Below are 57671 nucleotides of genomic sequence, written 5' to 3' on the forward strand. Positions count from 1 at the left end.
GCCCTGGCAGGAATCCCTGGACGGCGGGATCGAGCACATACGCCGGGTCGTATGCCAGGACAGCCTCGGCATCGCCGCCGACCTCGAAGCCGCCATGGCCCGCCACATCGCCGGTTACAAGGACGAATGGGCCGCGGTACTCGCGGACGAGGAAATCCTTTCTCGCTTCGTCTCTTTCGTCAACGCGCCGGAGGAGACGGACTCGACCATCTCGTTCGACGACACCGGGGATCGCAAAGTACCGGTCCTGCTCGGCGTACCCGGCGTACCGGCGTCCTGAAAGACCGCTCAGCGCAAGGTTTTCCGCCCGGGATCAGCGCCAGCTCGGCAGCATGAGACGCGCATGCCAGTCGTCCACGGTGATCGGCATCCCGGTCAGAATCGGCCACAGCCACACGAAATTCGCCACCACCGCAGCGAGATACAGGCATACGACCATCAGATTCAACGTCCGCCGCTCACTCGGGGCCAGGAACCGATTCCCGTCGGCCGCACGCAGAATCGGCGCGGGACCGAGAATTTCCCCGAGCACCAGCGCGACACCCATCGCGAGGAACGGGGCCATCGGAACCGCGTAGAAGAAGTACATCTCGCGATCCAGATCCAGGAACCAGGGCAGGAATCCGGCGCAGTACCCGACGAGCACTGCGGCATAACGCCAATCGCGGCGGGTCGTACTGCGCCACAGTGCCCAGGCCAGCATCGGCAGCGACACCCACCACAGCGCCGGGGTGCCCACCAGCATCACCGCGTCCACACAGTACGACTTGCCGCAGCCGGTGACGCCGCCGTCCGAGTAGTGGTAGAGCATCGGCCGCAAGCCCATCGGCCACGACCAGGGCTTGGACTCCCAGGGGTGATGGTAGCCAGCCGAATTGGTCAGTGCCGTATGGAAATTGAGCGACTCGCCCTGGTTGTGCCACAGTGACCGCAGCGCGTCCGGAATCCAGGACCACGGGCCTCCCGAGCCGGGCGGATGTTTCCCCGCATACGGGTTGCCGACCGAATACCGGTCGTAGCCGTCCGCACTGGCGAACCAGGTTCCGTAGCTGCCCAGGTACACCAGCAACGGGATGACCACCAGCGCGTACAGCGCCGGTCCGACATCGCGCAGCGCGGTGCCCAGCCACGGCCGCGGCACCCGGTACGCGCGCCGGGCGGCCAGATCGAAACAGACCGACAGCATCCCGAACGCGGCGATGAAGTACAGCCCGGACCACTTGGTCCCGCAACCCGATCCGAGCAGCAGCCCGCCCGCGAACCGCCACCAGCGCACGCCCAGCCGAGGCCCGTACCGGCTCACCGCGATACGTCCCTCGGCGTCCGCGCGGGCCAGCCGGGCGCGCACCTGATCACGATCGACGATCAGACAGCCGAATGCGGCCACCACGAACAGCGCCTGGAAGATGTCCAGCATCCCGATGCGCGACTGCACCATGCTCGTGCCGTCACAGATCACCAGCAGACCCGCGATCCCCCCGATCATGGTCGAGCGCGTCATGCGCCGGGTGATGCGAACGACCAACAGCACCAACAGCGTCCCGAAGACCGCCGCACTGAACCGCCAGCCCATCGGGGTGTAGCCGAACAGCGCCTCCCCCAGCGCGATCATCTGTTTGCCGACCGGCGGATGCACGATGTATCCGTAGGCCGGATCGTCCTCGATCCCGCCGCCGGTGAGCATCTCCCAGCCCTGATGGGCGTAGTACTTCTCGTCGAAAGTCGGTGTGCCGCCGTCGGTCGGATAGCCCAGATTCTGGAATCGGGTGATGGCCGCGATCGCGGTGAGGACCAGTGTGACCACCCATCCGCGCAGCCGATCGGCCGGGCCCGGATCGGGCGAGGGGCGCAGCAGAGCCGGGGTGGACAGGGCCGGGCGCGCGCCACCCACCGGGCGCTCGGTCAGCTGGTTCACCGCGCCGATCGTATGCGGTCGCCGCGGCGGCCTGCCGGGCGGCCGTGGGTCACGCCCGATCCCCTTCCGCGACAACGACTATCGGGGATCCTCGGTGCCCGGCAGCCAGCTGCCGCCCGGCTCGGTCCAGCCCCGGCGCTTGATCATCTTGCGCGCCGCACGCTGATTGCGCCCGATCAGCCGGGTCAGATACAGGCGACCGGCGAGATGGTCGGACTCGTGTTGCAGGCACCGGGCGAGAAATCCGGTTGTCGCCTCCACCTCGACCGGCTCGCCGGACATGTCCACCCCGGTGACCTTCGCCCAACTCGCGCGGCCGGTCGGGAACCACTCTCCCGGCACCGACAGGCAGCCCTCGAGATCATCGTCCGGATCCGGCATGTACTCGGGCAGCTCCGAGGTCTCCAGCACCGGATTCACCACATGTCCGCGATGGCGCACCCCGCCCTCGACCAGGTCGTAGACGAATACCGCCCGCGGATCGCCGACCTGGTTCGCGGCCAGGCCCGCGCCGTTGGCCGCGGTATTGGTCTCGAACAGATCCTCGACGAACGCGGCAAGCTGGTCGTCGAACTCGGTCACCGGCAGCGCCGGGGTTGCCAGCCGGGGATCACCCGCGATGAGAATCGGTCGTATTGCCACTCGGCAGAGAGTACTCAAATCAGAGTAGTTGTGCCAGACTCACTCAGATGAACGAGACCCGGCTGTTCGTCCTGGCCGCCCTGGCCAGACGCGGCCCGATGCACGGCCATCAGATTCGCCGCGGCGCACGGGTCGATCGCGCCGATCTGTGGTCCAGGGTCAAACCCGGCTCGCTCTACAGCGCCCTGCACCGGATGCAGGACGAGGGCCTGATCCGGCCGATCCGCACCGAGCAGGACGGCGCGCTGCCCGCGCGGACCGTCTACGAGATCACCGCCGAGGGCATGCGCGAGCTGCGCGCCCTGCGCGACGAGGCACTCACCGAGGTCGACATCCGCCCGGACCCGGTCGACCTGGCCCTGACCGCTGCCGCCGACCTGGACCGCGACCTCCTGCGTGGCTACCTCGAGGACCGGATCACCGCCCTGCGCGCCCGCACCGCCCGGATCGACCACCAACTCGACCGCCAGTGGCCCGACCAGAACCCGGCCGACGACCTCATCGCCGACCACGCCCGCATCCGAATACAAGCCGAAATCGATTGGCACGAAAAGGTTCTGGCCAATTTCGACAAAATGATACCGCCGCACTGAATCACCGGCGACACAACGGTTTTCACGCGCTGCCGCAGCGGATTCGCTGGGACACGGGATGATCTGCCGGTCTTGCCGCACACTTGCGCGAGGACAAACTCCACACATGCGGCCGGTTCCCGCCGAGAGACGGGCCGCGGCGATCGCAGCGGAGTAGAACAGCGCAGGCCGCAACCGCGCCGGGAGCGCCGATGAGTTACCCGTTGGGGCCGGTGATCCCGGTGATGTCGGCGTTCAACTCACCGGACGGCGTGGCGATGTACTCCGGCTCTCCCAGGCGCACCACGACGACTCCGGCGAGAATCAGTGCGCCGCCGAGGATTTGGATCGGGTGCGGAGTTTCGCCGAGTAGCGCCCAGGCGAAGACGATCGCGGCCACGACCTCGGCCAGAGCCGCGAAGGAGGCCAGGCGGGAGCCGAGCAGGCGGGTCGCGGCGATGCCGCTGACGTAGGCCAGCGCCGCGGTCACCACTCCGAGGGCCAGCACCGGGAACCACCAGGCAACGGCGCGACCGCCGAAATCCGCCGGCGCCGTCCCCGCATGCAGCGGGACGATGCCGACGATCCCGGCCAGGAGCAGTCCGATACCGCCGAGTAGCAGCCCGCCCGAGGCCAGCACCGTACCCGGCACCGTGTCGCCGCCGTGTGCGGACAGGATGAAATAGGCTGCCGCGCCGACCATCGCGCCGAGCGCCCAGCAGATGCCCACCCCGCTCGTCGTGACGCCGGAGATCAGGTCCAGAACCAGAATCAGGCCGGCGATTCCCCAGGATCGCCCCGAGAACCGTTGTGCGGCCGGGACGTTGACCGTGCCGCAGCCACAACCAGGCCACCACCGCGATCGGCGCGGTGTACTCGACCAGCAGCGCCGCGCCGACCGTCATATGCGCGACCGCGTTGAAGTACGCGAGCTGGGTACCCGCCACCGCGAGGAGACCGTAGGCGCCGAACAGAGAAAGGTTGCGGCGCAACAGGTTCCAATTCCCGCGCAGATGCACGATGGCGACGGGCAGCAGAACCAGGCCGCCCAGCAGGACTCGCACCACCACGACCGCCGCCGCGCTCCAGCCCGAATCCATCAAACCGCGCGCCAGCGACCCGGACAAACCGAAGGACGACGCCGACAGCACCGCACAAACCATCCCGGAGCGCACCCGGCCGTCATTAGTCATGATCCCCATGGCTAATGACGCTAAGAATCGGCGGGTAATATGTCAACATGATTTTTGCTCATGACACCGTCGTCGCGATGATCTCTGCGGTCGAGCTGGTGAATTCCGCGGAAGAGCCGGACACCATGACTGAAATCGCCCAGCTGGACCAGTTTTTCGTGACGCACGCCTACACCGGCACGCATGCTCGGGACGATGCCGAGCTGGCTGCCGTCCGCGCCCAGCGCGGCCCGCTGCGGGCCCTGCTCACCGCCGATCGCGACACCGCGGTCGAGTTGGTCAACGAGATCTTGGCCGCCCACCACGCCGTCCCGCGGCTGGTCCGCCACGACGCGCTCGACTACCACATCCACGCCGTCCCCCCGGACGCCCCGCTCGATGTCCGCATAGCCGTGGAAACCGCCATGGCCATGATCGATCTCATCCGCGCCGACGAACTCGGCCGCCTCGACATCTGCGCGGACCAGGCGTGTGAGGGTATCGTTCTCGACCTGTCCCGCAACCGTTCTCGCCGCTACTGCAGTACCGCCTGCGGCAATCGCAACGCCGTCGCCGCCTATCGCGCCCGCAAGAGATGACGACACGGATGCGGCGCAAGCCCGCATTCCCCCGCCGCCAACGCGAGCCTATGATCCTCATCTGGTCGATACGAAAAGCTTTCCCGCCGAACATGTTCAGTGCTCCAGCGGGGCACGGCTCCCAGCAGGCGAACTGTCGAAGGCGGCGCGGATCGTGTCGCGGAGCCAGCGTTGGGCCGGGTCGGCGTCGAGGCGGGCGTGCCAGGATAGGCGGACGTCGATCTCGGGGAGGGGCAGGGTGATGGGGAACCAGCGGATGGCCAGGTTGGCTCCGTACTGTTCGGCGAGGCGTTGCGGGACCAGCCCGAGGTAGTGGGTCGAGCCGACCAGGAGAGCGGCCACGAGATAGGTGGGCACGACGGCGGCGACGTGACGTTGCAGGCCCTGGGATTCGAGGGCGTCGTCGAGAGGGCCGCGCACACGGCCCCGGCGTGACACCGAGACGTGCGGGTGGCGGCACAGTTGCGCCGCGGTCGGGCGGCGATGGCGGCCCAGCGGACTGTCGGCGCGGACGATGCCGACGACGCGTTCGCGGTACAGCGAGGCGCTGTGGATATCGGGTGCGGCGGCCTCGCCCGCGCCGATGTCGAGGTCGATCGAGCCGTCCCGCAGGGCCTCGGTGCTCTCGTTGCCCTCGGCCACGAAACGCAGGATCACCCCGGGCGCGACCGCGGACGTGGCTTCGACCGCCGTGGCGGCCAGGGTCGCGGCGACGCCGTCGTTGATGCGAATCGTGAAGGTGCGCTTCAGTTCCGCGATGTTGTCGGCCCCCTCGGCACTGATCAGCGCGGCGGCCTCGTCCAACAGCGAGCGCACCCGCGGGGCGGTGCGCAGCGCGAACGGCGTGGGGGCCATGCCACGGCCCGCGCGCACCAGAATCGGATCGTTCATGGCCCGCCGCAGCCGCGCCAGCGCCCGGCTCGTAGCCGGGATGGACAGATGCAGACGCTCCGAGGCCGCGGTGACGCTGCCGTCCTGCAGCAGCGCGTCGAAGACCCGCAGAAGGTTCAGATCCAGCTGCTCGTTCACAGTTGCATCCTACGCAAAGAGTTATTGCTGAAGTTGCGTGGCACGAAATACCCGCACTTCCCTACCGTCGAAGACATGCAATTCACCGTTCCACTTCGCGACCGCGGGCGGACCGACACAAAGGAATCGACATGCAGGTATTCGTCACCGGAGCGACCGGATGGATCGGCTCGGCCGTGGTCGATCAGTTGCTCGACGCCGGTCACATCGTCACCGGACTCGCTCGCTCCGATGGCTCCGCCGCCGCGCTCGAACGCAAGGGTGCGCTGGTGCGGCGCGGTGACCTGGACGACCTCGAGAGTCTTCGCGCCGGAGCAGCCGCGGCCGAGGCCGTCGTCCACCTCGCCAACAAACACGATTTCGCGAATCCGGCCGTCACGAACAAGGCCGAACGCGGCGCCGTGGAGACCATCGGCACGGAGCTGATCGATTCGGATCGGCCGTTCGTAGTCGCCTCGGGGCTGTCGGGCCTCACTCCCGACCGGGCCACCACCGAACACGACCCCTCCCCGTTCCACGGCATCGATTCCATGCGCGGCGGGAGCGAGAATCTCGCACTGGAATTCGCCGATCGCGGCGTCCGGGCGATCGTCTCCCGTTTCGCGCCGACCGTGCACGCCGAGGGCGACCCGGGGTTCATGGCCGGACTGGTCGCCACGGCCCGCACCCGGGGTGTGTCGGCCTACATCGGCGACGGCACGGTCCGCTGGGCCGCGATCCACCGCTCCGATGCCGCGCGCATCGTGCGGCTGGCGCTCGAAAAGCCCGCTCCCGCAGGAACTGTCCTGCATGCCACCGCCGAGACGGGCATCGCGACCCGCGATATCGCCGAAGCCATCGGCCGCGGACTCGATCTGCCCGTCGCCTCGATTCCGGCCGAACGGGCCGGCGCGCACTTCGGCTGGCTCAGCCGGTTCTTCGGCACCGACATGTCCGCGACCAGCGACGCCACTCGTACGCTGCTCGGCTGGAATCCCCAGTCCCCCAGCCTCATCGAGGACTTGGACAGCGGCCGCTACTACCGCTGACCGAACACCCGGAATTCACCGGAAGGGAATCATCATGTCCGACAACGACTCCGAATCGACCATCACCGCGTTCATGTTGGTCAAGACCACGCCCGAATGGCTCGCCCTGACCGTCGAGCAGCGCGTGCACGCATTCGAAACCGAGATCGTCCCGACCATCCGCGAGCGGGTGACCGGCGTCCACTCCCGCTTCTACGACACCGAGTTCTACTCCGCACGCGTGACCGACGTCTGGAGCTGGGAGGCCCCCGACCACCACACCTACCAGCTCCTCATCGACGCGCTGCGCGAAACACCCTTCTGGGACCGCTATTTCGAGGTCGTCGACATCCTGGTCGGCGTCGAGAACGGCTACGCCCGCAACTACGGCACGGCCCCGATCGCAACCATCGACACATAGCAGCGGGCACCCGCGGACCGGTGCTCACCTGATTCGGTGGGCACCGGTCCAGCACCGCCGGACCGGGCCGGCCACTCGTCGCCGCGCGGAATGCGGCATCGAGATAATCGGGTGTGCGTTCCGGATCGTCGAGCCGATCGAACCACTTGCACCACGCGAACAGACTCCGATGGTCGAACTCTTGAAAGGCGTTCTTGTTCCGGTGCGGCCGGGGCACATCCTGGACGAGCGCGACGACCGGCGTCGAGGCCTTGGCCGCTTCGGCGAGCGGGGGTACCAGCAGGGCGGCGGCGGGGCCGTTCTGCGCCATGACCACAGCGCATCGGCGCGAGACCCGGGCGAATCCGTCGGCCATGGCGCCGCCCGCGTTCTCGGTGCGATACACGATTTGACGAATTCCGCGATCCTCGGCGGCCAGCACCAGACTCGACGGCAGACTTTGCGCAAAGAATTCCGAAATGCCCCGGTTCCGCAAATTTTCCGCGATCGCTACGGCAACAGTGGCGGCCATCGGCATACTCCTTGCTGGTATCGAATGATCTTGTCGGTCAATCCCCGTTCTTCGATCCTGACCGGTTTTCCCGGGGTCGGTCCAATACGTCTTTCTTCATCATTGATAACAACCTCTTATCCGGCTGGGCTGGCCGCGTGGAGGACCCGCGACGCGTGCGCTACTTCAAGCCGTGGCCGAACACCGACATTTCGGACGAGCCGCAGCCGCATTGCAAATCACCCAGCCCGCGCGCTCCCAGCAGATCAAGGCGCTCGAACGCGAACTGGGCGTCGAATTGTTCGTCCGGAACGGCCGAGGCGTGGAGTTGACGCAGGCCGGAAGCGCGCTCGCCGACGGCGCACCGGATCTGCTGGCCGACGCGGTCGCCCTGGAGCGCGCGATCCGCGCCTACGCCGCGGGCAGGGCCGGAAAGCTGCGACGAATTGGTCGGTCACATCTGGGGTGAAAGAATTCCGCATCTGGTGGCCGGGGAATCCGATGCCGAACAGGTGCTGGATTCGGTATCGAATCGCACCGGCATCAGCGTGCTGGATCGCCGCAGGACCACCCGCACAGCCCACGACAACGTCGTGGTCGTGCCCTTCTAGACGAATCCACCCCGGATCGCACTGCACGCCGCCTGGCTCCGGGGCCCGACCGCCGACCGTCTCCGCTTTCCTGGACTGGTGGGCCGCCGGCGAGGAGCCCGATCGGCTCGGTCTTTCCCAGGAGACCACATAGCCCCGGCGGTCCGCTTCGAACTCGACCACACCCGGCTCCCCGACACCTCTGTCATCCACAACTACGGCCACGGCAGCGCGGGCATCACCATCGACTACGGCCGCGCCCGGGAGGTCACGCCGAAATCGTTGCCGCCCTCTGGCAATCGGCTTTCGCGGGGCCGGGGAGACGTCAGGAGACCTGGGAGCGGGTGTAGGTGTAGCGGGTGTCGACCGTGACGATGTCGGCCAGGGTCAGCAGGGATGCCGGGACCTCCTCGTGAGTGAGGAAGTGGTCGAGGCTGGGGACGAAGATCGCGGTCGCGCCGATTCGGCCGACGACGTTGCACAGGCGCTGATGCGGTTCGTCGGTGTGGTTCGAGAACGCGACGATCCGCGACAGGTCGTAGCCGAATCGTCGTGCCAGAGAGCGGATCTGCTCCTCGTCCCACGGCTGTCGTGTGCCGGACACGTCCCGGCGCAGGTAGCCGACCGCCACCGGTCGGCTCATCGGGCCGCCCCCTCGATGTCGTCGCCAGCCGGTCTGGACAGCCACTCCCTGGCGGCGGCGGCGAACAGCCGTACGACCTCCGCGGGTAGTAGGTGCGCCGTCACTCCCGTCGCGAGGTGCGGACACATGTGCTGACCTGAAAACCGTTGTGGCAATTCGTACATCACAACCTTCGCTCTCGTGCAGGGCCTGGGTTGAAGGCACCCCGGCCACGCATGACGAGACAGGCCGTTGAAGGCCGGGGAGCCTGTTCTATGTTGCCGATCTCCAATGGCGCATTCAAGGCGTTTCTATGATGCGTTCATGCGACGCGAACGACTCATCGATGCACGAAAAGCCGTCGGGCTCAACCAAGAACAGGTTGCCGACATGTTGGGCGTGGACCGGACCACCATCGGAAAATGGGAGCGCGGCGACTCCACCCCCCAGCCGAACCAGCGCGGGGCGTATGCCGAGGCCCTGGGCGTGGAACTGCAGGAGCTCAACGCGATGCTGACCAGTATGCCGCAGGGCGACGGCGAGATGCCCGCCTGGCTGAGCACCTATCTCGGTATGGAGCAGTCCGCGACCAGGATCGCCTCCTACGAACCGCGATGCGTTTACGGGCTGCTGCAGACGCCGGCCTATGTCGAGGACATCGTCAGTCACGTCAGCTACAACGGCGTATCCGAGGCGTATATCGCCCGCACCGTCGAAACCAGGCTGATCCGCCAGAAACGTGTCCGCTCCGGCGAAGTGGAACTGAGCCTCGTCCAGCCCGAGTCGGCGCTGCGGCTGCGAATCGGCACTCCCGACGTTATGGCGGAACAACTTTCGACCATGGTGGAACTTTCCAGACTGCCGAACGTCACACTGCGGATAACCCGGTACGAGGCCGGACAGTACGAGGCGCGGCGATTGGGCGCGTTCTGCATCATGTCCCATCCCTGGGGTACGCCACAGGTTCACATCGAAGGTTACGGAGGTGGACGCTTCATCACCGACGCCGAGGAGGTTCAGTACTTTCAAGGTGTGTACGAGCATGCCGCGAACCGAATCGCCCTGTCTCCCAGTGAATCCCGGAAGTTCATCACTGGCCTGGCAAAGGAATGGAGCAATAGACGATGAACAACACCGATCTGACCTGGCGCGTATCCACCTTCTCGGACAACGGCACCTGCGTCGAGGTGGCGCTGGCCCCCGACGGCGGTGCCCTGGTACGCAATTCGAACGCACGTGAGGCCGGGACGCTCACGTTCACCCAGGCAGAGATGGCCGCATGGATCAAGGGAATCAAAGCAGGCGAGTTCGACGACTGGACATAGATTTCCCCGCGAATGGGTGCGCCCCGGCCCGCCGGGGCATCACCGGGTCACCGGAACAGGCCGCGTCACGGTGGGCCACCTCACACCAACCACGGTGTGCACGAACCTCATTCGCCCGATGGCGACCACACAGCAAGCCGAATGCGAAGGCCCGCCGAAATCGCGATCGTTCCGCCGGACCATCGACGAATCCGTGCCGAACGCGAATTGCGTTCAGTCGGTGACCTCTTCGAGTTTGCCGGTGGCGACATCGAAGACGAATCCGCGCAGCGAGGAGGTCTTGGTAATGAACGGACTGGTCTGGATTCGCCGAAGCGACTGCCGCACATCCTCGTTCAGATCAGTGAAGGATTCCGCGGCCCAGCTCGGCTTGATGCCGGTCTCGTCCTGGATACCGCGCTTGAAATCGTCGTCCGTGAAAGTCAGCATGCCACAGTCGGTGTGGTGGATGAGGATGATCTCGGTGGTGCCCAACAGCCGCTGACTGATTGCCAGGGAACGGATCTCGTCGTCGGTGACCACTCCGCCGGCGTTGCGGATCACATGCGCCTGCCCCTCGGCCAGGCCCAGAATCCGGTACACGTCCAGGCGCGCGTCCATACACGCGACCACTGCCACATGCTTGCTCGGCGGCAACGGCAGCGGCCCGCTGAACTGCGCGGCGTAGCGCGTGTTGTTGTCCAGGAACTCATCGGTGACTGTCATGCGGAACGACCTCCGATCGAAGACGTCTCGATATGCGAATGTTCGCATCCACTGTCTCGAACCGATCCCGAAACCACGACGGATAGAAACACCCCGAACCGAACTCTGGCGCGTCGCCCACACCAACTCCGGAACGCGACGCCCGTGTGGTCCGTCACCTCCACAATACGGAGTGTGACACGCATTGCACGCCCGTAACAGAGCAGGTCCCAGGAAACATACTTGTCCATGTGACGCCGATTTCCGTACGCACCGCACGAGCTCAACGGTGGCGGCGGCTGGCCGGACTGGCGGCCGGAATCGCGATGCTGGCCGGGGTGGGGCTCACGGCCGCCTGCGACGCGACGAGCACCGCGGAACCGCTCGCGGAACCGGTATGGCTGTGCCGGCCGGGGATGGCGAACAATCCCTGCAACCAGGACCGCTTCGGGTCGCCGCAGACATCGGGGCAGACCTTCACGGTCCGGCGTCCGCAATCGCACACCCGCACCGATCTGGACAGTACGGTCCTCGCGCGGGACGGCAGCACCACGCTCGCGCCTCTCGCCGCCCCGGACCGCCCGGCGGTCGACTGCTTCTACGTGTATCCGACCGTCGATCCGCTCGCGAATCCGCTCGATCGAACCGGTAATCGGCCGCCGAAGCCGACCGATATCGAGGTCGACACGACCTTGGCCCAGGTGGGCCGGCTGATCAGCGATTGCCGCATGTTCGTGCCGAACTACCGGCAGTTGCCGATGACGCAGGTGTTCGGCGGGAACACCGGCCCGCTCGACTTCTCCCTCGGCGCACACGACATCGAACAGGCCTGGGATCAGTACTGGGCGCACGACAACATCGATCCCGTTACCGGCCGCCACCGCGGGGTACTGCTGCTGGGCCACTCGCAGGGCAGCTACGACCTGCAGACCCTGATCCAGCAGCGCATCGAGGGGAATCAGCGGATGCGGTCGCATCTGATCAGCGCGATTCTGCTCGGCGCGGACACCATCGTGCCGATCGGCCAGGACCGCGGCGCGAACGATACCGAGGCCACCTTCCGCAGCCTGCCGATCTGCACCCGCAGCGGATCGGCCGCGCCGGTGCCGACCGGCTGCGTGGTCGCGTTCTCGACCTACCGCCAGTCACCGGGCAAGCTGTTGCCCCCGAGCGCCCGGTTCGGCCGGGCCGACCGCACCCACCAGGTCGCCTGCGTCAACCCGGCCGCCCTGCTCAGCGGCGCGCCGGCGAGTTCGACGACCCCGATCACCGCCCAGATGCCCACCATGGCGGTGACCCAGCACCGGACCGGACGGCCATTCGGCACCGGATTCGTTCGCTATCCCGGTGCGCTGACCGCGCGATGCACCGGCGGTATTGATGCCGAGGGCACCGCGCACTGGTTGCAGATCGGCGGCGACACCCGACTCGCCCGCCCGACCACCGGTTCGGGCCTGGGCCTGCACATGGACGACTGGCAGTTCGCACAGGACGACCTGGACGCGCTGGCGGTGGCCCAGAGCAAGGCATGGCTCGCCACCCACACCGGACCGCACATGTAGTTCGATTCTGTTGCGGCACAGTCTGTTCCGTACCGTCAGCCGACTCATTCGGCGAGTGTCTCCCACTCGAATCCGTCCGGATCGGTGAACGTCCCGAGCCCGCCGCCGAAGACCACCCGATGCGATCCGGAACCTTCCGGGGAGACCCCCGCGTCCTTGGCGGCCGCGCGTCGCCCGTACAGGGCCAGTTTGACCGAGGACGCCGGGGCGGCGAACTCGACGTATTTGCTGCCGAATCCCTTCGCCACCGTCAGGCCGCGCTCGATGTAGAACTGTTTGGTCGCCTTCACGTCCTCGACGCCGAGCAGCACGACGAAATCGTCCACCGTGCGGGTGGGGGCGCCGGAGTCCTTCTTCGAGGAGGTGGCGATCTTCCAGAGCGTCCCGTCCGGAGCCTGCACGACCCCGCCGTAACCCCAGAAACTCTTCTTCGCCGGCTTCACCGTCGTCGCGCCGGCCGCGACCGCGGACCCGATGAAACCGTCCACGGTGCTCGGCCCGGAGACCACCAGCGAGAGGGTGAAACCGCGGAACCCGCTGGTCGCGGCATCCGAGGCTCGGGTGCGCAGCCGGTCGCCGAGGCCGAATGCGGCGTCGTGGAACGTCGCGGCGGCCAGGGGATCGGGCGTGGTGAGAATGACGGACTCTATACCGGTTCGGTTCGTGGTGATGTTCATATCGACGACGCTATTCGCGGACCGATGACCAGTGCTTCTCGATTCCTGACCGGTGTGTGCGCGGTTGTGCGGCGAGCTGGCCCGGCCGACATCGCACGATCACGGGTTAGCATCGCGGCTGTGCCGACCATGCCGCAATTCCCGTTCCGAGGCTTCCGCAGGACCCTCCACGCCACACGTCCGCGGATCCCGGTGCCGACCGCGCGCGCCATCGTCGACTGCGCGGTCTACCGCGACGGACATCGGCTGCCGGGGCGATTCACCCATGCCGCCGCCCTGGAGAACGTGCGGGAGAAGGGTTCGGGATTCGTGTGGGTCGGCCTGCACGAACCCGACGCCGAGCAGATGGGCGACGTGGCACAGATCTTCGGCCTGCACGAACTGGCCGCCGAGGACGCGGTACAGGCGCACAACCGGCCCAAACTCGAACGCTACGACGACGTGCTGATCCTGATCCTGCGCACGGTGAAGTACGTCGAGCACGACCGCAACGCGGTCAGCGAGATCGTGGAGACCGGCGAGATCATGGTCTTCCTGGGACCGGATTTCGTGATCACGGTCCGGCACGGCGAGCACACCGGCCTGGCGGGAGTGCGGCACGATCTCGAGGCCATGCCCGAGCGGCTGGCGCTGGGACCGAGCACCGTCCTGCACGCGGTCGCCGATCACGTCGTGGACTCCTACGTGCTGGTGACCGGGGAGATCGAGGACGACGTGGAGGAGATGGAGGAGGAGGTCTTCAGCCCGCGCAGCCGCGTCACCATCGAGGCCAATTATCAACTCAAACGCGAGGTGGTGGAGTTGCGTCGCGCGGTCGCCCCGCTGGCGCTGCCCCTGCAACTGCTCAGTCACGAGACGAATCTGCCGCTGCCCAAGGAGATTCGGCGCTATTTCCGGGATGTGGCCGACCATCACACCGCTGCGGTGGACCGCATCCGCGACTTCGACGAGTCGCTCAGCGCGCTGATCAACGCCGCGCTGGCGAAGGTGAGCGTGCAGCAGAACACCGATATGCGCAAGATCTCGGCCTGGGCGGCGATCGCGGCCGTGCCGACCATGATCGCCGGAATCTACGGTATGAATTTCCAGCACATGCCCGAATTGCATTGGGTCTGGGGCTATCCGGCGGTGGTGGGGATCATCCTGATCATCTGCACCGGATTGTTCGTCACCTTCCGGCGCAACAATTGGCTGTGAGCACCGGGAGATTTCGATGACCGAATTCCGCCCGGCCGCGCGGCGCTCGGATGCCGAACGCAATCGCGCACGCATCCTGGACGTCGCGCGCGACGCGCTGGCCACCGCCGGTGATGTCAGCCTGCACGCCATCGCCAAGCGGGCCGGCGTCGGGCAGGGCACGCTGTACCGGCATTTCCCGACCCGGGAGGCACTGGTGCTCGCGGTCTACCGGCAGGACGTGGGCGAGCTGGTCGACGCCGCGGACGCGTTGCTCGAAGCGTACGAACCGTGGGATGCGTTGTGCCACTGGCTCGATCGCCTCGCCGACTTCGGCCGGGTCAAGCACGGCCTGGCCGGCGTCCTGCAGACCGCCACGCGCACCGCGCTGTCGGACGAGCACTACCAGCCGGTCATCGACGCGATCGACCGACTGCTGCGCGCCTGCCGGGGGGCCGGGCGGGTGCGCCCGGACATCGAGGCCGAGGAGCTGCTGCTCCTGGTCGGCTTCCTGTGGCAGAGCGAGCAGGACGCCGCGTGGGAGCAGCGCTCCCGGCGCATGCTCAGCGTGGTGCTGGCCGGTTTGGGCACCCTGGGGTGAGGTTCTGCCCACCCTCGGGGCACGGGAGTCATCACGAGGGTTGCTGTCGCCGGGTCGGCCGGGCGGGGAAATTGGAGATATCAACTCCGACGCAGCTCAGACCCTAGGGGAACCGACCATGCACACCATGACCGCACCGCTCGCCGACCACCTGCACGCCGTCCCGGCGGCGCGGGTAGCGCCCGAGGTCGATCCGAACGCGGTCGCGCTGTCCGGGCTCGACTGCGATATCACCGTCGGTGAGCTGGACAGCTGGTCCAATCGCCTGGCCCGGCTGCTGCTGCAGGACGGCGCCGGGCCCGGCGAGCGCATCGTGATCGCGATCGACGCACCGATCGAGGAACTCGTGGCCCAGCGCGCGGTCGCCAAGATCGGGGCCGTCGCGGTGCCCGCCGGCCGCTCCGCCCGCGGGGAGCGCCAGGGAATCACGACTCGGCAGTCCCGTCGCGAGGCCGACGGTATAATGAATTGGCTGGTCCTCGACGACCGCACGACGTTGCGGCGCTATCTGACCGGGTCGGACGCACCGCTGGGTGCGACCGATCTTCCGGTGGCGCGCCGGGCCGCCTGACCCGGCTCTTTCGGATGCCCTAACCGAATATCGGGGCGGTGCAACCGAATCACTCTCACCGCACATCCCTTGCCGCGCAACGATTCCCGAGTGACTCGTCGCGATGCGAACGCACCCGTACCGTGTCCGGAGTATTCATCCCGCGACCCGGCCGACGGCAGAATCCAGGAACCGTGATGCCGCACCTTCCCAGCATTTCCAACGAAATATCCACTCCCCCAGTCCCTTTCGAACTCTCGGCCGCCCAGCGCGGCATCTGGTTCGCCCAGCACATCGCGGGAGATGTCCCGATCTCGATCGCCCAGTACGTCGAACTGATCGGCGATGTGGACATCGAGATACTCGGGCAGGCCGCACGGCAGGCCGGCCGCGAATTCGGCACCGGCTATCTGCGGCTGGTCGAGGTCGACGGCCGCCCACTGCAACTGGTGGACACCAGCCTCGACGACGATCTGGACACCGTCGACCTGCGCGGGGAGCACGATCCCGAGGCCGCCGCGCAGGCGTGGATGCGCGCGGAGTACAACGCACCTCTGAATCCGCTCACCGATCGCCTGGTCAACGTGACGATGCTGCGCCTCGCGGAGAATCGCTGGTTCTGGTACTCGCGGATCCACCACATCGTGCTGGACGGCATGGGCGCGCTGACGATGGTGCAACGCACCGGCGAGCTCTACAACGCGGCCCGCGAGGGCAGGCCCGCACCGGCGTCGAAGGCCGAGGATCTGCGTGCGGTCGTGGAAGCCGATCGCGCATACCGTGATTCGGACCGCTTCGACGCCGATCGCTCGTACTGGATCGAACATCTGGACCGCATGCCCGACCCGGTGAGCCTGGCCGGACGACTCGCGGAGGTCGACGCGCACCCGAGCCGGGTCACCGGCGCACTGCCGAACGAGACCGCGGCACTGCTGGATTCGGTCGCGCAGGCGGTGTCCTCCGGTGTGGCGCCGACCGTGGTCGCGGCCTTCGGGGCGTATCTGGCCGCGATGACCGGTGCGCCGGAAGTGGTTCTGAGCCTGCCGGTTTCGGCCCGCACCACCGCGGTTCTGCGTCGCTCGGGCGGCATGATCGCCAATGTCGTCCCGCTGCGTCTGGCGATGGCCCCCGACGCCACGGTCGGTGAGCTGATCGGTGCGGCACAGCGCGAACTCACCGGCGCCCTGCGCAGGCAGCGCTACCGGCAGGAGGACATCCTCCGTGACCTGGGGCAGCGGATGGACGAGGCCGCGTCCTTCGGGCCGACGGTGAATCTGATGATGGTGGACACCAGGATTCAGCTCGGCCCGATCACCGGACGACTGCACGTGCTGACCTCCGGGCTTATCGACGATCTGTTCCTCAACCTGTATCCCGGCGTCGGCGGCGAGAGCACGCATATCGACTTCCAGGGCAATGCGAACCTCTACAGCGATACCGAACTCGCCCGCCAGCACGGACGTTTCGTGGACTTCCTGCACCGGTTTCTCGCCGCCGGGCCGGACGCGCCGCTGTCGGCGGTGAGCACCCTGTCCGAGGAGGAACGCACCGAGCTGGCGCCCGTGCGCGGCGGCCGGGACGCCGAGATCCGGACGTTGCCCGAAATCCTTTCCGCCGGTGCGGCAATCGACGCGCAGGCGCTCGCCCTGACCGATGCGGACACCGAACTGACCTATGCCCGGCTCGAGGAGTACACCAACCGGCTGGCCCGGGTGCTGCTCCACGCCGGAGCCGGCCCGGAGCGCACGGTCGCGATCTCGATTCCGCGCTCGGCCGAATCGGTGCTGGCGACGATCGCGGTGGCCAAGACCGGCGCGGCATTCGTGCCGATCGATCCGACCTATCCCCCGGACCGGATCGAACACATGATCCGCGACAGCGGGGTGATCGCGGGCATCACGGTCGAGTCCGCGCGAAAGTCGTTGCCGGACAGCGTGCAATGGCTGGTAATGGACGATCCCGCCACCGAGCTCGAGGCGGCTGTGCGATCCGCCGCGACGATCACCGATGCCGATCGACCGAGCCCGGTGCATCCGGACCAGACCGCGTACGTCATCTACACCTCCGGTTCCACCGGGCTGCCCAAGGGCGTACTGGTCACCCATCGTGGTCTGGCCAACCTCGTCGCGGGATCCGGCGAACGATTCGGTGTGGATTCGAATTCCGTTGTCGCACACGCAGTATCGCCCAGCTTCGACATCTCCGTCGAGGAGATCCTGGTGACGCTGGCGCGTGGCGCGACGCTTGCCGTCGTCCCGCCGACGGCGTACGCGGGCGAGGAGATGACTGGGGTACTGCTCCGGCACCGGGTCACCCATCTGGACGTCACCCCGACGGTGGCCGGTTCCCTGGACCCCGCCGAGCTGCCGCAGCTGCGCACGCTGGTGGTCGGCGGCGATGCCTGCCCGGCCGAACTGGTGACCCGATGGTCCGGACGCACCGTGCTCAACGGCTACGGACCGACCGAGACCACCATCACCACGACGGTGAGCGAGGCGCTGGTCCCCGGTGGCCCGATCACGATCGGCGGGCCGACGCGCGGTGTGTCGGCGGCGGTTCTGGATCCGTGGCTGCGTCCCGTGCCGGTGGGCACGACGGGTGAGCTGTATCTGTCGGGGGCGGGTCTGGCGCGCGGCTACCACCGGCGCACCGGGCTCACCGCCGAACGCTTCGTCGCGAACCCCTATGCCCGCGGCGAACGGATGTACCGGACCGGCGATCTGGTCCGCTGGTGTGTGCACGAGGGCCGTCACGAGCTGGAATACCAGGGCCGCAGCGATTTTCAGGTCAAGATCCGCGGCTTCCGCATCGAGCTGGGTGAGATCGACGCCGCACTGCTGGACCTCCCGGACATCGAATTCGCGCTGACGATCGGGGCCCAGGCCGGTTCCGGGGCCACCGCGCTCGTGTCCTACGTACTGCCGCGCTCCGGAACTCGAGTACATCCCGAGGACGTGAAAGCAGCTGTGGGACAGGGGCTTCCGTCGTACATGGTGCCCGCGGTCGTCATGGTGATCGATCATGTCCCGCTGACCCCGCTGGGCAAGGTCGATCGAAAAGCCTTGCCCGCGCCGGACTTCCGGGCCGAGGCAACGGGCGGGCGTGCGCCGTCCACACCGCGCGAGGAGGTGCTGGCCGGACTGTTCGCCGAGGTGCTCGGCCTGCCGTCGGTGGGCGTGGACGACAGTTTCTTCGCCCTCGGCGGCGACAGCATCATCTCCATTCAGCTCGTCTCCCGGGCCAAGGCCGCCGGACTCGGGTTGAATGCCCGGGACGTGTTCGAGCGCAAGACAGTTGCCGCACTCGCCGCCATCGCCACGGATGTGACGGATGCGGGCGTGCGCGAGCTGCCCGGAGGCGGCGCCGGACCGGTCGAGCTCACCCCGATCGTGCACGCGATGCTCGAGCAGGGTGATACGTGGCGGCGGTTCGGCCAGGCAGTGCTCGTCGGGTTGCCCGAGGATATGGATCGGGCGCGGCTGGTCGCGGCCGCGCGGATTCTGCTCGACCGGCACGACGTACTGCGTTCGGCGCTGCGCGGGACCGGTGACGGCTGGGAATGGCATGTGGCAGAACCGGGTTCGGTCGACGCCGAATCTCTGGTGCAGGTCGTGCACGCGAACTCCGATGCCGAAGAAGCGATTTCGAGCGCACTGGACGCCGCCGCGGACCTGCTCGACCCCGAAGCCGGTGTCGTCGCGCGATTCGTGCTGATCGAGCGGACCGCCGCGACGCCGCTGTGCTGGCTGGTCCTGCATCACCTGGTCGTCGATGGCGTGTCCTGGCGGATCCTGCTTCCCGATCTGGCGGTCGCCGCACAGGGCGGCAGCCTCGCCCCCGTCGGCACGTCCTTCCGGCGCTGGGCGCACGGACAAATCGCGCAGGCGAGCGAGCGAGCCACTGAACTGCCTGTCTGGCAGGGTATCTCGGCCATCCAGCACCCGGCGCGGGATATCGACGGCGCACAGGGGCATCCGGGCGACGCCGACCCGCAACACAGCTCGACCGCCCAGAACCCGGCATCGAGCGACCGCGGCCAGGGGCGTCCGATCGCGACCGACGAGCAGTATCTCTCGGCCGTCGAAAGTCCGGCGCTGGCCGCCGATCGGCTGGATCCCGCGATAGATGTGGTGGCGACCATGGCCCAGCGGCACACGGTCCTCGAGCCGGATCTCGCGGATGCCGTCCTGAGTATGGTTCCTGACCGATTCCATTGCGGCGCGGACGATGTCCTGCTCGCGGCGCTCGCCCTGGCGGTGAGCCGCTGGCGGGACCGCGCGCGCACGGTGTTCACCCTGGAGGGGCACGGACGCGAGGAGAGCGTGTTGCCCGGCGCGGATACCGCGCGCACGGTGGGCTGGTTCACCAGCGTGTATCCGGCCGCGATCGATCTGTCCGGTATCGATCGGGCCGAGGCGCTCACCGGCGGCGCGGCGGCCGGAACGCTGCTCAAGGCGGTGAAGGAACAGCTGCGCGCCCTGCCGGACAAGGGCATCGGCTACGGCATGCTGCGCTACCTGAACCCCGAGACCGCCGCCGCCATGGCCGCCGACCCCGCCCCGGACATCAGCTTCAACTACCTGGGCCGAGCGATGACCGGCACCGATGAAAGCCCCTGGCTTCCACAGCGTTTCGCGGCCACTCAGGACCGCCGCGCCCCGCTGGCCGCGGCGATCGATGTCAACGCGGTGCGCACCGACGCCGGTCTCGAGGTGACCTGGGCGTATGCCTCGCGCCTGTTCAACGCCGAGGACCTGGACGCGCTCGCCGTGCTGTGGCACGAGGCACTGCGCGCCCTGGCCGCGCACGCGAGCACCGCGGGCGCGGGCGGGCGCACACCGTCGGACTTCGCCCTGGTTCCGGTGCGTCAGCAGCAGATCGACCGCTGGGAGCGCGAATATCCCGAGCTCACCGACATCTGGCCGCTGTCGCCGCTGCAATACGGACTGCTGTTCCACGCGGTCTACGACACCGACACCGCCGACGGCTATACGGTGCAATCGCTGCTCACCCTCTCCGGCACCGTCGACGCGCACCGCCTGCGCAGGGCCGCGCAGGCCGTGATCGACCGGCACGAGAACCTGCGCGCCGTCTTCGTCGAAACCGACGACGGCCCGCGCCAGATCGTCAGCGCGCATGCCGAAATCCAGTGGCGGGAGGTCGATCTCACCTCCATCACCGATTCGGCATCGCGCCGGAGGGAGCTGGACCGCATCGTCGCGGTGGACGCGAACACCCGGTTCGAACTGACCCGCGCACCGCTGCTGCGGTTCACCCTCGCCCGCATCGATGCCGACACCTACCGTTTCGTGCTCACCAACCACCATCTCGTGCTGGACGGCTGGTCGACACCGCTGCTGGTGCGCGAACTGCTGACGCTGTACGTCCTCGGCGGCGACGCCGCCGCGCTGCCGCCCGCCCACTCCTACCGGGAATTCCTGGCCTGGCTCGACGCCTCGGACGACGCGCGATCCCTGGCGGCCTGGACCGGCTACCTGGCCGGTGTCGACGCCCCGACGCGGGCGATGCCGAGCCTGGCCGATATCGATTCCGCCGAAACCGGGATGGTGTCCACCGACCTGTCCCGCGACGTCGTCACCGCGCTCGACAAGACCGCGCGGGAGGCCGGTGCGACGGTCAACACGCTGATCCAGGCCGGGTGGGCGATGGCGCTGGCCATGCTGACCGGCCGCACCGACGTGGTGTTCGGCGCGACCGTCTCGGGACGTCCGCCGGAACTGGCGGGCGTGGAGGAGATGATCGGCCTGTTCATCAATACCGTGCCCGTGCGCGTCCGGCTCGACCCCGCCGAGCGGGTGGTCGACCTGCTGGCCCGGGTGCAGGCCGAGCAGGCGCAACTGATGGAACACCAGCATATCGGCCTCGCCGCCATCCACCAGGCGGTCGGACTGGCCGAATTGTTCGACACCCTCACCGTTTTCGAGTCCTATCCGATCGATCGCGAGGCGCTCACCGAGTCGCTGGACGTCGCGGGCATGCGGGTGCTGGACGTCGAGGGCACCGACGCGACACCGTACCCGCTGAATCTGATGACCGTCCCGATCCGGGAGGACGACGGCGACACACTGCGCATCAGCCTGAAATTCCTTACCGGACACCTGGATTCGCGAACAGCACGGTCGCTGCTGGATCGTTTCGTGCGGCTGCTGACCCAGCTCGCGGACGATGCGCAACTGCCGGTGTCCCGGGTGCAGTACTGCGACGAGGCCGAACGCACCGCGCTGCTGCCGGTTCGCGGCCCGGAATCGATGTCTCCGCGCACCCTTCCGGAGATCCTCACCGAGGGCGCTCGCATCGATCCGTCCGCCGTCGCGATCACCTCGGGTGAGTTCACCATGACCTACGGCGAGCTGGACGCCTGGTCGAACCGGTTCGCGCGAATGCTGTTGCGGCGCGGCATCGGCCGCGAAGTATTCGTGATCCTGGCGATGACTCGCTCGCTGGAATCCGTTGTCGCGGTGTGGGCGCTGGCCAAGACCGGCGCGGCCTTCGCGCCCTTGGACCCGAGCCATCCCGTCGAGCGGATCGAGCACATGCTCGCCGATTCCAAGGCGCCCATCGGCGTGACGGTGACCGAGACCGGAGAAACCCTGCCCGGCACCATCGACTGGCTGCTGCTGGACGATCTGAGCACCATCCGCCGCGTCATGACGGTCTCCGATGCCCCCATCACCGACGCCGAGCGCGGCGGGCCGATCGACATCGACCAGACCGCCTACCTGATCTACACCTCGGGATCCACCGGCAAGCCCAAGGCGGTGCTGCTCAGCCATCGCGGAATCGCGAATCTGATCACCGCGCAACGGGAATCGCTGGAAACATCGCCCGAGTCCGCGGTGTTGCAGGTGGCCTCCCCCAGCTTCGACGCCTCGGTCTTCGAACTGCTCACCGCGCACAGCGCGGGCGGCCGGCTGGTGATCTCGCCACCGGAGGTCTACGGCGGGACCGAACTGGAACAGCTGCTGCGCACCGAAGGGGTGACCCACGCCGTGATCACCCCCTCGGCCCTGGCCACCATGGAGCCGGCCGGGCTGCCCCGACTGCGGATGCTGTCGGTGGCCGGTGAAGCGGCCACGCCCGAGCTGATCGAGCGGTGGGCGCCGGGCCGCCGGATGGTGAATCTGTACGGGCCCACCGAATTCAGCATCTGGGCGACCGGACCCGCGGAACTCGTCGCGGGCGAACCGATCACCATCGGCGGGCCGATCCGCGGCGCGGCGGTCGCGGTGCTGGACACCTGGTTGCGGCCGGTGCCGATCGGGATCCCGGGCGAGCTGTACCTGGCCGGACCTGCCCTGGCCCGCGGCTACTTCAACCGGTTCGCGCTGACCGCGGAACGTTTCGTGGCCGACCCGCACGGCGAGCCCGGCGACCGCATGTACCGCACCGGGGACATGGCACGCTGGGTACTCGACGAGGACGACCGCCCGGTTCTGGAATACCTGGGGCGCAGCGATTTCCAGGTCAAGATCCGCGGCCTGCGGATCGAACTCGGGGAGATCGACGCGGCGCTCTCGCGCGAGGAGGAGATCGATTACGCGGTGACGATCGGCCGCGCCGGGCCCGCCGGGGCGACGGTGCTGGTGTCCTATGTGCTGCCCGCCGACGAGGCGCGGCTGGACACCGATCATCTGCGAGAGCGGGTCGCCGCGCAGCTGCCCGGATATATGGTTCCGGGATATATCGTTGTGCTGGAATCGATTCCGCTCACACCGGTCGGCAAACTGGATCGCGCCGCGCTGCCGATGCCCGATTTCACCGAGACGCACCGGCCCTACCTGGCGCCGCGAACCCCGGTGGAGGACAGCGTCGCCGAGGTTTTCGCCGAGGTACTGGGCGTCGAGCGGGTCGGCGTGGATCAATCCTTCTTCGAACTCGGCGGCAACTCCCTGAGCGCGACCAAGGTGATCTCCCGGATCAACTCGTCACTGGGATCGACTGTGGCACTGCGTGATCTGTTCGATGCGCCCACCGTCGCACAGCTGGCCGCACGGGTCGTCCCCGCCGACGGGGCATCGGACCGCCCGGCGCTGGCGGCGCGGATTCGCCCCGACCGGATCCCGCTGTCCCCCGCGCAGCAGCGTATGTGGGTGCTCAACCGGATGGATCCGGACGCGTCCGCCTACAACATCGCGGTGGCCCTGCGGCTCACCGGCGAACTGGACCTCGCGGCACTGGGCGCGGCACTCGCCGATGTGGTCGCCCGGCACGAGAGCCTGCGCACGGTATATCCCGCCGACGGCGACGGGGCGCGCCAGGTCGTCATCGATACTGCCTCGGGGACGCCGGAGATCACGGTGGCCGACACCGAGGACGGCACACCGCTGCGGTCCCGGATCGCCGCGCTCACCGGTGCGGGTTTCGATCTCACCGAGGAACTTCCGCTGCGCGTGGGCGTTTTCGCCCTGCCCGCAGCGGATCGACCTCCGGTCCACGTCGTCGTGCTGGTCGTGCACCACATCAGCGCCGACGGAGCATCGATGGCCCCGCTGGCCGCGGATCTGGTCACCGCCTACGCACGGCATTCGACAGGTATGGGCACGGCCCCCGCGCCGCTGGCGATTCAATACGCCGATTTCGCGATGTGGCACCGCGACCTACTCGGCGACGAGTCTGATCCGGATTCCGCTGCGGCACAACAGGTTCGGTACTGGCGGGAAAATCTCGCCGGTGTTCCCGACGTGCTGGAGCTGCCCGCCGACCGTCCGCGCCCGGCCGTGCAGTCGATGCGCAGCGCCGATATCGCGCTGCGCCTGGACGCCGAAAGGCACCGTGCCCTGGTGGATTTCGCGACGGAGCACGGGGCGACACCGTTCATGGTCGTGCACGCCGCGCTCGCGGTGCTCACCGCGCGTCTGGGCGGCACCGGCGACGTGGTGATCGGCACGCCGGTGGCCGGACGCGGCGACCGGGCCCTGGACGCGCTGGTCGGCATGTTCGTCAACACGCTGGCCCTGCGCACCCCGGTCGACCCGTCCGCCGGTTTCGCCGCATTCCTCGATACCGTCCGCTCGACGGACCTGGACGCCTTCGCCCACGCCGACGTCCCGTTCGAGCGGCTCGTGCAGGTGCTGGATCCGAGTCGCTCGACCGCGTACCACCCGCTGTTCCAGGTCTCGCTGAGCCTGCAGAACTACGTGGAACCGGTCCTGGAACTGCCCGGACTGCGTATCGAGGTCGAGGACGTGGACCGCGGCTCGGCGCAGTTCGACCTGACCTTCGATCTGCGCGAGCACTTCTCGGACAGCGGACCGGCCGGACTCGACGGCGGCCTGACCTACGCCACCGACCTGTTCGACGAGGCGACCGCGCACACGCTGGTGACCCGCTGGCTGCGGATTCTGGATGCGGTGCTCGCCCGGCCGCAGACACCACTCGGCGACATCGACATCCTCGACACCGCCGAGCGCGCCGCGCTCGTCGCGGTTCACGGTGCCCAATCCATCGGCGCGACAACACTTCCCGAACTTCTCACCGCGACCGCCGGCCGATACCCGGATCATCCCGCCGTCGTCGCGAACGGACGAACGATCACCTACCGCGAACTCGACGACCAGGCCGACCGGCTGGCCGGGCTGCTGAGCGAGGTTGGGCCGGAAAGCGTTGTAGCACTGGGTCTGCCGCGTTCGGCGGAACTGTTCATCGGCATCTGGGCGGCGGCACGGATCGGTGCGGCCTTCGTGCCGGTGGATCCACGGCATCCCGTCGAACGCATCGAGCACATGCTCACCGATTCCGGTGCGCGCGTGGGGATCACTCTCGCGGCTTATCGTCCGCAACTGCCCGACACCACGGAGTGGCTCGTGCTGGACTCCCCCGAATTCGCCGACACCCCGCGAACCACACCGCCGGACAACCCGATCCACCCGGACTCCCCGGCATGGCTGATCTACACCTCGGGTTCGACCGGAATTCCGAAGGGCGTCTCGGTCACCCACCGCGGCATCGCCGATCTGATCGCCACCCAAGCCGACCGGCTCGGCGTCCGGGAGAGTTCACGGGTTCTGCAGGTGGCCTCGCCGAGTTTCGACGCGTCGGTGTTCGAGGCGCTGATGGCCTTCGGATCCGGTGGCGCGCTGGTGGTCTCGCCGCCGGAGGTCTTCGGCGGCGCCGAGCTGGCCGCACTGATCGACGCCGAGGCGGTGACCCATGTGGTGATCACGCCCTCGGCGCTAGCCACCATGGATCCCCACGACGTTTCCGGCGTCCGGGTGCTGGCCGTCGCCGGTGAGGCGATGGGCTCCGAACTGGTCGAACGCTGGGCGGGCGGCCGCACGCTGATCAATATGTACGGCCCGGCCGAATTCACCATCTGGGCAACGAGTTCCCCGCTGGCCGCCGCAGAGGCGGTGTCCATCGGCACGCCGGTGCGCGGTGCGACGGTACTGGTGCTGGACGATCGGCTGCATCCGGTCCCGGTCGGTGTCGCGGGCGAGCTGTATGTCGCCGGACCCGCCCTGGCGCGCGGCTATCACGCACGACCGGGCCTGACCGCCGAACGCTTCGTCGCGAATCCGTTCGGCGGATCCGGTGAGAGGATGTACCGCACAGGCGATCTGGTGCGCTGGACCGAATCCAGCGAAGCGCATCTCCGCCTGGAATACTTGGGCCGCACCGATTTTCAGGTCAAGGTGCGCGGTCAGCGCATCGAGCTGGGCGAGATCGACGCGGCGCTGCGCCGTATCGGCGGCGTCGATTTCGCGGTGACGCTCGGCGTCCCCGGCCCCACCGGCGCGACCGCGCTGGCGGCCTACCTCGTGCCCGAACCCGGCGTCGAACTCGATCTCACCCGAGTGCGCTCCGCCGCAGGGGAAACCCTGCCGGGCTATATGGTGCCCGCGGCGTTCACGGTGCTGGATGCGGTGCCCATCAACGCGGTCGGCAAACTCGACCGGCGAGCGCTGCCCGAGCCTCGATTCGAGGCCGCGCGCACCGAATACCGGGCCCCGGCCACCCCGACCGAACGGATCCTCGCCGGGGTCGTCGGCGAGTTGCTCGGACTCGAGCGGGTGGGTGCCGACGATTCGTTCTTCGCGCTCGGCGGCGACAGCATCATGGCGATTCAGCTGGTGTCGCGGGCCAAACAGCTGGGGGTGAGCTGCACACCGCTGCAGGTGTTCGAACATCGCACGGTCGCGGCGCTGGCCGCGGCGGCCGATGCGGAAGGGGAGACGCTCATCCTGGACGAGCTTCCCGGCGGCGGTGTCGGGGAGCTCCCGCTGACCCCGATCGTGCACTACATGCTCGAAAGAGGCGGCGACTACGGACGTTTCGCGCAGACGGCCGTACTGGAACTCCCGCTCGGCATCGAGCGCGAACAGCTCGTCACGACCCTGTCGGCGGTGATCGACCGGCACGATATGCTGCGCGCTCGCCTCGTCACCCACGACGAGCGGCCGCACCTGATCGTGACCGAGCCCGGTTCGATCGAGGTGGACACACTGGTCCACCGGATCGAATGCGATGTCGAGAACCCGGTCGAGCTCCGGGAATACGCTGCGAGCGAACTGGATTCGGCGGCGGACCGCCTCGACCCCGCGAAGGGCGCCGTCCTGCAATTCATCTGGCTCGATCCGGTCGGCGACGCGGGCTCGCGGACCAGGCCGGGACGCCTGATCGTCCTCGCCCACCACCTGGTGATCGACGGCGTCTCCTGGCGCATCCTGGTACCGGATCTGATGGCCGCCTGGGCGCAGGTCAGCACCGGAGCCGATCCGGTCCTGGCTGAGACCGGCACCTCCATGCGCCGATGGGCGACCGCGCTGACCGAACAGGCCCACGCGCCCGACCGCGTCGCCGAACTCGGCTACTGGCAGAACGTCATCGAAGGGCCCGATCCGCTCATCGGACCGCGCGAGCTGGACCCGGCCATCGATCAGGCGCACACCCTGCGCACGATCGACCGGGAAGCCGATGCGGCGGTCACCGAGGCCCTGCTGACCACGCTGCCCGGCCTGTTCGGCGGCGGTGTGCAGGACGCGCTGGTGGCCACACTCGCACTGGCCCTGCGGCATTGGCGCGATACGGCCGACCGCAGCGTGCTGCTTCGCCTCGAAGGGCACGGCCGACAGCAGGAAGTGGTTCCGGGAGCGGATCTTTCGCGCACGATCGGCTGGTTCACCAGTCTGTATCCGGTCCGGCTGGACCTGGACGGCATCGATCCGGCCGAGGCGCTGTCCGCGGGTCCGGCCATGGGCGCGGCCGTCGCCGCGGTCCGCGAGCAGCTTCTCGCGGTGCCGGACAACGGAATCGGCTTCGGTCTGCTGCGCTACCTCAACTCCGGTACCGCCGCGCGACTGCCGCGGCGTCTGCCGGGCCGGGTGAGTTTCAACTACCTGGGCCGGTACGCGTCCGGTGACGCCCCCGCCGGGCTCGAAGGACTGGGCTGGCTGCCCACCGACGACCTCGGTGACCTGTATGCCGCCGAATCCCCCGATGTACCAGTGCAATCCGCGATCGACGTGACCGCGATGGTCGCCGGGGATCGCCTCCGGGCGAGTTTCAGCTACCCCGGAACGCTGCTGGACGACGAGGCGGTCACCGAACTGGCCGATCTGTGGATCGAGATGCTCACCGCGGCAGCGCGATTCGCCGTGTCCCCGGAAGCCGGGACGATAGCGGCTCGGTACGCGATCACCGAACCCGGGCCGTCCGGCGGCCTCGGACTCGATGTGGTGCTGCCCATCCGGCCCGAGGGCGCGGAACCGGCGCTGTTCTGCATCCACCCCTCCTCCGGAATCTCCTGGACCTATCTCGGTTTCGCGGAGTCGCTCGCACCGGACCGCCCTATCTACGGCTTGCAGGCCCCGGATCTCGGCGGACGCGAACCCTCGCCCGGCTCGATCGAGGAGTTCGCCGAACGCTACGTCCGGGAGATCCGCGCGATCCAGCCGCAGGGGCCGTATCACCTGCTGGGCTGGTCCTTCGGCGGCCTGATCGCCCACGCGATCGCGGCCCGGCTGGAACGCGACGGCGACTCGGTCGGCGTGGTGGCACTACTGGACGCCGACACCGCCGATATCGATGGCGAGAGCATCGAACGGCTCGACGCGGGCTCGTTCGTGCACGAATTCGGCTCGGTGTTCGGCATCGACAACGTCCCCGCCGAAGCCACCGCACAGGACGCCGCGGATCTGATCCTCGACCGGCTCGGCGGCGTCGAACTCGTGGACGCGGCCACTCTCGAGCGCATGGCGGCCTCCTACAACGCCGCCGCGCGCACCCGGACCGGCTATCGCCGACCCGTATTCCACGGCGACATCGTGTATTTCAGCGCGACCGCCGACACGTCCGAGATCTTCGGCCCCGACGGCTGGCGGCCGTACGTGACCGGCGAGATCACCACCCACGAGGTCGATGTCGCACACGACGACATGACCGCACCGCACGTGCTGCCGATCATCGCCCGCGTGCTCGACCAACACCTGGGAGGCCATCGATGAATTCCGGAAACGGAGTCCTGGTCGAGGGAATCGAGAAGTCCTTCGGCGAGGTGCACGCACTGCGCGGCATCAGTTTCACCGCCGAGCCCGGCGAGGTGCTTGGCATCCTCGGGCCCAACGGCGCGGGCAAGACCACCGCCGTGAACATCCTGTCCACGCTCATCGCGCCGGATCGCGGCCGCGCGCTGGTGGCGGGACACGATGTCGTCGCCGATCCTGCCACCGTGCGCCGCTCCATCATGCTCACCGGCCAGTACGCCGCACTCGACGACATGCTCAGCGGCTTCGAGAATCTGGTGATGTTCGGCAGGCTGATGGGCCTGCGCAAACGCGCCGCCCGCGCCCGCGCACAGGAGCTGATCGGCGAATTCGACCTCACCGCCGCGGCGGGCCGCAAGGTCGGCACCTACTCCGGCGGTATGCGGCGGCGGATCGATATCGCCTGCGGACTGGTCGTGCGGCCGGAGGTGGTGTTCCTCGACGAGCCCACCACCGGCCTGGACCCGCGCAGCCGCCAGGCCGTGTGGGATCTGGTGTCGGACTTCAAGAGTGCGGGCATCACCACCCTGCTCACCACGCAATACCTCGAGGAGGCCGACGCGCTCAGCGACCGGATCATCGTCATCGATCACGGCGTGGTGATCGCCCAGGGCACCGCCGACGAGCTGAAATCCCGTACGGGAGGCAGCTATTGCGAGGTGGTGCCGGTACAGGCGAGCGATCTGCCCGCCCTGACCGACGCGCTGTCCGAACTCCTGCCACCGGAGTTCCTCCTCCCCCACGAATCGGACCGGATCGCCATCCCGGCCCCCGACGGCCACCGCACCCTCGCCGAGGTACTGCGCCGAATCGACGCCACCGGACTCGACGTAGTCGACATCGCCCTGCGCAGACCCTCGCTCGACGAGGTATTCCTCCAGCTCACCGGCCATCCGGCCACCGAGGAGAACCCCGAGCCCGCGGAGGTCCCGGTATGACCGCCCAGATCTGGCTGGCGCGCACCGGCGCCACGCCGCGACGCGCACAGCAGTGGTGGGTACTGACCGCCCGGATGATCATCCCCGCGGCGCAATCCGGGGAGATGCTGACCTCGATCCTGGCTCCCGCCGCGTTCACCGCCAGCTTCTACATTCCGCTGAAGACGATCATGACCTTCACCGGAACCGGATTCAGCAGCTACGCCCAGTTCATGATGCCGCTGGTGATTCTGCAGGCGGCGGCGTTCACGGCGGTCTCGGCCGCGTTCCGGGCGGCCTCCGACGCGGTCGCCGGGCTCAACCGCCGGTTCGGCTCGATGCCGATCGGCGCGCTGGTTCCGGCCACGGCGCGGTTGTGCGGCAACGTCTTCCGGCTCGCGATCGCTCTGGCGTCGGCGCTGGTGTGTGGGCACGTCATCGGATTCCGGTTCTACCTCGGCGCCGCGAGAACGGCCGAGTTCCTGCTGTTCTCGATACTGGTCGGGATGGCGTTGATCCTGGCCGCCGATGTGATCGGCACCGCCTCGCGCAGCCCGGAGACGACCGCGCAGGCGCTGGTACTGCCGCCGCTGATCTTCGGGATGCTCTCCACCGGCCTGGCCCCGGCGAACCAATTCCCTTCCTGGGTGCAGCCTTTCGTACGCAACCAACCGGTGTCGCAGTGGTCGTCGGCACTGCGCGCGCTGGCCGGGGACCGATTGCCGCACGGCGCACCGGTGAGCGTCTCGACGATGACTCCCCCGATCGTCTGGGCTGTCGCGATTCTCGTTGTCTGCCTGTGCTTTTCGATCCGTCTCGGCAAGGAGCGATCATGACCACGCACATCGCCGATCACGCACCGCTGCCGGTGGCCGGGTCCGAGAGTTCGGCCTGCGCGCTGATGCTGCACACCCTGATCCAGACCCGGCGGCTGTTGCTGCGCTGGGTGCGCAATCCGGTCGCCCTGCTGGAGACGCTGATCATCCCCTGTCTGCTGCTGCTCATGCTGGACACCGTGATCGGCGATCAGATCCGGCGGTTCACCGGCGCCGAGGCCCTGGACGGTTCGGTGCCGCTGGCCGCCGTCGTCGGCGCGCTGTCCGGGGCGGTGGCGAGCGGAATTCTGCTCGGACGCGAACGGGACGCGGGACTGCTGGCCAGGTTCTGGGTGCTGCCGGTCCATCGCGCCTCGGGCCTGGCTTCGCGCATCTTCGCCGAAGGATGTCGCATCCTCGCCGGGACGCTGGCGATCGTCCTGGTCGGTTATGCGCTCGGGTTCCGCTTCCGCGAAGGCATCTGGGCCGCGATCGCATTCGTGTGCGTGCCGGTGCTGGTCGGGGTGGCCTTCGCCTCGATCGTCACCGCCGTGGCCGTATTCACCGCGAAAGCCACACTGGTGGAAGGAATTACGATCTTCACCTCGCTGATGATGTTCTTCAGCACCGGCTTCGTCCCCCTGCCCGCCTACCCGCAGTGGATCCGGCCCGTCGTGCACAACCAACCGATGTCGACGGCGGTCGACACCATGCACGCACTGGCCGCGGGCGGACCGCTGGCGCGGCCGTTGACCCTGACGTTGATCTGGTCCCTCGGCGCGATCGTGGTCTTCGCCGTCCCCGCGGCCATCGGCTATCGCCGCGCGAGCCGCCGATGACGCGAGGTCACCTACCGCGATGCAGAATCCCGGTCAGATTGGTGACCAGGCCGTTCGTGTAGGTGAGGGTGCCGTCCGGATCGCGTTCGAGCGTGGTGACCACACCCATGCGAGCGCACGCCCTGCCGGGCGACGGTCCGTCGTCGATGGGTCTGGTACGCAACGTGATTCGCGCGGGACCGGCGAAGACCAAGGTCGCCCGGCGGGTGCAGACGCCCAGATCGGCCAATTCGGCTGCGCGACGCCTGATCTCGGCCAGAATCGGCGCGGGCAGCCACCGATCCGGTCCGGGCGGACGCAGTGCGGCGAGTTGCCGGGCGTCTGCTGCGGGGTAGGTCGAACCTTCGGATCCTTGGCCGGACAGGCCGCCGCCAGCCCGCGCAGGCTGGCCGGAACACCGTCCAGCCGAGGCTCCTCCTGGATCACCCGCCACAGCATGGAGATCGTGTCACCCGTGGCGAACGGCGCGACGCCGGTGGCCGCGTAGACGATCAGACCGCCGAGAGCGACGGAATTCCCCACTCGCCGAACAACACTCGCACCCGATGCAACGACACCCGCACCCGAAATCGTCCTGCGTTCCAGCACTTCCGACACCGACAGCGCTGCTCACAGCGGATGTTCGAAAACTCTGTAGCGGCTGCGCAGACGTTCCGATTAGCATGACCAGCACGGGAGGGGCGGGTGCTGGTGCTGGTATCCGCTTGGGCTGCGCGGCCGTTCGATCCCGCGGGCGAACGGGGGGTGCCATGACAACTCGCGAAGAGCACGAACGTGCCGCCGCGACAGGCGATGTCGAGGCCATGCACGACTTCGGCCAGTATCTCGAACGATCGACGCCACCGGATGTCCCCGGCGCGCTGAACTGGTACGGCCGGGCCGCCGCGGGCGGGCATCGTTGCGCGATGAACGATCTCGGCCGGCTCGCCGAGGCTGAGAATCCGCCCGATCTGAGGTCCGCGCGCGAATGGTACGAGCGGGGAGCGATCGCGGGCGACGCCACGGCCATGTACAACATGGGCGGATTGCTGGCCGACCGCACGACTCCGCCGGATCCGGCCGGAGCGCGTCCGTGGTACGAGCGCGCGGCCGCGGCCCAGTACAAGGACGCCTACTTCAAACTCGCCTATCTACTCGCCGAACGTCTCGATCCCCCGGACCCCGCCGCCGCGCGCAACTGGTACGAGAAGGCCGCCGAGCATGGCGATTCCATCGCCATGTACAACATCGGCCAGCTGTATCGATACACCCTCGAGCCCAAGGATCTGGTCGCCGCGCGCCACTGGTACGAGCGCGCCGCCGCCGGCGGATACACCAACGCGAAATTCACGCTCGGCCTGATGGCCGAGGCCGACGGCGACCTGCCCGCCGCGATCCTGTGGTACGAGAAGGCCGCCGCGGACGGTCATGCCGGCGCCATGAACAACCTCGGCACATTGTTCGAGGTCAAGGTGGACAAGCCGAATCTGCCCGCCGCGACCGACTGGTACGAGCGGGCCGCCCTCGCCGGCAATCCGAACGCGAAAACCAATCTGACCCGGCTGCGCGGCAGCGGCGATGCCACACCGGAACGACCGAGTGCCGAACGAACAGTCCTGCCCGACAGCGTGGTTCGCCCGACCGGCACCGTACGACCGAAGCCCGCGACGGACGCCTCGGGCATCGCGACGGCCCTGGATGCGCTGATCGAGGATACGCCGTACCGGCACAATCCTTTTCGGCTCGCCGGGCTGGCGACCGACGCCGATTCCCGTCAGGTCCGCAAGCGCGTCACCGAGTTGGAGGCGGCCGAGAAGCTCGGCGCTCCGCTGAGCCGCAGCACCGCACTGGCCGTATCACCTCCACCGGATGCCGCCGATGTGAAGGCCGCGCTAAACCGTCTGCGTGAGCCGGTGAATCGCCTTGTGCAGGAACTGTTCTGGCTGTGGCCGTGCACCGACGGCGATCCCGCGCTCGCGGCGCTGTCCCGCGACGACGTCGCCACCGCGGAACGGATCTGGCTGGACCGCATGGGCCAGGACGCGATCGCGGCGCACAATATCGCGGTGCTGCGGCACATCCAGGGACTCGAGACACCGCGCGGACAGGCCGCCGAAACCTGGCTCGACGCGTTGACCGCCTGGGGTTCGGCCGTCGGCGACGATGCGGTGTGGAATCACCTGCGGGACCGCGCATCCCACATCGACGATCGCCGCATGGACGCCGCCGCCGTCGAGGAGTTGCGCGGCGCACTGCCCGGGATGCTGTTACGCATCCACGCATCGCTCATCGTGAACGCCACGGCCGAGGACGATTTCGCCGCCGCCGACCTGCACGTCGCCGTGCTCGACAGATTCGCCGAGCAGGTGAGCGCCCATCCGGGCGCATTCGACGCCGGAACGATCGACGACGCCCGCGGCTGGGCGATCCGGAAATTGGCCGCGCGCCTGAAATCCATTGCGGACGAGGCACATCGGGCCGGATCCCAGCGCCCGGCCGGGGCCGCCCAGGCCGTCGACCGGATGCTGGATCGAGCCCGGGTGCCGCTGCGGGTCATCGACCGGTTGCGCCCGCCGACCGATCCACTCGGCGCCGGTGCGCACGACGACATCGTCGGCACCGCGATCTTCTGCGATATCCAGCACTACAACGAGGTCCGCGATATCGCGTCGAGTGTGGCGATGCTGGAGCGGCTCGGTCCGATCGCCACGACCACGGCCATCCGCGACCGCCTGCGGAAGGAGTGGTCCGCCGCGGCGACGTTGCAGGTGGACAAGCTCTGCGCCGAGGCCCGCGCGGCCACCGAGACGAACAAGAAGCAGGGCTTGCAGGCCGCACGCGATCTGCTGGACCGAACTCGGTTGCCGCTGGCCAGGATCCGGGCGGGCGAGGATCCGGGCGGCGAGCGGATCGCGCGCGCCCAGGATCACATCGCGACCACGGCAACCTCGTGCGCGGTGTCCTATTGCAACGAGAGCGGTGATCTGGATTCGACCGAACAGGTGCTGCGCCGGGCCCAGCCGCTGCCCGTCGGTGCGGAGACACGCACCTTCGTGCAGGAGCAGATCACCGTGCTCACGGGCATGCTGCGCGAGCGCGACGAGGCCGCCAGACTGCGCGACACCTGCTGGTTCTGCCAGGACAAGCCCGCGGCGCCGGGACAGCACTACGCGTTCGGCCTGCACCGGGACGTGACGTACTCCGGGAACACCAAGCGCTGGCGCACACTGACCGTCGAGGTGCCGCGCTGCGACCGTTGCCGCCAGCTGCATCTGCCCGAGGAGACCAAGCGCAAGAACCTCGGCGGCGTCGCCGGGTTCGGCGTCATCGCGGCGTTCTTCAGCTTCTTCGTCGCTCTGGCCCTGCATCCGGTGTTCATCGTCACGGCGATCTGCGTCATCGTCGCGATCGGCGCGGGTATCGGCATCGCGTCGATGGGCGGCGACGAGATCAAGAACCGGGCACTGACATATCCGCCCCTGACCGAATTGCTGGCACAGGGATGGCGCAAAGGCGAGCGGCCCGCATAGCCGCCTCATGAAGGGGAGAATCCGTATGGCGGACAGGGATTTCCGGCCGCTGCTGGCCGATCTGGCAACCGGCGTCTGGCGGCTGGGCAACAAGCTCGCCGACAACGACCCCGACGCGGACCCGGCGAAACTGCTGCGCGCGGTGGCCCGTCAGGTCACCTCGATGGCGGATGCGTTGGCCGAGGCCGGAATCCAGGTGCAGTCGCACACCGGCGAACCGTTCGACGGCGGCCAGTCGGTGCAGGTGATCGCGTACGCGCCCTCGTCCGCGGTGGACCGCGAGCGGGTCGCCGAGACGATCATGCCCACGGTGTACGCCGACGGTCAGGTGGTGCAGATGGGCCAGATCATCGTGGCCACACCGGAATCGGCGGAGCGGCAAGCGCCGGAACAGGACGAGTAGCATCGCGCGAACGACTCGGCACATGTGTGACTACGTTGCGGCACAACCATTTTCGGAGGAGATATGGCACGGTCGACGGTTGATTTCGGAATCGATCTCGGCACCACCAACAGCGCCATCGCCGTGCTGCACGGCGTCGACGCCGAGGTGATCAAGAACAACGAGGATTCCGATACCACGCCGTCGGCGGTGTGGATCGACAAGCGCGACCGGCTACGAGTGGGCCGGGCCGCCAAGGAGCGCGGCGAATCCGATCCGGACAACACCGCCTCGGAGTTCAAGCTGCGCATGGGCACCGCGCAGGAGTCGGTGCGTTTCGCCGCCAGCGCCCGCGAACTCACCCCGCAGCAGCTGTCCGCCGAGGTGCTCAAGACGTTGTGCGCCGATGTCGAGCAGCGGCTCGGCGAGAGTATCGAGGCCGCGGTGATCACCGTCCCGGCCGCCTTCGACATGAGCGCCTGCGATGCGACGCGCGCGGCGGCCGAGGCCGCCGGACTGCGCTTCTCGCCGCTGTTGCAGGAGCCGACCGCCGCCGCGCTCGCCTACGGTTTCCAGGCCACCGACGACAATGCCCGCTGGCTGGTGTACGACCTGGGCGGCGGCACGTTCGACGCCGCGGTGATCCAGCTGCGCGACGGCGAGTTCACGGTGCTCAACCACCGCGGCGACAACTATCTGGGCGGCAAGCTGATCGACTGGCGGATCGTCGAGGAACTGCTGATTCCCGCGGTCCGCGACGAATTCGGGCTGTCCGATCTCACCCGCGGGGCCGCGCGGTGGCGGCCGCTGGTGAACAAGCTCAAGCTCGCCGCGGAGAAGGCGAAAATCCAGCTCTCGCGCGCGCCGATGGAGCCGATCGAGGTCGAACTCGACAACGGTGCGGGCGGACGATTCGAGTTCTACTACGAGTTGCAGCGCACGGATGTGGAGCGGCTGGCCGACCCCCTGCTCACCCGTTCGGTCAACCTGTGCCGTAAGGCGCTCGAGGAGGCGCACCTGTCGCCCGGCGATATCGACAAGCTGATCCTGGTCGGCGGCCCGACCCTGTCGCCCTATCTGCGCGAACATCTCACGGATGCGACTCGGGGCCTGGGGATTACGCTGGACACCAGTCAGGATCCGCTCACCGTCGTCGCCCGGGGTGCGGCGATCTTCGCAGGGACACAACGGATTCCGCAGCTGAGCGCACCGGTGGCGGTGCCCGGCGGATTCACCGTCCAGCTGGAGTATCAGCCGGTCGGACCCGACCGCGAGCCGCTCGTCGTCGGCCGGATCGCCGGGACCGACGGCGCCGCGCTGGACGGCGTGGCCGTCGAGCTGGTCAACGCGGGCGCGCAGCCGCCGTGGCGCAGCGGCAAGATTCCCGTCGCCGACACCGGCGTATTCACCACGACGCTGTGGGCGGAAACCGGTCGCACCAACACCTTCGAGCTGGAACTCACCGATGCCGCCGGACGTCGCCGGGACATCGCCCCCGGCACGCTGACCTACACCGTCGGCGCGGTCGAAACCCAGCCGCCGCTGATCCACACGATCAGCGTCGGCCTGTCGGACAACACGACGATCCAGCTGATCGAGCGCAATACCCCGCTCCCGGCTCGGGCCCGTAAGCGCCTGCGCACCTCGGTCGCGGTTCATCACGGCGCACAGCGCACCGGATTGATCCGAATTCCCGTGCTGGAGGGCGAATATGCTCGCGGCGACCGCAATCGCACGATCGGTCACCTGGACATCACCGCCGATCAGATCGAGCGCAGCATCCCCGAGGGCAGCGATCTGGAATTGACCCTGGAGATAGACGCCTCGCGCATCCTCGTGGCGCGCGCCTATCTGCCGTATCTGGACGCCGAATTCGAGAACGTCATCGATCTGCACACCGAATCACGGCCGGACGCGAGCGCATTGCGCCGCAGCACCGAGGCCGAGTTGCAGCGGCTGGACCAGGTCCGCCAGCAGCACGACGAGTTCGGCAACCCGACCTCGGAGCTGCTGCTGAGCCAGCTGGAGCAGGAGCAGACAGTCACCGACACCCAGCATCTGGTGGCCGCGGCGGCCGCGGATCCGGATGCGGCCATCGCCGCGGAACAGCGGCTGCGCGATCTGCGCGCGGCGATCGATCAGGCCGAGGACGAGTTGCTGTGGCCGAGTCTGGTGGCGCGCGCGAAGGAGACGCTCGAGTACACCCGCGTGCGCATCAACGAACTCGGCGACGACATGTTCCGGCGCGAATTCGATCAGCACGAGGTGGCGATCCGCGAGGCGATCGACTCGCACGAGCCGGATCTATTGCGGCAGCGCACTTCCGAGCTGGCCGCGATGGTGCGGCGCATTCTCGATCGCACCGGCGAATTGCAGATCCTCATCTTCGAGGAGCTGATCAAATATCGCGCGGAGATGGTCGACATCGTGCTGGCCCATCGGCTGATCACCGAGGGGCACGCGGCGCTGGACGCGCAGGAGATCACCCGGCTGCGCACTATCAATGCCCGGCTGCGCACGCTGATGGCCGATCCGCCGCCGGAGCCGGATCCATTCAGCACGATCCGCTCGCTGTGACGATCCGCTCGCTGTGACGATCCGCTCGCTGTGACGATCCGCTCGCGATGACGTTCCGGATGCACTGTGCCCCAGTGTATCCGGAACACCGCCGCGTTCAGGATCCGATCGCTCCGACGATCCGATCGCGTGATATTCCGATCACGGCGACGATCCGGACACACTCCGCGCCAGCGCATCCGGAACATCCCCCTGGCGAGGGCGGGCCGAATCCCGTGCGGCCCGCCGTCGCTACTGCGGCGAGCCCAGGCAGAGATAGGTCTTCAGGAACTCGCCTGGCGACTGGTAGGAGTACGTGGCGATGACGCCGGATACGTTGTCGCACAGGGTGGACAGGTTCACGCTGCGTAGCACCTTGTACTTGGCGTCCGGGCCGGTGCAGGCGACGACCTGCACCTCGTTCGCGCCGGTCTCCTTCAGGCAGTCGCCGACCTTGGCGTTGTCCACCGTGCGCGAGGTGTCGGCGTCCTTGGCCGCCAGGCAGAAGGTGATGCCGTTGCCCAGCCCGACGCCGATACCCTTGGTGACCTTCAGCTCATAACTGTAGGTTTGCTCGGTGCCCTTGACGTCCTTGCAGGCCATGTTCAGCCCGATCATGCTCTTGGTGTCGCGGGCGAGCACCTTGTAGCGGGCGGTCGCGTCGGTGCAGTCCACCTTCTGTACGGACGAGCCGTCGCTGCCGGTCAGGCAGTCGCCGACCTGCGCGACGTTCACCGCGTGCGCGGGATCCGCGCCCTTGTCGCCGACGCACACGTAGCCGTCGTCGTCGCTGTAGTCGTATTCGGTGCCCGCGACGTCGATGCAGTTCTGGTGCGCATGACCGTCCCCGGCCCGATCCAGCACCACATATGCGGCGGCCGAATCGGAACAGGACACCTTGTCGAACGAGTCACCGTTCTTCTTCAGACAGTCCCCGTGCTGCACCGAGCCGCTGCCACTGCCGCATGCGACGAGGAATCCGATCGCCGGAGTCAACGCGAACACCACTGCGGCACAACGTATTACCGAGAGCACCCGCTCCCGATTCGAACCAGCCCGCCCCTTGCTCATGCCGACACCTTCGGCAGCCCAGCACAATCGGAGGTATTCGCGATCCACCTCGTCGCGACACAATGATGGAGATGCATTCGGTTGTAACCCCCGCGCTCTGATCCTCACCCGACCGAGTGAGGACGTCATCCTTATGGCACAAGAGATTACCGACCGCCGGTAGGCGACGGCCACTCAATTCACCGGCCCACCACTGTGACCGACCGCCTGAGGAGACGCGCTTTACACCGGACGATATGTTGACGAAAGACGTTGCGGGGAAATCAGTCTCGCAACGCACTGCGGAAACGGCGTTGGTAGGCGCGCGGCGAGACGCCGAAGTGCTGCTGGAACACCCGGTGTGGTGCCGAGTTCGTCACGGAACATCCGAGTGAGGTGGCGGGTGCTGAGGTGGGCGAGTTCGGCCAGCACGCACGTAGATCGCATCCGGCTCCACCCGGACGGACGGATACCCGCGGGCGAGCGTGCCGGCGTGTTTCCAGTGTGTCGTCGCCCGACGGCCGTCGAGCAGTCCCGCGGCGGCCAGGATGAACGCACCCGTGCAGATGGAGGCGATCCGCTGGGCCTGCCGGTGCAGAATCGCCGTCGCCTCGGTCAGCCGCGGATCGATCGGATGGGTGGGCAGCGCGTCGCCACCGGCCACCATCGCCAGATCCAATGGCCCGGCCTCGGCCGCGGAGGCGTCCGCGCTGATCCGCGTGCCGGTCGAGGTCGACACGTCGCGGCCGTCCGGCGAGCACAACAGCAGCCGATAATGCGGACAGAAACGATTGGCCTCCTGGAAGACCTCGCCGGGACCGGCCACATCGAGCAGCTTCACCCCGTCGAAGACGAGAATTCCGATGCGCCGCGCACTGTCCACTCACATCTCCTCATGTCCGGAACTGTGGGTTGTCTGGCGCGGATCACGGTGCCCGGAGGCAGCGTGTCGCGAGAGAATGACATCGACGGTAACAACCCCACTGACCAGGAGGCGAGCACGATGAACGGCACCGCGGAATCCATCTCCGGCATCGCGATACCGGACACGAAACTGGCGCGCGCGGCTACCGAGTTCGTACGCAACCGCACCACCGACCTCATCTTTCACCACTCCCGGCGGGTCTTCTGGTTCGGCAGCCTGCAGGCCCGCAATCGCGACCTGAGCTACGACCCGGAACTGCTCTACATCGGCGCGATGTTCCACGACCTGGGGCTGAACGAGCAGTTCCACCACAGCGGACGCCGTTTCGAGGTCGACAGCGCCGATGCGGCCCGCGAATTCCTGCGCGAGCACGGCGCGCCCGAGGACAGCATCCGCCGCGTCTGGACGGCGATCGCACTGCACACCACCCCCGGCGTCCCCGAATACATGGAACCCGAGGTGGCACTGGTGACCGCGGGTGTCGAGTACGACGTCCTGGGGATCGGTTATCACGAGGTCGCCGAGGCCGACCGCCTGGCGGTCACCGCCCTGCATCCCCGCCCGAACTTCAAGCGGAACATCCTCGGGGCGTTCACCGATGGCATTGCCCCCAAACCGGATACCGCGTTCGGCACCGTCAACGACGACGTCCTGACCCACTTCGTCCCCGGCCACCGCCACACCGACTTCGTCGACATCATCCAGAACTCACCCTGGCCCTCGTGAGCAGTCCCGACCACCGCCGCCGCTACCGGATGGAATGTTCGATGACGCCGATGCCGTCGATCTCGAGGCGCAGTTCCTCGCCGGAGGTGAGCCAGTGGCCGAGTTCCATGCCGCTGCCGCCGGGGAGGGTGCCGGTGGCGAGCAGTTCGCCCGGATACAATTGCTCGCTGCGGGAGACGTGTGCGACGGCCTCGGTAATCGAGTAGCGCATATCGCGAGTTCCGGTGTGCGCGAGGATATTTCCGTTGACGCTGACCGTGGCGGTGAGCTGGTCGAGGCGATCGGCGACCGCCGCGCCCGAGACCGCCGTGGCGGACATCGAGGAGACGAAGTGCTTGGACCGCTGCGGACCGAAGCCGGACCGCATTTCCGCCAATTGCACGTCACGAGCCGAGAAGTCGTTCACGACCACCACCGCGCCGATCGCGGCCGCGGCCTCCTCGACACTCGCGTCCCGCAACGGCGCGGACAGCACGACGCCGAGTTCCAACTCGAAATCCAGTGCGCGACTGTAAGCCGGGAACCCGACCGGCGTCCCGGACGGCACGATGGTCAGCGCATTCGACATGTAGTAGATCGGCTGCCGATACCACAGCGCGTTCGGACGAAACGCGGGAAATACCCTCCGCGTCAACGCTTCATAAACCTGCCCGACCCGATACCCGGCAGGAATGAACCGCCGAGCCATCCCCCGCGCGGCATCCACCGCATGCTTCTCGAACAGCATGAAATCCCGAAACGACACCGGACAAACCGGCAACACCACATCCCCGTCCCCCAGCCCCAGCCCTTCGTACCGCGCAACTTCGAACTCCGGCGTGAACGCATCAGGCATCACGAAAGCACTTTGGGCACTACCATTTTCAACGGATGCCCATCCGGAGCCAGTATCGATCTGCGTATCGATCCGCCGCTCACCGAGATCGAGCGTCCGTCGCATCCGAGGTAGTGGCGCGGACGACTCGATCGCCGACCCATCACTCTCATTGCTCATGACATCTCCGTTCTCGGCACCAGAGCCGGTCAGCTCGGTGTTCGCATCTGCCGAAACCAATCCCCGGGCATCGTACGTCCCCGGGTTCCGGACGATCTGAATCACCGGGCTACCCATACGCGAAGTCGAAGTCGAATGCACCAGCGCTGCAATGTAATCCGCACCCCGTCGATGGGTGTCAGAAGGTATGCAGCGACCGTTTCAATCCACAGGATCACCGGCGAGATCTCGGAGCAGGCAACCGGGGTCGCGCCACCGGCTTCCGCAACCCGATCGATGTCCCGCGCTAGATTCCATCAGCCGCGTATGCGTTGGCGCAGGAAGAGGGCGGCGCGGTCGAGCGCTTCACCGGCTTCGTCGAGTGCGTGGGTGAAGGACTGGAAGACGTGCGGGACCCTGGCGGTGATGTCGAGGATGACGTCGACTTCGGCGTCGGAGGCGCGCAGGGCGAGGCGGCGGGCGTCGTCGAGGAGCAGTTCGTTGGTGCCGACCTGCACCAGGATCGGGGGCAGGCCGGAGAGGTCGGCGGTGACCGCGGGGCTGAGCAGGGGGTTGCGGCGGTCCTGGTCGACGACGTAGAGGTTGCTCAGGTGATCGATGCTCGCGCGGGTGAGCAGGGGGTCCGCATCGGCCTTGGTCCGCATACTCTCGCCGGATCGGGTCGCGTCCACGCCCGGGGAGAACGCGACGAGCGCCGCGGGCATCGGAAGTCCGGCATCGCGGGCCGCGAGCGCGCCCGTGATCGTCAGGCCACCACCGGCGGAATCGCCTGCGAAAGCGATGGATTCGGGAGCGTGCCCCTGCTCGAGAAGTTCTCGGTAGGCCGCGACGACGTCCTCGACATCCGCCGGGAACGGGTGCTCCGGCGCCAGCCGGTAGTCCAGGGAGACACTGGGAATCCCGGTTCGAACCACCAGACTGCCGGTGAGGCCGAGGGCTGTGCGCGGCGAGCCGACGACATGCGAACCGCCGTGGAGGTACAGCAGGATTCCCGGGCGGGCGGCGGCCGCCGGAGCGACGCGGAGCGCGGGACGTCCGCCCAGCGAAGCGTCCTGTACGCCAATGTCTTCCGGCACCGGAAGCGCGCTCATCAGCTTCACGAAGTTGGCACGCGTCGCGGCGACGGACTCCTCCCATCCGACAGCGCCACCGTGCAGCTGCGCGTCGAGGCGTTCACGCTGAATTACGGACATCGTCGTTTCCTTCCCGAGTTGATTCCACTACAGTACATGCCATGGCAGATACTGCAAGGGAAGATCCCGACGCCTACGACACGTTGTTCGCGGACCTCGTGCGTGCCGAGACGCGGCTGTACAACGCGGTAGCCGAGCGTCTGAAGGCGCGGGCCGGTGTCGCGGCCGGGCACTTCGAGCTGCTGCGCTTCGTCCGCGACCACCCGGGCGCACGCGTCGCGGATGTCGCCTCGACCTTCGCGATCGGCGTCGGAGCGACCAGCAAGATCGTCGACCGCATGGAGAAGCAGGGCTGGATCGAACGCCGCCCGAATCCGGCGAACAGACGCTCGTCTCTGCTGGCGCTGACTCCCGATGGCGAGTCGGTCGCGTCCCGAGCCGAGCCCATCTGGCAGGCGGCCATCCGGGAAATCCTCGGCACGGCAGTCTCACGTGATCAGCTGGCGGGCTTATCCGAAGCCCTCGCCGCCCTCCGCTCGGACCTCGAACAACGCCATCTCGGACTCCCGACCGGATGAGGCGAGCCGTCTCCGGCGAATCTCTGAGATCACTCGAAAATCGGTATCGCACTGATCATCCGGATCAACCGCGGCCAATCGGCCACCTCGGCAGCGCCGAAAAGACCGACCCGCGGGAAATTCGAGCGGCATTCGTCCGCGCTCTGCGGGGCGGCGATGTCCCGATTCCGGGAGATCCGGTGCGGATGGTGGCCCAAGACACGGTGAGCGACCAGCGCTCGTTCACCGATTCTCTTGCAGCGCATCGATTCCCGCCTGTAGCAGCGGTTCGACCGTCCCGCCGATGGTCTCGAAACCCTCGCCCACGGTCTGGCCGTTCAAGTGCCGGAAGTGGATTCCCTCGCAGATCACCGCGAGTTTGAACGAGGCCAGCGCGACATAGAACCCGATATGCGCGAGGTCTCGGCCACCGCGTTCGCAATAGCGTTCCAGCACTTCGGTTTCGGACAGCTGGCCGGGTGCGGCGGCCGCGTCGTTGATCCCGGGCAGATCGAGTGCGCTCATCCGCTTGTAGACCAGCAACAGGCCGACATCGGTGAGCGGATCACCGAGAGTGGCCATCTCCCAGTCGATTACGGCGGCGATGCGGTCCCGATCGTCGACCAGGACGTTGTCCAGCCGGTAGTCGCCGTGCACGATGCCCGTATCCGACTGCACCGGAATATGTTTCGCGAGCAGAGCGTGCAACTCATCGGCAGCGGGCAGGTCCCGGGTGTACGAGGCGTCGAGTTGTTTCTTCCACCGCCGCACCTGACGCTCCAGGAAGCCGTCCGGCCGTCCGAAATCCGCCAGCCCGATCGCGGCCGGATCGACCCGATGCAGGGCGGCCAGAGTGTCGATCAGACCGGCCGAGATGGCTCGGGTGCGTTCGGCGCCCAGCGCTTCGAGATCGGCCGCGGTCCGGTACGGGGTACCGAGTATCCGTTCCATCACATAGAAGGGCGCGCCGATGACGTCGCCGTCCTCGCACAGCGCATACGCCGCGGGCACCGGGACATCGGTGCCCGACAGTGCGTTGATCACCCGATATTCCCTGCTCATATCGTGTGCGGTGGCCAGAACATGCCCCAGCGGCGGCCGACGCAGGATCCACACCGAGGTCCCGTCGGTGATCTCGTAGGTCAGATTCGATCGCCCACCGGCGATCAACCGCCCGCTCAGCGGCCCTGTCACCAGCCCCGGCCGCGCATCGCTCAACCACGTGGTGAGCCGTTCCGGATCCAGCCCAGGTAGCTCCCCGGCCGACGCCCCGTCACCCTGTTCACTCATCCAGGCAGTCTAGTGGCGCTGCCCATCGCCCGTTCCGGCTTCGCCGCCGAATCACCCCGTATCCGCTCGGGGCCTTGCGGCGGCTCAGCAGATCGCGGCGGCCGCGGCCAGGTCTCGCTGGTGCGCCTGCACGATCGGGACGGTCTGCTGGGCGATGTTCTTGACGGGTTGTGAACCACCCGAGGCCATTTCGGCATTTCCGGCTTTCGCCGCCTTTTGGTGACCGGCCAGTTCGGCCTGGATCCACGCGGCGTCGAAGTCACGTCCGATCCGGGTGGAGGTGTTGAGGATGGTCTGGTTCTGCTCCTGGGTCGGCAGCGTCGGCAGCTGGACGCCGAGCTGGTCGGCCGCGGCGGTGTCCATCTGGTCCAGCCGCATGTGGTCCGCGAGCAGCGTGGCGGACATCTCCTGGATCTTCGGGCAGGACGTCATCGCCTGTGCTCGGTAGCCGAGCGCGATCTCGGTGAGGTTCGTCTGATGGGCGGCGATGAGATAGTTCCTGTCCTGCGGTGGCACGGTGGATTCCGCATTCGCCGCGACGCTGGGCAGCACGGCCGCCGCGGCGCACGTCCCGGTGATCAGAATCCGGCGCAAGGCTGACATATCTCCTCCTCGTTCGGTTGTATTCTGCACGCGGATGCCCACACGCCACCCGGTTATTCACCCGGTCGCGAATAGGCGACGCGATGCGGGGTATTGCGGTACACAGCCACGACCGGACCCATTCGGATCCAACCAACGGAGTCGATAATGCTGCTGCGCAGAATTGCTCGCCCGCTGCTCGCCACCGCATTCGTGGTGGACGGGGCAACCATGTTCATCCATCCCGAACCGCTCACCGAGAGCAGAATCGCGAAGAAATCACCGACCGACCCGGCCCGGCTGGTGTGGGTCATCGCCGCGAGCCGAATCGGCGGCGGACTGCTGCTCGCACTCGGCGCGGCACCGCGAATCGCCGCGCTCACCCTGACCGCGACGACGGTCCCGGTTCTGCTCGCCGAACAGGAGTTCCGGTTGGAGACCGACCCGGACCGGCGCGCGGCGCGGGCGACCGCATTCGTCAAGGATGTCGGCCTGCTCGGGGGACTGCTGCTTGCGGTGGCCGACACCGAGGGCAAACCCTCGCTCGGCTGGCGCGGGCGACGGGCGGCCCGCGAAGCCGCGGATACGATTTCCGCCGCCCTGCCCTCGAAACGCGCGAACGGCGAGAACCTCGCCCGGCACACGCGCGACATCTTGGAACACCGCACGCACGATGCCCTGGAAACCACGCGGCACCTGGCCGAATACGCCCGCGACGAGGCCGTGGACATCGCGAACGCCGCTCGCCCGATACTCACGGGACCGGCTCGGGACCGCAGCATCGAACTCGCCGAAACCGCTCTTCGCCAGGGCGAACATCTGCTCGAGACCGCCCGCGAACGTGGCGCCGAACTCGCCGAACTCGCCCGGGAACGTGGCGCCGAACTCGCCGAAACCACGCGGGGTCGCGGGGCCGAACTCGCCGAGACCACCCGGGACCGTAGTGCCGAACTCGCCGAAACCGCCCGGGACCGTGGCGCCGAACTCGCCGAAACCGCCCGGGACCGTAGTGCCGAACTCGCCGAAACCGCCCGGGGCCGTGGCGCCGAACTCGCCAAGACCGTAAAGCAGCGCGTGCGCGGCTGACCGATCACGCGGAGACCATTCACGACGAGGGAATGCGGGCGATCACCACGCACCACCCTCACTACGAAGTTCTCGGAGACCGGGCCGCTGAGGTCCGGTCTCCGAGTTCACTCGACCGGCCCGCCGGTCACCTGACACGTCCGCGCGAAGCGGACGACGATGGGATAGCCGCCGAGCCCGGGATCGAACGAACCGACGTCGGTGGTCGGCGATTCGGCGAGGGTCCGCACGATATGCCAGCCGAATCCGTGCTCATCGATCGCGCCGCGCGTGGTGACGATCCCGGTGACGCGGGCACTGACCCGGCCGTCGTGGAGCGTGAGGTCGCACGCTATCGACGATTCCGGTGACGCGGCCTCGATCAGGTCGGTGGCGATCTGATCGATCGCGATCTGCAGGTCGGTGACATCGTCCAGTGCGAGATCGGCAACCAGCAGGCAGGTTTCGGTGAGTGCGCGCAGCATGATCAGTTGCTCACGTCGGGCGGGCACCCGAACACCCACTGTTTCCGCACGAGACGGCTCGACTATCCGCACGTCTCCCTCCTGGCTGTGCTGTGAGTGTGTTCACCGATCACATACCCGACGGTCACTCCGTGAAACGGGGCCCACAGCCGCCGCACAGGCTCATCCCGCACGAAAACAGGCCGTCCCGCTGCGGGACGGCCTGTTCGCGCAAGCTCGATGCGGCTCGTCCGGGTCAGTCGCCGTCGTGCTGGTGGGCACGTTGACGCTCCTCCTCGGCCGCGGCCTTGGCACGCTCCTTCTGCGCCTCGGCCTCCTTCTCGGCCGCTACGCGCTGGGATTCGCCCCGATTCTGCTGGGCTCGGCCCTCGCGCCGCAGTTCGTCATCGTCGACGACGGCACCGGCGGCCTCCTTGGCCTTACCCTTGACACCCTCGACAACGCCTTCCAAACCTTCACGGACACTGGTCTTTTCGTGCTCGGACAAGACATCCACCTCCAGAATGCCGGAATCGCTGACACCTTCGCCCTACCCGCACGCCCCGCACCGAAACACTCCTCCGGCAACAGACTTTTCGGGAGCGCCCGCGGTGGGTACTCCATAACCGTCGCCTGCACGTGGCAACGAGAGGATCCCCCATGGTCCACGAACCCATCGTGGCCGAGACCGGGCCTCCCCGGTCCCTCCACGGCCCCAACAGCTACGACGACATCGACCCGTGGTTCGACAAACTGGCCGGCTGCACCGCCGACGATCAGCACCGCGAGGAGATTCGCACGGAGATCATCCGGCTGTGTCTCCCGCTCGCGGACCATATCGCGCTGCGCTATACCGGCCGCGGCGAGAGTTATGAGGATCTGTATCAGGTCGCCCAGCTCGGACTGGTGCTGGCCGTGGACCGCTTCGACCACACGCGCGGAACATCGTTCCTGTCGTTCGCGATCCCGACCATCATGGGCGAGGTGCGGCGACATTTCCGCGACAGCACCTGGGCGACGCGGGTGCCGCGCCGGCTCAAGGACCTTCAGACGATGGTGGGTCCCGCCACCGAGCGGCTCGCGCAGAACCTCGAGCGGATGCCGAACGTGCGCGAACTCGCGACCGAACTGTCGGCCGACCTCGCCGACCTCACCCAGGCGCTGGTGGCCGCCAATGCCTACCGGTCCAGCTCGCTGGACGAGGTGGTCCGCGACGACGACAGCGACCACAACCCGGTCAGCGCCCGGCTGGGCGTCGAGGAGCACTGCTACGAGCTGACCGAGGACGCGATGGCCGTGCGTCCACTCATCGCCGAACTGCCGCCCCGCGAGCGCCGCATCCTGGTGATGCGCTTCTTCGAGTCCAAGACGCAGACGCAGATCGCGCGCGCATTGAACATCTCCCAGATGCAGGTATCGCGCATCCTCGCCCACACGCTGCGGGAACTACGCGAACAGGCGTTCCCCGAACCGGCCTGACCGCCTCCGCCCTCGCAGGCTCCGGCGCCAGCTTCGAAGATTCCGTGAAACTGTGGTGGATCGCCGGATAACGCACCGGCGGTCGGCGTGATCGGCAGTCCTCACCGGTTGGTCGTCACGGTCGCGAATGCCGCCCACAGTAGCGGGGAATCACACACCGATCGTTCTGCACGCCAAGCTGCCGAGCGTTCGCGCTGCCAGTGCATGAGTGCGGTGACGGGGTCGGGGTGTTCGTGGGCGGCATCGATGGCACAGATGTTCTCCTGCAAGGGATGTCGACCGGCGGACGAGGCCGCGAAGCGCTCGTAGGCAAGGTCGGTGGGTAGCGGCCAGCGGCCTGCCGTGACGAGTTCCGCGCCGCCGTTGAGCACGGCGGCGAGCAGGCCGAGCGTCTCGCCGAATCGCAGGTCACCGCCGCTCTCGCAGGCGATGAGTGCGACGCGACTGGGCATCGGCCACAGGTCGGGCCCGGTTCGCGGATCCCCGTCGAGGGTGTGGGTGCCCAGGATGAGGTCCTTCGCCGACAACGGCCGATGGGTGCGCTCCGGCGGGGCGAAACCCCGGGTCTCGGCGGCGCAGGCCAGGTGGAGCCGGGCGTCCTCGCTCCGGCCGGACTCCGGCGCAGCCGCGGTCACGTGGCCGACGTAGAGCAACCGAGATGCTCCGGCGTGCAACGCCTCGCTCAGCCACAGCCGATCCTGGTCCTGGCGGCGGAAGGCCTCGACCGGATCCGAAATCGCCGGTCGCAAGCGATCATTCGGAAGATATCGGCCGATGTGCTCGGCGAGCGGCAGCTCCGCCGACATCCGCCCGAGTACCGAACCCAGAGCGGAATCAGCGCGGAATCCGGGCACCCGTGGGTCCAGAACCACCACGACCGGCAGCTCGCGCGTCTGCTCCCAGGACCGCTCGGCAAGGCCGGGCGCGGGCGCCAGACCGGCCGGTGCGAGCTGGCTGATATCGGCGATTTCGAGCAGGCGCAGACCGGGATCCGGGGCCAGCAGTTCCCAGGGGATCTGCGCGGTCCGGGGCGAGGGCTGCACTCGGATATGCGGGCGCACGCCACGCGCATACAGGTCGTAGAGCTGGGTGGCGAGTCCGTACGGAAGGAGGGTGCGCGCGAGGGCTTGACCCAGCTCGTGTTCGGCGTCGTAGTCGGCGAATTCACCTGTGGTCAGCGACTTTTCGATGCCAGCGGCCGAGGCGCCCGGTAGGGCGTCGTGGACGCGGGCCACGATCGGATCCACCCGCGTTCCGGGGATCGCCGATACTCCCGCGCCGGCGAACTCGTCCTGCCAGCGCCACGACACGTACAGATCTCCGGCGTCGGCCATGCGCACCACGACCGTCGGCTGTCGTTCCTCGGTCACAGTGTCAGCACCCGGTCGTCACGAATACGGCGGCCATAACGGCGTTCGGCCTCGGCGATGTAGTCCGCCAGCACGATGCGTCCGCCGGGCTCGTACCGGAGTCGCGGCGGAGGTTGGATCGAGATCCCCTCCTCCGCAGCGACTTCCGCCAGCGCGGCAGCCAGGGCGAGTGCCCCGGCGAGCGGATCGGGTGGTTCCTGCGGCACCGGCATATCCCAGCGCTCAGCGGGTGCGCCCGGTTCGGGATCGGTGAATTTCACTGTGGCACCGGCGCATCGGGTCTCGATCAGGTCCGCGACGAGCCGTGCGTCCCCGCCGCGAACCGCGAGCCGGAATGCGGATCGCATAGCGGGTTCGGCGAGTTCACGATTCCAGCGGTGCCGTTGTTCGCCGCTGGGGAAGGTGTGCCGCACAGCGTCGATGGCCAGTGCCGACGGCACCGCGAGACGCAGCGCCTCCGCGAGCCGAAGCGTGTCGGGCCGGGTGTCGTCCAGCGTCGATTCGAGCAGCTGCGCATGCCAGAAGTCGACCTGCGCGCAGTGCAGGCCCAGCCCGTGTTCGGCGAATACCAGGAACGATTCCCTGAACAGCCGACCCGCCTCGTCGTGCCGCCCGAGCGTGAATGCCGTTGTCGCCAGGCGGATTCGCGCATCGGCCGCCTCCAGCACCGCGCCGGAGGCGAGGAATTGCGCGAGACCGCGCTCGTACAGTTCGTACGCCCGCACATGGGAGCCGTCCATTTCTGCGAGGAAACCCTGTGCCTTGAGGCCGATTCCGACACGCGGGCCCAATCCGGATCGTTCGAAGTAGGCCTGACTCGCCGCCAGCGGTTCCCGTGCCTCGTGTGCCCGCCCGGATCTGATGTGCATGAGTGCGAGGTTCTGCTGTGTTTCGGCGACACCGTTGTGATCCTGTGCCGTGGTGAACGCGTCGAGCGCCTGCTGGGCGAAGTCCAGGGCCAGCTCGCCACGCCCGGTTTCGAAGTAGGCCGCGGCCAGGTTCATCAGCGGGTGGCCGGCGGACTGCGGCGCGAAATGCCTTGCGGCATCGAGTGATTCGGTGGCGAGTTCGATCGCTTCCAGCCACCGCTGCCGATGAATCGCCACCGCGGTGCACGACAGCAGGCAGGCCACCCGCAGCAGACCCTGGTCCGGATCGTCCGTGAGCAATGTCCGTGCCTCGGTCAGCGCCGCCTGCGCTCCGTCGAGGTCGCCGAGGTGTTGCAGTGCTTGTGACATGTTGACCAGGGCGGTCGGCCGCATCGCGCCGGCGTCGCCGGGCATCTCGGCCAGAGCGGTCCGGAACCAGCTCACCGCGCTTCGATGGTCACCGAGCTCATCGGCCATGCTCGCCGCGTTCACCATGGCCGACAACCTGGCCCGACCCGATGCGGACTGGACGATGTCCTCGAAGATGCGCAAGGCTCCGACGGCATCGCCGTTCTGATAGGCGACTGCGCCTGCGTGGAGTAGTTCGCGTCCATCGGCTTCGGCATCGGTCATCTCATGGCTCCTTAGCCGACTGTGCCGCAACACATATCAGAAGTCCGTCTCGGTATCGGCGGCGGCGATCTCGGCCAGCAGCAGAGTCTCGTCGGGCGCGTCGGCCGCGATGCGCAGCCTGGCCGTCACGAAATCTCGGAGTTGCCCGCGAATTCGCGCTTCATCGGAATCCACGACATCGGCGGAGCCGATCCCGGGTACGTAGATATCCACTGCCACAGCGGATTCCCATCCGGCCGGGGCCGATGCCGTACCGATCCACGTGTCCTCGGCGCGGATCAACTCGGCCCCGGTGGCAGCCGCGGCAGTGCGGATCCGGGCCCGAGGACGCAGATGCGGCGGCACGGCGAAACTCGCCCGCGACGCGGCCACCGCGACGACCCCCACCGCCGTATCACCAGATCGCCTCCGCACTTCCCAGGACACCGCACGCTCGGAGGCGTCGAGAATCCCGGGCGGACAGCGACGCCAATCCCAGCCGCCGACGCCGCGGGCCAGAATCACCGCATCCGTCGCGGCAGCGCCCGGACCGGCGGCCAGTGCGTAGTCCGCCGCGCGATCCGCGGTGACGGTGGCGAATTCGCCGGGCTCGATCGCGTCGGCTCCGTCCACGAGACGTTCGCATTCGGCAGTGAGGGTGGCGATGTCGAGATCCACGAGCCGCTGCTCGAGCGCCGGAATGCCGTCCAGGGTCGAAGCGGGCCACCAGCGCGACGCCCAGTGCGCATAGCCGAGCTTGGACGCGCTCGCCCACAGTGCGGGAAGACCCGGTGTTACGACCGATTCCGTTGTGCCGCTGCGAAAATCAGCCACGGACAGTGCCACTCGCTCGCCGTACACCGCCCAGATCCACTCCTGCGCGACATCCACGTCGTCGAGAACCGCCGTCGGAATCGGCTGCCCGGCAAGCACACTCCAGGCCAGGTGTCCGCCGCGCACCTCCAGCACCGCGGTATCCAGCGTCGCGACGCCCTCCCCCGGCACCGGGCCGGTCTCGGGTCCGACGATCAGGGTGCCCGCCGAGCCGCCGCGGACGGTGATCCGATCGGACATCAGCTCGCCCTCGATTCGGTCGAATCCGCCTGGTCACCAACGACGCCCGTGCTCAAAGCCTGTTTCACCCGCCCGCGGTGATCGAGCATCACGGATCTGGCGACGCCGTCGAGAACGTCCCAGAATTCGCCCGTATCCGACAGCGGCGACTCGCGCACATCACGGCCGTGCAGCCGGACCCACAGCCGACGCAGATAGGGCCGCCACGGCATACGCAGATCGGCGGCCACCGCGGCCAACGGACCGCCGGGCTCATCTTCGGGACGCACCGCGAGCCGACGAGCCTGCAGCACATACGCCTCCCGACGCCACCGTCCGTTGATCACCCGCTGCGCAACCGATTCACCGTTCGGATCATCCCCGAGCGGCCGCAGTCCCAGCGCCAGAACGACACCCGCCGCAGCCGCCAACCGCAACGACTCGTCCAGCAGCGCCCACGGTGCACAGCTGCGCGCGATCTCCGCCCCGACCAGATCGGGAACCGTCGGCAGATCGGCCCGATCCAGCGCCGCCTGCAGGACGGTGAAGACCCGCTCGTAGATCGACCGATCGAACGGCCGGGCCAGCGTGGCCGTGGACGCGGTGGACCCGAGCGGCGGAGGCGGCGGGGCAGGATGTTCGGTCAGTCCGAGATACTGTGCGCCAGGCATGGTTTCGGCGGACCACAGTTGGATTCCCGAATGGGTTCCGGCGCGATCGGCCAGCAGTGCGGCATGCACCGAACCGCCCTCGGCCCGGGTTGATCGTCCGCGCGCGGCAGCACAGACGTCGAGCAGGGAGGTGAATTCCGCTGTGCGGTCCGAGTATTCGCCCTCTGGCAGCGGCCTGTGGTCCCACGTCACCCGGACCAGATCGGTCAACTCCCACACGCGGGCCGGTTCGGTGAGGTACTCGCGCAGCGCCCGGGTGGTGCGTCCGGCCGTGCAGCCGTGCAACTCCAGGAGTGCCGCTTCGGCAGTCTCGTTGTCCCGCAGACGGTCCGGCGAACCTGTGGCGGTCGCCAGCTCGAAACAACGCTGGAAGTACAGATCCTGCGGATTGCCGTCGGTGATCCGCAGCGTCCGCCGGATCTGTTTGAACAGGGTGAACCATTCGGCGGTGGCCCGCAGCACCGGACCGGCCGCATGCAACCGGGTGGTCACCTCGGCGGCGCCCTCGGCCGTGACGATCGGGCCCGCACACAGTGGATTCTGCGCCGGCCGCAGCACCAGCGGGTCCAGGATCAGCTTGACGGTCCGGCGCAACGGCCCGCCCTGCGCCCCGCTCAACGCCGCCACGCCGTCGAGAGAACGCCAGATCTCGTCCAGCACCATGTCCCGGGGGCGTCGCATTCGCTCAGGTTAGACGGTATTTCCGGGGGGCTCCACCCCGCGGTTGCCAGTGCTCGTCGGCTCCCCCGACGCGGAAAACCTGGGATCGGTAGGGGGCGAATCGTTCCTACATTTTCGGCATCGGCTCCACCCCCGCGAGCCGCACCGATTCGAAGGAATCTCATGAACACGACATCCATCCGCCTGTGCGCCACCGCGTTCACCGCCTCCGCCGGCCTGGTTCTGGCCCTCACCGGTTGCGGCAGTTCGTCATCGCCCGCGCCCGCGGCATCTTCCGCGCACGCGACCACCGGAACATCCGCGGCCGCCGCGCCGGGCGCATCCGCACTGTCCATCGACGGCAAGTCGGTATCCGCCACCTTTTCGACCACCTGCGTGAGTCAGGGCGGTCTGATCGCGCTCGCGCTGACCGACACCGGCAACGGTCACTACGGCAATCTGGCCGTGAGCGCCACCGTTTCGGGCGGCGATTCCGTTCAGGCGGTGGGCATCACGGGCAGCAAGGGCGGTTCCTCGGGCCTGCCGTACGCCATCGCATTCGGTAAGGGCGTGCCGGGCGGTTCGGCGTCGGTCACCAAGAGCGGCAACACTTTCCATGTCGTCGGCGAGGGCGTCGGCACACCGGACCCGAGCAATCCGACGGCGCGGGTCGAATCCTCGAAGTTCGACATCACATTCGTGTGCCCGACCGTGATCGGGGGCTGAGATGGCCACCAGAATTCGCGCGCTGGCACTGCTCTCCGGTGTCGCGGCGGTCGGGTACTACCTCTGGCACGGCCTGACCTACCGCTCGGAGGATTTCGACGGCGACGCGCTCGGCTGGGTCGGCTGGCAGATGGCGCTACCGATCATGGCGCTGACCATCGTCCCGATCGTGTTCGCGTTCAGCGGCGAAGGTATCACCCAGGCGTTCACCGGCCGCAACAGCGCCGCGTTTCGAGACGGGCCGGTCGGCATCGCGACGGTGACATCCGTCCGGCAGACCGGGGTGAGCGTCAACGACCAGCCCCAGGTCCGCCTGGACCTGACCGTCGAGGACGCCGAAGGCCACACCTTCGACTCCCACGCGAAGATCATCGTCCCGCTGACCGAACTCGCACTCCTGCGCCCCGGCGTCGTAATGCCGGTCCGCTACCTCCCCGGCCGAACCGACAAGGTCGAAATCGACCGTTCCGGCGACCACACCGCGACCCGCAACGCCTGGAACGCAACCATGATCCGCCGCGGCCTCACCACCCCCGCCGCGCTCGACATAGCCGCCCGCGGCACCCCCGCCCAAGCTGTCGTCCAATCCCTGTCCGTCCCAGGCGAAATCCGCGACGGCCACACCAAGGTAGACCTCGACCTGGCCGTAACCAGACCCGACGGCACCACCTTCACCACCCACACCGAGAAATACCTGGCACCGGCCAGCGTCGACCTGGTCCAGATCGGCCGAATCGTCAAGGTGCACTACCTACCCGCCGACGAACAGAACGTCGTCCTGACCCTCCCCATCCAAACCTGAACCAGCACAGGGAGATCCGCTGTAGCTCTGCCGGGCGCAGCGGATTTCGCATGTCCGGAGCCGACCCGGCAACGAGGATGGAAGCTCCTACCGATCGGTCGGCTCATGGACGGGAGAACAAGTGAAACCGGCTCGGGCGCGGGTCGATCGCGGCAAGCTGAAGCGGGGTTCAGCTACGTGACTAGGTCCCGGTCCGAGAAGGTACCGGGTGCGGCGGAATACCGCGAGGTTTGCGGGGTGTGTGCGTCCGCCGACACGGCGGTGACCTCGGCATCCCAGACCTGGGTGCTGCCGATTCCGTTCTCATCGCGGGCTGGAGAATTCACGCTGCTCGGCTGAGGCTACCGGCGGTCTCGGCGTCGGATCCGCGGCGGTGGGTGTACGAATATGTGATCGCCGCCAGCCACGCCTGGTGGACGCGTTGCGATCCGCGCACAGCCGCGGCGTGATCGGTCTGTTCGAGCAGTTCCTGGGCGCGGGCCAGACGTTGACGGTGCAACTCCGGATTCGGCACCGCCCATGCTCTGCGCCGCCAGTTCCACGCCGTCCTGCACACCACCCCGGACGCCCACCGCAAGGCGTGGGAGGTCGGCGGGTAAACCCGCCTGGGTATACCCAGGGCCCGGGATGACCCGGACGGTTCCGGAGCGCCGCTCGACTTGCGGCAATCGAGGCTATCCACCACCACTGAGCTGGTGTTATTTCTAATCTGCATGATATCCGTGACACCGTCCGGGTAACGGCCGCCACAGAAGATAGGTATGTCCCCGGTAGATCTACCCTCGCCGGGAAAACCGGCACACGCGATCGTGTAGGCGACCGAGTAAGTGACAGTAAGCAGGTAGGTCGATGCTCCAATACCGTTCGAAAGGATCCGAGGTCGTCGGTGAAACCGCCGACAACCACACCGAGACCGTCTTCATGATCCGGCGCTGCCCCGATTGCTCGAAGCTGTTCGCACCGCTGATCACCAACTGCCCGTCCTGTCCGTCCGCGTCGCTCACCTGGGCGCCCTCGCGCGGCACCGGGTCGATCGTGTCGTGGAAGGTCGTCCATCGCCAGTCGACCGAACATCACGGCGAGTGGGAGCCCTCGACCATCGCCATCGTGGAACTCGACGACGGCCCCTGGGTGTACACCGCGATCGAGGGCGAGATGCCGCCGCCGTCCGCCCAGCCCGTGCGCGTGCGGTTCGAGCCCCGGCCGACCTACGACAGATTCCCCGTCTTCGCCATCGATACCTCCGAGGGATCGGACCGGGACAGTAGCCGCCGCCCGAAGCCGGCACGGTCGAACTGCCAGAACGAACCGGTATCGAAAACGATGAAAAGGGCACAATCGGATTCCGGTCGCGCCTCGGCGTGGGTTCGCTCGGCGCTCGATCTCTGCGATTTCCTGCGCACGGCCCGCTCGGTCGACGCCGAGGCGATCTCCGTGATCGAATTCGCCATCCGATGGGCACCGGCGCGCGGCGCCAGTACTAGCGATCTGCTCGTCAACTTCGGCGTCACGCGGTGGCGATTCGTGGAGATGGTCCGTGAATCCCTGCAGCCACGCGCGAGCGACAGCCGACACGCCGCGGCACTCAAACGTAATCTCCTGGACTCGCTGACCTGGGCCTGGCGCATGTATCCGGATTCTCGGGAATCACGACCCGTCGCTGTCCCGGCTCTCGTCGACCGCCCACGCCGCAATCTGTGCACGTGAGTTGAACCCGAGTTTGGCGAGAATGTGCTCGACATGGCCTTGAGCCGTGCGCTGCGAGATCACCAGCTTGGCCGCGATCTGCTTGTTGCTCAGGCCCTGCGCGACGAGGTCGGCCACCTGCCGCTCACGCCGGGTCAGCCGGGACGTCTCGGCGGCGGCGGCAGAATCCGTCTCGCCCAGCGCATAGGCCACCGCGACATCCATCCCCATGGCCTCGCCCCGGCGAATCGCCGCGTCGAATCTGCGTGTACCGAGCGACTGCTGCGCCCGCTGCACACAATCGTCGTGGAAACGCGACATGTTCGGGAAAACCGTCGTGATATCGCTCCCGGTCGGCATGATCCCTTTCGCCGCACCCATCAGCACCGCCGAGCGATCCGGATCGGCCTTGGGATCGGGGACCCACGCCAGCGCTTCGAAGGTGAACGCGGCGATGACCGGACCGTTCAGACGCAGATTCACGCGCAACGCGTCCTGGAGCAGTTCTCGCGCACGCACCGAATCGCCGGCCTGCCACGCGGTAATGCCCAAGCCCCGCAACGCAATCGAACGGTAGCTCGATTCGCCGCGCTGTTCGGTGATGGCGAGCGCCTCCCGATAACGCGCGCTCGCCCCGGCCATATCACCATGCACCTCGTACGACCAGCCCGACATGGTGAGCGCACTCACCCGCAGAATCAGCGAGTCGTCGGCGCCGAGCATCTCGACGGCGCTCTCGAAGAGCGCCGACGCGCGGGATGAGTCGCCGCTGAGCACGGCCAGCACAGCGTCGGCGTGGGCGA

General features: G+C 67.8%; 49 protein-coding genes and 3 pseudogenes (1 of these 52 running past the window's edge). 27 read left to right on the forward strand and 25 right to left on the reverse strand.

The window, feature by feature from the left end; translation table 11 throughout:
- A pseudogene (locus tag NM2_RS50415) lies at positions 1 to 280 on the forward strand (nitrite reductase (NAD(P)H)); the annotation flags it as partial.
- Between the two features lie 33 nt (positions 281 to 313).
- Here NM2_RS50415 and NM2_RS34975 read toward each other — a convergent pair.
- On the reverse strand, positions 314 to 1915 hold the full coding sequence (locus NM2_RS34975; RefSeq protein WP_174575720.1) for a dolichyl-phosphate-mannose--protein mannosyltransferase: 1602 nt from the start codon (positions 1913 to 1915) through the stop codon (positions 314 to 316).
- Between the two features lie 78 nt (positions 1916 to 1993).
- Positions 1994 to 2557: a peptide deformylase gene (locus NM2_RS34980; RefSeq protein WP_067678069.1), complete on the reverse strand. Its 564-nt coding sequence runs from the start codon at positions 2555 to 2557 to the stop codon at positions 1994 to 1996.
- Between the two features lie 47 nt (positions 2558 to 2604).
- On the opposite strand from NM2_RS34980, the gene NM2_RS34985 reads away from it, so the two are divergent.
- Complete coding sequence (locus NM2_RS34985; protein WP_067678072.1) at positions 2605 to 3150, forward strand: PadR family transcriptional regulator; 546 nt, start codon at positions 2605 to 2607, stop codon at positions 3148 to 3150.
- A 196-nt stretch (positions 3151 to 3346) separates the two neighbouring features.
- On the opposite strand, the gene NM2_RS53125 is transcribed toward NM2_RS34985, so the two are convergent.
- Together NM2_RS53125 and NM2_RS53130 are read right to left on the reverse strand one after the other, a co-directional pair.
- Positions 3347 to 3859 (reverse strand): EamA family transporter, encoded by a 513-nt coding sequence (locus NM2_RS53125; RefSeq protein WP_067678075.1) that lies wholly within the window; start codon positions 3857 to 3859, stop codon positions 3347 to 3349.
- Positions 3860 to 3977: 118 nt separating this feature from the next.
- Positions 3978 to 4331: pseudogene (locus NM2_RS53130) on the reverse strand (EamA family transporter); the annotation flags it as partial.
- Between the two features lie 38 nt (positions 4332 to 4369).
- On the opposite strand from NM2_RS53130, the gene NM2_RS34995 reads away from it, so the two are divergent.
- Complete coding sequence (locus NM2_RS34995; protein ID WP_067678078.1) at positions 4370 to 4900, forward strand: CGNR zinc finger domain-containing protein; 531 nt, start codon at positions 4370 to 4372, stop codon at positions 4898 to 4900.
- Positions 4901 to 4996: 96 nt separating this feature from the next.
- Here NM2_RS34995 and NM2_RS35000 read toward each other — a convergent pair whose 3' ends face one another.
- Positions 4997 to 5929 carry a LysR family transcriptional regulator gene (locus NM2_RS35000; protein WP_067678081.1) on the reverse strand — a complete coding sequence of 311 codons (933 nt, stop codon included), beginning with the start codon at positions 5927 to 5929 and terminating at the stop codon, positions 4997 to 4999.
- Positions 5930 to 6060: 131 nt separating this feature from the next.
- On the opposite strand from NM2_RS35000, the gene NM2_RS35005 reads away from it, so the two are divergent.
- Both NM2_RS35005 and NM2_RS35010 read left to right on the forward strand, forming a co-directional pair.
- The gene (locus NM2_RS35005; RefSeq protein ID WP_067678084.1) at positions 6061 to 6957 is read left to right on the forward strand and encodes an SDR family oxidoreductase; all 897 of its coding nucleotides are present in this window, start codon (positions 6061 to 6063) and stop codon (positions 6955 to 6957) included.
- A 34-nt stretch (positions 6958 to 6991) separates the two neighbouring features.
- On the forward strand, positions 6992 to 7357 hold the full coding sequence (locus NM2_RS35010; protein WP_067678086.1) for a darcynin family protein: 366 nt from the start codon (positions 6992 to 6994) through the stop codon (positions 7355 to 7357).
- Positions 7358 to 7535: 178 nt separating this feature from the next.
- On the opposite strand, the pseudogene NM2_RS48135 reads toward NM2_RS35010, so the two are convergent.
- A pseudogene (locus NM2_RS48135) lies at positions 7536 to 7874 on the reverse strand (thiamine pyrophosphate-binding protein); the annotation flags it as partial.
- A 166-nt stretch (positions 7875 to 8040) separates the two neighbouring features.
- Here NM2_RS48135 and NM2_RS52685 point away from each other — a divergent pair.
- Together NM2_RS52685 and NM2_RS52690 are read left to right on the forward strand one after the other, a co-directional pair.
- Positions 8041 to 8316 carry a LysR family transcriptional regulator gene (locus NM2_RS52685; RefSeq protein ID WP_067678089.1) on the forward strand — a complete coding sequence of 92 codons (276 nt, stop codon included), beginning with the start codon at positions 8041 to 8043 and terminating at the stop codon, positions 8314 to 8316.
- A gap of 16 nt (positions 8317 to 8332) precedes the next feature.
- Complete coding sequence (locus tag NM2_RS52690) at positions 8333 to 8458, forward strand: hypothetical protein (protein WP_281182631.1); 126 nt, start codon at positions 8333 to 8335, stop codon at positions 8456 to 8458.
- A 304-nt stretch (positions 8459 to 8762) separates the two neighbouring features.
- On the opposite strand, the gene NM2_RS35020 is transcribed toward NM2_RS52690, so the two are convergent.
- Entirely contained in the window at positions 8763 to 9080 is a 318-nt protein-coding gene (locus NM2_RS35020; RefSeq protein WP_067678091.1) for a hypothetical protein, read from the reverse strand.
- Positions 9081 to 9383: 303 nt separating this feature from the next.
- Here NM2_RS35020 and NM2_RS35025 point away from each other — a divergent pair, with 303 nt between their 5' ends.
- Both NM2_RS35025 and NM2_RS35030 read left to right on the forward strand, forming a co-directional pair.
- Positions 9384 to 10187 (forward strand): helix-turn-helix domain-containing protein, encoded by an 804-nt coding sequence (locus NM2_RS35025; protein WP_067678094.1) that lies wholly within the window; start codon positions 9384 to 9386, stop codon positions 10185 to 10187.
- Complete coding sequence (locus tag NM2_RS35030; protein WP_067678097.1) at positions 10184 to 10384, forward strand: DUF397 domain-containing protein; 201 nt, start codon at positions 10184 to 10186, stop codon at positions 10382 to 10384. The genes NM2_RS35025 and NM2_RS35030 overlap by 4 nt, the downstream gene beginning before the upstream one ends.
- A 213-nt stretch (positions 10385 to 10597) precedes the next feature.
- Here the strand turns inward: NM2_RS35030 and NM2_RS35035 are convergent, their stop codons facing one another.
- Positions 10598 to 11089 (reverse strand): beta-class carbonic anhydrase, encoded by a 492-nt coding sequence (locus tag NM2_RS35035; protein WP_067678100.1) that lies wholly within the window; start codon positions 11087 to 11089, stop codon positions 10598 to 10600.
- Positions 11090 to 11319: 230 nt separating this feature from the next.
- Here NM2_RS35035 and NM2_RS35040 point away from each other — a divergent pair, with 230 nt between their 5' ends.
- Complete coding sequence (locus NM2_RS35040) at positions 11320 to 12630, forward strand: DUF3089 domain-containing protein (protein ID WP_157121511.1); 1311 nt, start codon at positions 11320 to 11322, stop codon at positions 12628 to 12630.
- Between the two features lie 44 nt (positions 12631 to 12674).
- On the opposite strand, the gene NM2_RS35045 is transcribed toward NM2_RS35040, so the two are convergent.
- On the reverse strand, positions 12675 to 13307 hold the full coding sequence (locus NM2_RS35045) for a VOC family protein (RefSeq protein WP_067678106.1): 633 nt from the start codon (positions 13305 to 13307) through the stop codon (positions 12675 to 12677).
- A gap of 129 nt (positions 13308 to 13436) precedes the next feature.
- On the opposite strand from NM2_RS35045, the gene NM2_RS35050 reads away from it, so the two are divergent.
- From NM2_RS35050 to NM2_RS35080, 7 genes are all read left to right on the forward strand, one after another.
- A complete protein-coding gene (locus NM2_RS35050; protein ID WP_067678222.1) occupies positions 13437 to 14504 on the forward strand; it encodes a magnesium and cobalt transport protein CorA in 1068 nt (355 codons plus the stop codon).
- A 16-nt stretch (positions 14505 to 14520) separates the two neighbouring features.
- Complete coding sequence (locus NM2_RS35055; RefSeq protein ID WP_067678108.1) at positions 14521 to 15084, forward strand: TetR/AcrR family transcriptional regulator; 564 nt, start codon at positions 14521 to 14523, stop codon at positions 15082 to 15084.
- A 127-nt stretch (positions 15085 to 15211) separates the two neighbouring features.
- Positions 15212 to 15655 carry an AMP-binding protein gene (locus tag NM2_RS35060; protein ID WP_245718357.1) on the forward strand — a complete coding sequence of 148 codons (444 nt, stop codon included), beginning with the start codon at positions 15212 to 15214 and terminating at the stop codon, positions 15653 to 15655.
- Positions 15656 to 15831: 176 nt separating this feature from the next.
- Complete coding sequence (locus NM2_RS35065) at positions 15832 to 29097, forward strand: non-ribosomal peptide synthetase (RefSeq protein WP_084531884.1); 13266 nt, start codon at positions 15832 to 15834, stop codon at positions 29095 to 29097.
- Positions 29094 to 30074, forward strand: coding sequence for a daunorubicin/doxorubicin resistance ABC transporter ATP-binding protein DrrA (locus NM2_RS35070; RefSeq protein WP_067678115.1), 981 nt, complete (start codon positions 29094 to 29096; stop codon positions 30072 to 30074). Before NM2_RS35065 ends, NM2_RS35070 begins: the two co-directional genes overlap by 4 nt.
- Positions 30071 to 30889 carry an ABC-2 transporter permease gene (locus NM2_RS35075; protein ID WP_067678119.1) on the forward strand — a complete coding sequence of 273 codons (819 nt, stop codon included), beginning with the start codon at positions 30071 to 30073 and terminating at the stop codon, positions 30887 to 30889. The genes NM2_RS35070 and NM2_RS35075 overlap by 4 nt, the downstream gene beginning before the upstream one ends.
- Positions 30886 to 31707 carry an ABC transporter permease gene (locus tag NM2_RS35080; protein WP_067678122.1) on the forward strand — a complete coding sequence of 274 codons (822 nt, stop codon included), beginning with the start codon at positions 30886 to 30888 and terminating at the stop codon, positions 31705 to 31707. The genes NM2_RS35075 and NM2_RS35080 overlap by 4 nt, the downstream gene beginning before the upstream one ends.
- 7 nt (positions 31708 to 31714) lie before the next feature.
- Here the strand turns inward: NM2_RS35080 and NM2_RS35085 are convergent, their stop codons facing one another.
- On the reverse strand, positions 31715 to 32140 hold the full coding sequence (locus NM2_RS35085) for a hypothetical protein (RefSeq protein WP_067678125.1): 426 nt from the start codon (positions 32138 to 32140) through the stop codon (positions 31715 to 31717).
- Between the two features lie 316 nt (positions 32141 to 32456).
- On the opposite strand from NM2_RS35085, the gene NM2_RS35090 reads away from it, so the two are divergent.
- The 3 genes from NM2_RS35090 (at position 32457) to NM2_RS35100 (ending at position 38175) form a co-directional block, all read left to right on the forward strand.
- Positions 32457 to 35216 (forward strand): tetratricopeptide repeat protein, encoded by a 2760-nt coding sequence (locus tag NM2_RS35090; RefSeq protein WP_067678128.1) that lies wholly within the window; start codon positions 32457 to 32459, stop codon positions 35214 to 35216.
- 25 nt (positions 35217 to 35241) lie between these two features.
- Positions 35242 to 35619 (forward strand): hypothetical protein, encoded by a 378-nt coding sequence (locus NM2_RS35095; RefSeq protein ID WP_067678131.1) that lies wholly within the window; start codon positions 35242 to 35244, stop codon positions 35617 to 35619.
- A gap of 63 nt (positions 35620 to 35682) precedes the next feature.
- Positions 35683 to 38175, forward strand: a complete 2493-nt coding sequence (locus NM2_RS35100; protein WP_067678134.1) for an Hsp70 family protein — start codon at positions 35683 to 35685, stop codon at positions 38173 to 38175.
- Positions 38176 to 38406: 231 nt separating this feature from the next.
- Here the strand turns inward: NM2_RS35100 and NM2_RS35105 are convergent, their stop codons facing one another.
- The gene (locus tag NM2_RS35105; protein ID WP_157121513.1) at positions 38407 to 39225 is read right to left on the reverse strand and encodes an LppU/SCO3897 family protein; all 819 of its coding nucleotides are present in this window, start codon (positions 39223 to 39225) and stop codon (positions 38407 to 38409) included.
- A 355-nt stretch (positions 39226 to 39580) separates the two neighbouring features.
- The gene (locus NM2_RS35110; RefSeq protein ID WP_067678141.1) at positions 39581 to 40087 is read right to left on the reverse strand and encodes an AraC family transcriptional regulator; all 507 of its coding nucleotides are present in this window, start codon (positions 40085 to 40087) and stop codon (positions 39581 to 39583) included.
- A 120-nt stretch (positions 40088 to 40207) separates the two neighbouring features.
- On the opposite strand from NM2_RS35110, the gene NM2_RS35115 reads away from it, so the two are divergent.
- The gene (locus NM2_RS35115; RefSeq protein ID WP_067678224.1) at positions 40208 to 40855 is read left to right on the forward strand and encodes an HD domain-containing protein; all 648 of its coding nucleotides are present in this window, start codon (positions 40208 to 40210) and stop codon (positions 40853 to 40855) included.
- Positions 40856 to 40877: 22 nt separating this feature from the next.
- Here NM2_RS35115 and NM2_RS35120 read toward each other — a convergent pair whose 3' ends face one another.
- On the reverse strand, positions 40878 to 41690 hold the full coding sequence (locus NM2_RS35120; RefSeq protein ID WP_245718358.1) for a fumarylacetoacetate hydrolase family protein: 813 nt from the start codon (positions 41688 to 41690) through the stop codon (positions 40878 to 40880).
- 455 nt (positions 41691 to 42145) lie between these two features.
- Positions 42146 to 43042 carry an alpha/beta hydrolase gene (locus NM2_RS35125; RefSeq protein ID WP_067678144.1) on the reverse strand — a complete coding sequence of 299 codons (897 nt, stop codon included), beginning with the start codon at positions 43040 to 43042 and terminating at the stop codon, positions 42146 to 42148.
- Between the two features lie 41 nt (positions 43043 to 43083).
- Here NM2_RS35125 and NM2_RS35130 point away from each other — a divergent pair, with 41 nt between their 5' ends.
- Positions 43084 to 43560: a MarR family winged helix-turn-helix transcriptional regulator gene (locus tag NM2_RS35130; RefSeq protein ID WP_067678147.1), complete on the forward strand. Its 477-nt coding sequence runs from the start codon at positions 43084 to 43086 to the stop codon at positions 43558 to 43560.
- 222 nt (positions 43561 to 43782) lie between these two features.
- Here NM2_RS35130 and NM2_RS35135 read toward each other — a convergent pair whose 3' ends face one another.
- Positions 43783 to 44829, reverse strand: a complete 1047-nt coding sequence (locus NM2_RS35135) for a phosphotransferase family protein (RefSeq protein WP_067678150.1) — start codon at positions 44827 to 44829, stop codon at positions 43783 to 43785.
- Between the two features lie 84 nt (positions 44830 to 44913).
- Positions 44914 to 45432: a DUF4142 domain-containing protein gene (locus tag NM2_RS35140; RefSeq protein ID WP_067678153.1), complete on the reverse strand. Its 519-nt coding sequence runs from the start codon at positions 45430 to 45432 to the stop codon at positions 44914 to 44916.
- Positions 45433 to 45579: 147 nt separating this feature from the next.
- Between NM2_RS35140 and NM2_RS35145 the strand changes: the two genes are divergently transcribed.
- Entirely contained in the window at positions 45580 to 46497 is a 918-nt protein-coding gene (locus tag NM2_RS35145) for a DoxX family membrane protein (protein ID WP_067678156.1), read from the forward strand.
- Positions 46498 to 46604: 107 nt separating this feature from the next.
- Here the strand turns inward: NM2_RS35145 and NM2_RS35150 are convergent, their stop codons facing one another.
- Together NM2_RS35150 and mbp1 are read right to left on the reverse strand one after the other, a co-directional pair.
- On the reverse strand, positions 46605 to 47033 hold the full coding sequence (locus NM2_RS35150) for an ATP-binding protein (RefSeq protein ID WP_245718359.1): 429 nt from the start codon (positions 47031 to 47033) through the stop codon (positions 46605 to 46607).
- Between the two features lie 163 nt (positions 47034 to 47196).
- On the reverse strand, positions 47197 to 47448 hold the full coding sequence (gene mbp1 / locus NM2_RS35155) for a microaggregate-binding protein 1 (protein ID WP_067678228.1): 252 nt from the start codon (positions 47446 to 47448) through the stop codon (positions 47197 to 47199).
- A gap of 152 nt (positions 47449 to 47600) precedes the next feature.
- Here mbp1 and NM2_RS35160 point away from each other — a divergent pair, with 152 nt between their 5' ends.
- Complete coding sequence (locus tag NM2_RS35160; RefSeq protein WP_067678161.1) at positions 47601 to 48419, forward strand: SigB/SigF/SigG family RNA polymerase sigma factor; 819 nt, start codon at positions 47601 to 47603, stop codon at positions 48417 to 48419.
- Positions 48420 to 48520: 101 nt separating this feature from the next.
- On the opposite strand, the gene NM2_RS35165 is transcribed toward NM2_RS35160, so the two are convergent.
- The 4 genes from NM2_RS35165 to NM2_RS35180 are packed head-to-tail and all read right to left on the reverse strand — an operon-like array spanning position 48521 to position 53657.
- Positions 48521 to 49753, reverse strand: coding sequence for a CHAT domain-containing protein (locus NM2_RS35165; RefSeq protein WP_067678230.1), 1233 nt, complete (start codon positions 49751 to 49753; stop codon positions 48521 to 48523).
- Positions 49754 to 49785: 32 nt separating this feature from the next.
- The gene (locus NM2_RS35170) at positions 49786 to 51291 is read right to left on the reverse strand and encodes a tetratricopeptide repeat protein (RefSeq protein ID WP_067678164.1); all 1506 of its coding nucleotides are present in this window, start codon (positions 51289 to 51291) and stop codon (positions 49786 to 49788) included.
- Positions 51292 to 51327: 36 nt separating this feature from the next.
- On the reverse strand, positions 51328 to 52344 hold the full coding sequence (locus NM2_RS35175; protein WP_067678167.1) for a hypothetical protein: 1017 nt from the start codon (positions 52342 to 52344) through the stop codon (positions 51328 to 51330).
- Positions 52344 to 53657 (reverse strand): hypothetical protein, encoded by a 1314-nt coding sequence (locus tag NM2_RS35180; protein WP_067678172.1) that lies wholly within the window; start codon positions 53655 to 53657, stop codon positions 52344 to 52346. Before NM2_RS35180 ends, NM2_RS35175 begins: the two co-directional genes overlap by 1 nt.
- 180 nt (positions 53658 to 53837) lie before the next feature.
- Between NM2_RS35180 and NM2_RS35185 the strand changes: the two genes are divergently transcribed.
- Both NM2_RS35185 and NM2_RS35190 read left to right on the forward strand, forming a co-directional pair.
- On the forward strand, positions 53838 to 54380 hold the full coding sequence (locus NM2_RS35185; protein ID WP_067678175.1) for a lipoprotein LpqH: 543 nt from the start codon (positions 53838 to 53840) through the stop codon (positions 54378 to 54380).
- Between the two features lies 1 nt (position 54381).
- Positions 54382 to 55182 carry a hypothetical protein gene (locus NM2_RS35190; RefSeq protein ID WP_067678178.1) on the forward strand — a complete coding sequence of 267 codons (801 nt, stop codon included), beginning with the start codon at positions 54382 to 54384 and terminating at the stop codon, positions 55180 to 55182.
- A 173-nt stretch (positions 55183 to 55355) separates the two neighbouring features.
- On the opposite strand, the gene NM2_RS49615 is transcribed toward NM2_RS35190, so the two are convergent.
- On the reverse strand, positions 55356 to 55508 hold the full coding sequence (locus NM2_RS49615; RefSeq protein ID WP_157121515.1) for a hypothetical protein: 153 nt from the start codon (positions 55506 to 55508) through the stop codon (positions 55356 to 55358).
- Complete coding sequence (locus NM2_RS35195; protein WP_067678181.1) at positions 55505 to 55696, reverse strand: hypothetical protein; 192 nt, start codon at positions 55694 to 55696, stop codon at positions 55505 to 55507. The genes NM2_RS49615 and NM2_RS35195 overlap by 4 nt, the downstream gene beginning before the upstream one ends.
- A gap of 335 nt (positions 55697 to 56031) precedes the next feature.
- Here NM2_RS35195 and NM2_RS35200 point away from each other — a divergent pair, with 335 nt between their 5' ends.
- Complete coding sequence (locus tag NM2_RS35200; protein ID WP_067678184.1) at positions 56032 to 56889, forward strand: Zn-ribbon domain-containing OB-fold protein; 858 nt, start codon at positions 56032 to 56034, stop codon at positions 56887 to 56889.
- Here NM2_RS35200 and NM2_RS35205 read toward each other — a convergent pair.
- A protein-coding gene (locus tag NM2_RS35205; protein ID WP_067678187.1) for a protein kinase domain-containing protein crosses the window boundary here: on the reverse strand, positions 56830 to 57671 show its end. 2452 nt of this gene lie beyond the right edge of the window; the window shows 842 of its 3294 coding nt (coding positions 2453–3294); the start codon falls outside the window, past its right edge; it ends in the stop codon at positions 56830 to 56832. The genes NM2_RS35200 and NM2_RS35205 overlap by 60 nt on opposite strands.

This window comes from Nocardia miyunensis NBRC 108239, from assembly GCF_001613065.1.
Classification (GTDB): Bacteria; Actinomycetota; Actinomycetes; order Mycobacteriales; family Mycobacteriaceae; genus Nocardia; species Nocardia miyunensis.

What these genes read in the sequence shown, in the direction of transcription:
- NM2_RS34985 (WP_067678072.1), top strand. Translation starts at nt 2,605, where the DNA reads ATGAACGAGACCCGGCTGTTCGTCCTGGCCGCCCTGGCCAGACGCGGC.
- NM2_RS34995 (WP_067678078.1), top strand. Translation starts at nt 4,370, where the DNA reads ATGATTTTTGCTCATGACACCGTCGTCGCGATGATCTCTGCGGTCGAG.
- NM2_RS35005 (WP_067678084.1), top strand. Translation starts at nt 6,061, where the DNA reads ATGCAGGTATTCGTCACCGGAGCGACCGGATGGATCGGCTCGGCCGTG.
- NM2_RS35010 (WP_067678086.1), top strand. Translation starts at nt 6,992, where the DNA reads ATGTCCGACAACGACTCCGAATCGACCATCACCGCGTTCATGTTGGTC.
- NM2_RS35020 (WP_067678091.1), bottom strand. Translation starts at nt 9,080, where the DNA reads ATGAGCCGACCGGTGGCGGTCGGCTACCTGCGCCGGGACGTGTCCGGC.
- NM2_RS35025 (WP_067678094.1), top strand. Translation starts at nt 9,384, where the DNA reads ATGCGACGCGAACGACTCATCGATGCACGAAAAGCCGTCGGGCTCAAC.
- NM2_RS35030 (WP_067678097.1), top strand. Translation starts at nt 10,184, where the DNA reads ATGAACAACACCGATCTGACCTGGCGCGTATCCACCTTCTCGGACAAC.
- NM2_RS35035 (WP_067678100.1), bottom strand. Translation starts at nt 11,089, where the DNA reads ATGACAGTCACCGATGAGTTCCTGGACAACAACACGCGCTACGCCGCG.
- NM2_RS35045 (WP_067678106.1), bottom strand. Translation starts at nt 13,307, where the DNA reads ATGAACATCACCACGAACCGAACCGGTATAGAGTCCGTCATTCTCACC.
- NM2_RS35050 (WP_067678222.1), top strand. Translation starts at nt 13,437, where the DNA reads ATGCCGCAATTCCCGTTCCGAGGCTTCCGCAGGACCCTCCACGCCACA.
- NM2_RS35055 (WP_067678108.1), top strand. Translation starts at nt 14,521, where the DNA reads ATGACCGAATTCCGCCCGGCCGCGCGGCGCTCGGATGCCGAACGCAAT.
- NM2_RS35060 (WP_245718357.1), top strand. Translation starts at nt 15,212, where the DNA reads ATGACCGCACCGCTCGCCGACCACCTGCACGCCGTCCCGGCGGCGCGG.
- NM2_RS35065 (WP_084531884.1), top strand. Translation starts at nt 15,832, where the DNA reads ATGCCGCACCTTCCCAGCATTTCCAACGAAATATCCACTCCCCCAGTC.
- NM2_RS35070 (WP_067678115.1), top strand. Translation starts at nt 29,094, where the DNA reads ATGAATTCCGGAAACGGAGTCCTGGTCGAGGGAATCGAGAAGTCCTTC.
- NM2_RS35075 (WP_067678119.1), top strand. Translation starts at nt 30,071, where the DNA reads ATGACCGCCCAGATCTGGCTGGCGCGCACCGGCGCCACGCCGCGACGC.
- NM2_RS35080 (WP_067678122.1), top strand. Translation starts at nt 30,886, where the DNA reads ATGACCACGCACATCGCCGATCACGCACCGCTGCCGGTGGCCGGGTCC.
- NM2_RS35090 (WP_067678128.1), top strand. Translation starts at nt 32,457, where the DNA reads ATGACAACTCGCGAAGAGCACGAACGTGCCGCCGCGACAGGCGATGTC.
- NM2_RS35095 (WP_067678131.1), top strand. Translation starts at nt 35,242, where the DNA reads ATGGCGGACAGGGATTTCCGGCCGCTGCTGGCCGATCTGGCAACCGGC.
- NM2_RS35100 (WP_067678134.1), top strand. Translation starts at nt 35,683, where the DNA reads ATGGCACGGTCGACGGTTGATTTCGGAATCGATCTCGGCACCACCAAC.
- NM2_RS35105 (WP_157121513.1), bottom strand. Translation starts at nt 39,225, where the DNA reads ATGAGCAAGGGGCGGGCTGGTTCGAATCGGGAGCGGGTGCTCTCGGTA.
- NM2_RS35115 (WP_067678224.1), top strand. Translation starts at nt 40,208, where the DNA reads ATGAACGGCACCGCGGAATCCATCTCCGGCATCGCGATACCGGACACG.
- NM2_RS35120 (WP_245718358.1), bottom strand. Translation starts at nt 41,690, where the DNA reads ATGCCTGATGCGTTCACGCCGGAGTTCGAAGTTGCGCGGTACGAAGGG.
- NM2_RS35125 (WP_067678144.1), bottom strand. Translation starts at nt 43,042, where the DNA reads ATGTCCGTAATTCAGCGTGAACGCCTCGACGCGCAGCTGCACGGTGGC.
- NM2_RS35130 (WP_067678147.1), top strand. Translation starts at nt 43,084, where the DNA reads ATGGCAGATACTGCAAGGGAAGATCCCGACGCCTACGACACGTTGTTC.
- NM2_RS35135 (WP_067678150.1), bottom strand. Translation starts at nt 44,829, where the DNA reads ATGAGTGAACAGGGTGACGGGGCGTCGGCCGGGGAGCTACCTGGGCTG.
- NM2_RS35140 (WP_067678153.1), bottom strand. Translation starts at nt 45,432, where the DNA reads ATGTCAGCCTTGCGCCGGATTCTGATCACCGGGACGTGCGCCGCGGCG.
- NM2_RS35145 (WP_067678156.1), top strand. Translation starts at nt 45,580, where the DNA reads ATGCTGCTGCGCAGAATTGCTCGCCCGCTGCTCGCCACCGCATTCGTG.
- NM2_RS35160 (WP_067678161.1), top strand. Translation starts at nt 47,601, where the DNA reads ATGGTCCACGAACCCATCGTGGCCGAGACCGGGCCTCCCCGGTCCCTC.
- NM2_RS35165 (WP_067678230.1), bottom strand. Translation starts at nt 49,753, where the DNA reads ATGGCCGACGCCGGAGATCTGTACGTGTCGTGGCGCTGGCAGGACGAG.
- NM2_RS35170 (WP_067678164.1), bottom strand. Translation starts at nt 51,291, where the DNA reads ATGACCGATGCCGAAGCCGATGGACGCGAACTACTCCACGCAGGCGCA.
- NM2_RS35175 (WP_067678167.1), bottom strand. Translation starts at nt 52,344, where the DNA reads ATGTCCGATCGGATCACCGTCCGCGGCGGCTCGGCGGGCACCCTGATC.
- NM2_RS35180 (WP_067678172.1), bottom strand. Translation starts at nt 53,657, where the DNA reads ATGGTGCTGGACGAGATCTGGCGTTCTCTCGACGGCGTGGCGGCGTTG.
- NM2_RS35185 (WP_067678175.1), top strand. Translation starts at nt 53,838, where the DNA reads ATGAACACGACATCCATCCGCCTGTGCGCCACCGCGTTCACCGCCTCC.
- NM2_RS35190 (WP_067678178.1), top strand. Translation starts at nt 54,382, where the DNA reads ATGGCCACCAGAATTCGCGCGCTGGCACTGCTCTCCGGTGTCGCGGCG.
- NM2_RS35200 (WP_067678184.1), top strand. Translation starts at nt 56,032, where the DNA reads ATGCTCCAATACCGTTCGAAAGGATCCGAGGTCGTCGGTGAAACCGCC.